Annotated in this window: 52 protein-coding genes, 3 pseudogenes and 1 riboswitch; of the genes and pseudogenes, 31 read left to right on the forward strand and 24 right to left on the reverse strand. The window is 68.9% G+C overall.

Features of this window, described 5'->3' with window-relative positions; all coding sequences use genetic code 11:
* From PARJ55_RS22420 to PARJ55_RS0117335, 3 genes are all read right to left on the reverse strand, one after another.
* A partial coding sequence (locus PARJ55_RS22420) for a helix-turn-helix domain-containing protein (RefSeq protein ID WP_036714424.1) occupies positions 1–124 on the reverse strand: 124 nt, incomplete at its 3' end.
* 259 nt (positions 125–383) lie between these two features.
* A complete protein-coding gene (locus PARJ55_RS23050) occupies positions 384–1,604 on the reverse strand; it encodes a Hint domain-containing protein (protein ID WP_028716867.1) in 1,221 nt (406 codons plus the stop codon).
* Between the two features lie 245 nt (positions 1,605–1,849).
* Positions 1,850–2,935, reverse strand: coding sequence for a site-specific integrase (locus PARJ55_RS0117335; RefSeq protein ID WP_028714169.1), 1,086 nt, complete (start codon positions 2,933–2,935; stop codon positions 1,850–1,852).
* 112 nt (positions 2,936–3,047) lie between these two features.
* Between PARJ55_RS0117335 and dusA the strand changes: the two genes are divergently transcribed.
* Positions 3,048–4,058 (forward strand): tRNA dihydrouridine(20/20a) synthase DusA, encoded by a 1,011-nt coding sequence (gene dusA, locus PARJ55_RS0117340; RefSeq protein WP_084637898.1) that lies wholly within the window; start codon positions 3,048–3,050, stop codon positions 4,056–4,058.
* Here dusA and PARJ55_RS0117345 read toward each other — a convergent pair.
* Together PARJ55_RS0117345 and mazG are read right to left on the reverse strand one after the other, a co-directional pair.
* A complete protein-coding gene (locus PARJ55_RS0117345; RefSeq protein ID WP_232215735.1) occupies positions 4,042–4,887 on the reverse strand; it encodes a phosphotransferase in 846 nt (281 codons plus the stop codon). The genes dusA and PARJ55_RS0117345 overlap by 17 nt on opposite strands.
* 73 nt (positions 4,888–4,960) lie before the next feature.
* Positions 4,961–5,812 (reverse strand): nucleoside triphosphate pyrophosphohydrolase, encoded by an 852-nt coding sequence (mazG, locus tag PARJ55_RS0117350; protein WP_028714172.1) that lies wholly within the window; start codon positions 5,810–5,812, stop codon positions 4,961–4,963.
* A 181-nt stretch (positions 5,813–5,993) separates the two neighbouring features.
* On the opposite strand from mazG, the gene yajC reads away from it, so the two are divergent.
* From yajC to PARJ55_RS0117405, 11 genes are all read left to right on the forward strand, one after another.
* Positions 5,994–6,326: a preprotein translocase subunit YajC gene (yajC, locus tag PARJ55_RS0117355; protein ID WP_028714173.1), complete on the forward strand. Its 333-nt coding sequence runs from the start codon at positions 5,994–5,996 to the stop codon at positions 6,324–6,326.
* A gap of 15 nt (positions 6,327–6,341) precedes the next feature.
* Positions 6,342–8,006, forward strand: a complete 1,665-nt coding sequence (gene secD, locus PARJ55_RS0117360) for a protein translocase subunit SecD (RefSeq protein ID WP_028714174.1) — start codon at positions 6,342–6,344, stop codon at positions 8,004–8,006.
* A gap of 12 nt (positions 8,007–8,018) precedes the next feature.
* Positions 8,019–9,011 carry a protein translocase subunit SecF gene (secF, locus tag PARJ55_RS0117365; RefSeq protein WP_028714175.1) on the forward strand — a complete coding sequence of 331 codons (993 nt, stop codon included), beginning with the start codon at positions 8,019–8,021 and terminating at the stop codon, positions 9,009–9,011.
* A complete protein-coding gene (locus PARJ55_RS0117370; protein ID WP_028714176.1) occupies positions 9,011–9,367 on the forward strand; it encodes an Mth938-like domain-containing protein in 357 nt (118 codons plus the stop codon). Before secF ends, PARJ55_RS0117370 begins: the two co-directional genes overlap by 1 nt.
* A complete protein-coding gene (gene ccmA / locus PARJ55_RS0117375; RefSeq protein ID WP_028714177.1) occupies positions 9,364–9,996 on the forward strand; it encodes a heme ABC exporter ATP-binding protein CcmA in 633 nt (210 codons plus the stop codon). The genes PARJ55_RS0117370 and ccmA overlap by 4 nt, the downstream gene beginning before the upstream one ends.
* 30 nt (positions 9,997–10,026) lie before the next feature.
* A complete protein-coding gene (gene ccmB, locus PARJ55_RS0117380; RefSeq protein WP_028714178.1) occupies positions 10,027–10,683 on the forward strand; it encodes a heme exporter protein CcmB in 657 nt (218 codons plus the stop codon).
* A 52-nt stretch (positions 10,684–10,735) separates the two neighbouring features.
* The gene (locus tag PARJ55_RS0117385) at positions 10,736–11,461 is read left to right on the forward strand and encodes a heme ABC transporter permease (protein ID WP_028714179.1); all 726 of its coding nucleotides are present in this window, start codon (positions 10,736–10,738) and stop codon (positions 11,459–11,461) included.
* On the forward strand, positions 11,458–11,601 hold the full coding sequence (ccmD, locus tag PARJ55_RS0117390) for a heme exporter protein CcmD (protein ID WP_028714180.1): 144 nt from the start codon (positions 11,458–11,460) through the stop codon (positions 11,599–11,601). Before PARJ55_RS0117385 ends, ccmD begins: the two co-directional genes overlap by 4 nt.
* A 13-nt stretch (positions 11,602–11,614) precedes the next feature.
* Positions 11,615–12,133 carry a DsbE family thiol:disulfide interchange protein gene (locus PARJ55_RS0117395; RefSeq protein ID WP_036698161.1) on the forward strand — a complete coding sequence of 173 codons (519 nt, stop codon included), beginning with the start codon at positions 11,615–11,617 and terminating at the stop codon, positions 12,131–12,133.
* Positions 12,134–12,325: 192 nt separating this feature from the next.
* The gene (hisC, locus tag PARJ55_RS0117400) at positions 12,326–13,429 is read left to right on the forward strand and encodes a histidinol-phosphate transaminase (RefSeq protein ID WP_028714182.1); all 1,104 of its coding nucleotides are present in this window, start codon (positions 12,326–12,328) and stop codon (positions 13,427–13,429) included.
* Positions 13,429–14,364, forward strand: a complete 936-nt coding sequence (locus PARJ55_RS0117405) for a prephenate/arogenate dehydrogenase family protein (protein WP_028714183.1) — start codon at positions 13,429–13,431, stop codon at positions 14,362–14,364. The genes hisC and PARJ55_RS0117405 overlap by 1 nt, the downstream gene beginning before the upstream one ends.
* On the opposite strand, the gene PARJ55_RS0117410 is transcribed toward PARJ55_RS0117405, so the two are convergent.
* A complete protein-coding gene (locus PARJ55_RS0117410) occupies positions 14,361–15,368 on the reverse strand; it encodes a DUF2125 domain-containing protein (RefSeq protein WP_028714184.1) in 1,008 nt (335 codons plus the stop codon). The two genes, PARJ55_RS0117405 and PARJ55_RS0117410, sit on opposite strands and share 4 nt — an antisense overlap.
* Before the next feature lie 92 nt (positions 15,369–15,460).
* On the opposite strand from PARJ55_RS0117410, the gene PARJ55_RS0117415 reads away from it, so the two are divergent.
* The 3 genes from PARJ55_RS0117415 (at position 15,461) to PARJ55_RS0117425 (ending at position 19,088) form a co-directional block, all read left to right on the forward strand.
* Complete coding sequence (locus PARJ55_RS0117415) at positions 15,461–16,015, forward strand: gamma-glutamylcyclotransferase (protein WP_028714185.1); 555 nt, start codon at positions 15,461–15,463, stop codon at positions 16,013–16,015.
* An 81-nt stretch (positions 16,016–16,096) separates the two neighbouring features.
* Positions 16,097–17,707, forward strand: a complete 1,611-nt coding sequence (locus PARJ55_RS24870; protein ID WP_028714186.1) for a hypothetical protein — start codon at positions 16,097–16,099, stop codon at positions 17,705–17,707.
* Positions 17,697–19,088 (forward strand): peptidoglycan -binding protein, encoded by a 1,392-nt coding sequence (locus PARJ55_RS0117425; RefSeq protein WP_028714187.1) that lies wholly within the window; start codon positions 17,697–17,699, stop codon positions 19,086–19,088. Before PARJ55_RS24870 ends, PARJ55_RS0117425 begins: the two co-directional genes overlap by 11 nt.
* A 152-nt stretch (positions 19,089–19,240) precedes the next feature.
* On the opposite strand, the gene PARJ55_RS0117430 is transcribed toward PARJ55_RS0117425, so the two are convergent.
* The 5 genes from PARJ55_RS0117430 to PARJ55_RS0117450 all read right to left on the reverse strand — a co-directional run bounded on the left by PARJ55_RS0117430 (position 19,241) and on the right by PARJ55_RS0117450 (position 23,537).
* A complete protein-coding gene (locus PARJ55_RS0117430; RefSeq protein ID WP_028714188.1) occupies positions 19,241–19,666 on the reverse strand; it encodes a pseudoazurin in 426 nt (141 codons plus the stop codon).
* A gap of 10 nt (positions 19,667–19,676) precedes the next feature.
* A complete protein-coding gene (locus tag PARJ55_RS0117435; protein WP_028714189.1) occupies positions 19,677–20,438 on the reverse strand; it encodes an ABC transporter ATP-binding protein in 762 nt (253 codons plus the stop codon).
* On the reverse strand, positions 20,435–21,484 hold the full coding sequence (locus PARJ55_RS0117440; RefSeq protein ID WP_028714190.1) for an iron ABC transporter permease: 1,050 nt from the start codon (positions 21,482–21,484) through the stop codon (positions 20,435–20,437). Before PARJ55_RS0117440 ends, PARJ55_RS0117435 begins: the two co-directional genes overlap by 4 nt.
* Positions 21,481–22,494, reverse strand: coding sequence for an ABC transporter substrate-binding protein (locus PARJ55_RS0117445; RefSeq protein WP_028714191.1), 1,014 nt, complete (start codon positions 22,492–22,494; stop codon positions 21,481–21,483). Before PARJ55_RS0117445 ends, PARJ55_RS0117440 begins: the two co-directional genes overlap by 4 nt.
* Before the next feature lie 147 nt (positions 22,495–22,641).
* A riboswitch (cobalamin riboswitch) is annotated at positions 22,642–22,834 on the reverse strand.
* A gap of 148 nt (positions 22,835–22,982) precedes the next feature.
* Positions 22,983–23,537, reverse strand: coding sequence for an NYN domain-containing protein (locus tag PARJ55_RS0117450; protein WP_028714192.1), 555 nt, complete (start codon positions 23,535–23,537; stop codon positions 22,983–22,985).
* A 12-nt stretch (positions 23,538–23,549) separates the two neighbouring features.
* Between PARJ55_RS0117450 and folK the strand changes: the two genes are divergently transcribed.
* The 4 genes from folK (at position 23,550) to PARJ55_RS0117470 (ending at position 27,363) form a co-directional block, all read left to right on the forward strand.
* Positions 23,550–24,143, forward strand: a complete 594-nt coding sequence (gene folK / locus PARJ55_RS23460; protein WP_028714193.1) for a 2-amino-4-hydroxy-6-hydroxymethyldihydropteridine diphosphokinase — start codon at positions 23,550–23,552, stop codon at positions 24,141–24,143.
* Positions 24,144–24,212: 69 nt separating this feature from the next.
* Positions 24,213–24,569, forward strand: a complete 357-nt coding sequence (rpoZ, locus tag PARJ55_RS0117460; protein WP_028714194.1) for a DNA-directed RNA polymerase subunit omega — start codon at positions 24,213–24,215, stop codon at positions 24,567–24,569.
* Positions 24,570–24,591: 22 nt separating this feature from the next.
* The gene (locus PARJ55_RS0117465; RefSeq protein ID WP_028714195.1) at positions 24,592–26,709 is read left to right on the forward strand and encodes a bifunctional (p)ppGpp synthetase/guanosine-3',5'-bis(diphosphate) 3'-pyrophosphohydrolase; all 2,118 of its coding nucleotides are present in this window, start codon (positions 24,592–24,594) and stop codon (positions 26,707–26,709) included.
* Between the two features lie 12 nt (positions 26,710–26,721).
* On the forward strand, positions 26,722–27,363 hold the full coding sequence (locus tag PARJ55_RS0117470; RefSeq protein ID WP_028714196.1) for a DUF2062 domain-containing protein: 642 nt from the start codon (positions 26,722–26,724) through the stop codon (positions 27,361–27,363).
* Here PARJ55_RS0117470 and PARJ55_RS0117475 read toward each other — a convergent pair.
* The 3 genes from PARJ55_RS0117475 to PARJ55_RS0117485 form a co-directional block, all read right to left on the reverse strand.
* Complete coding sequence (locus PARJ55_RS0117475) at positions 27,360–28,670, reverse strand: FAD-binding oxidoreductase (RefSeq protein WP_028714197.1); 1,311 nt, start codon at positions 28,668–28,670, stop codon at positions 27,360–27,362. The two genes, PARJ55_RS0117470 and PARJ55_RS0117475, sit on opposite strands and share 4 nt — an antisense overlap.
* A 66-nt stretch (positions 28,671–28,736) precedes the next feature.
* A complete protein-coding gene (locus tag PARJ55_RS0117480) occupies positions 28,737–30,095 on the reverse strand; it encodes a glutamine synthetase family protein (protein WP_028714198.1) in 1,359 nt (452 codons plus the stop codon).
* A complete protein-coding gene (locus PARJ55_RS0117485) occupies positions 30,092–30,805 on the reverse strand; it encodes a type 1 glutamine amidotransferase (protein WP_028714199.1) in 714 nt (237 codons plus the stop codon). The genes PARJ55_RS0117480 and PARJ55_RS0117485 overlap by 4 nt, the downstream gene beginning before the upstream one ends.
* A gap of 140 nt (positions 30,806–30,945) precedes the next feature.
* Between PARJ55_RS0117485 and PARJ55_RS0117490 the strand changes: the two genes are divergently transcribed.
* The 3 genes from PARJ55_RS0117490 (at position 30,946) to PARJ55_RS0117500 (ending at position 33,343) form a co-directional block, all read left to right on the forward strand.
* A complete protein-coding gene (locus PARJ55_RS0117490) occupies positions 30,946–32,073 on the forward strand; it encodes an aminotransferase class V-fold PLP-dependent enzyme (RefSeq protein WP_028714200.1) in 1,128 nt (375 codons plus the stop codon).
* 122 nt (positions 32,074–32,195) lie between these two features.
* Complete coding sequence (locus PARJ55_RS0117495) at positions 32,196–32,624, forward strand: YqjD family protein (protein WP_028714201.1); 429 nt, start codon at positions 32,196–32,198, stop codon at positions 32,622–32,624.
* A gap of 8 nt (positions 32,625–32,632) precedes the next feature.
* Complete coding sequence (locus PARJ55_RS0117500; protein ID WP_028714202.1) at positions 32,633–33,343, forward strand: phage holin family protein; 711 nt, start codon at positions 32,633–32,635, stop codon at positions 33,341–33,343.
* Positions 33,344–33,632: 289 nt separating this feature from the next.
* Here the strand turns inward: PARJ55_RS0117500 and grxD are convergent, their stop codons facing one another.
* Together grxD and PARJ55_RS0117510 are read right to left on the reverse strand one after the other, a co-directional pair.
* Positions 33,633–33,995, reverse strand: a complete 363-nt coding sequence (gene grxD, locus PARJ55_RS0117505; RefSeq protein WP_028714203.1) for a Grx4 family monothiol glutaredoxin — start codon at positions 33,993–33,995, stop codon at positions 33,633–33,635.
* Between the two features lie 51 nt (positions 33,996–34,046).
* Positions 34,047–34,289 (reverse strand): BolA/IbaG family iron-sulfur metabolism protein, encoded by a 243-nt coding sequence (locus PARJ55_RS0117510; protein WP_028714204.1) that lies wholly within the window; start codon positions 34,287–34,289, stop codon positions 34,047–34,049.
* A 151-nt stretch (positions 34,290–34,440) separates the two neighbouring features.
* Between PARJ55_RS0117510 and chrA the strand changes: the two genes are divergently transcribed.
* Complete coding sequence (gene chrA / locus PARJ55_RS0117515) at positions 34,441–35,652, forward strand: chromate efflux transporter (protein ID WP_028714205.1); 1,212 nt, start codon at positions 34,441–34,443, stop codon at positions 35,650–35,652.
* 570 nt (positions 35,653–36,222) lie between these two features.
* On the opposite strand, the gene PARJ55_RS0117520 is transcribed toward chrA, so the two are convergent.
* Both PARJ55_RS0117520 and epmA read right to left on the reverse strand, forming a co-directional pair.
* Positions 36,223–37,497 (reverse strand): lytic murein transglycosylase, encoded by a 1,275-nt coding sequence (locus tag PARJ55_RS0117520; RefSeq protein WP_028714206.1) that lies wholly within the window; start codon positions 37,495–37,497, stop codon positions 36,223–36,225.
* Between the two features lie 149 nt (positions 37,498–37,646).
* Positions 37,647–38,693 carry an EF-P lysine aminoacylase EpmA gene (epmA, locus tag PARJ55_RS0117525; RefSeq protein WP_028714207.1) on the reverse strand — a complete coding sequence of 349 codons (1,047 nt, stop codon included), beginning with the start codon at positions 38,691–38,693 and terminating at the stop codon, positions 37,647–37,649.
* A 134-nt stretch (positions 38,694–38,827) separates the two neighbouring features.
* Here epmA and efp point away from each other — a divergent pair, with 134 nt between their 5' ends.
* Positions 38,828–39,394 carry an elongation factor P gene (efp, locus tag PARJ55_RS0117530; protein ID WP_028714208.1) on the forward strand — a complete coding sequence of 189 codons (567 nt, stop codon included), beginning with the start codon at positions 38,828–38,830 and terminating at the stop codon, positions 39,392–39,394.
* A gap of 87 nt (positions 39,395–39,481) precedes the next feature.
* Here efp and PARJ55_RS24350 read toward each other — a convergent pair whose 3' ends face one another.
* Both PARJ55_RS24350 and argC read right to left on the reverse strand, forming a co-directional pair.
* Entirely contained in the window at positions 39,482–39,649 is a 168-nt protein-coding gene (locus PARJ55_RS24350; RefSeq protein WP_198019378.1) for a hypothetical protein, read from the reverse strand.
* Positions 39,650–39,772: 123 nt separating this feature from the next.
* Complete coding sequence (gene argC / locus PARJ55_RS0117540) at positions 39,773–40,801, reverse strand: N-acetyl-gamma-glutamyl-phosphate reductase (RefSeq protein ID WP_028714209.1); 1,029 nt, start codon at positions 40,799–40,801, stop codon at positions 39,773–39,775.
* Between the two features lie 477 nt (positions 40,802–41,278).
* Between argC and panB the strand changes: the two genes are divergently transcribed.
* The gene (panB, locus tag PARJ55_RS0117545) at positions 41,279–42,109 is read left to right on the forward strand and encodes a 3-methyl-2-oxobutanoate hydroxymethyltransferase (RefSeq protein ID WP_028714210.1); all 831 of its coding nucleotides are present in this window, start codon (positions 41,279–41,281) and stop codon (positions 42,107–42,109) included.
* Positions 42,106–42,954: a pantoate--beta-alanine ligase gene (gene panC / locus PARJ55_RS0117550; protein ID WP_028714211.1), complete on the forward strand. Its 849-nt coding sequence runs from the start codon at positions 42,106–42,108 to the stop codon at positions 42,952–42,954. The genes panB and panC overlap by 4 nt, the downstream gene beginning before the upstream one ends.
* A 42-nt stretch (positions 42,955–42,996) precedes the next feature.
* On the opposite strand, the gene PARJ55_RS0117555 is transcribed toward panC, so the two are convergent.
* From PARJ55_RS0117555 to PARJ55_RS0117565, 3 genes are read right to left on the reverse strand one after another with little or no spacing between them, the layout of a single operon-like run.
* Complete coding sequence (locus tag PARJ55_RS0117555; protein ID WP_028714212.1) at positions 42,997–44,385, reverse strand: HAMP domain-containing sensor histidine kinase; 1,389 nt, start codon at positions 44,383–44,385, stop codon at positions 42,997–42,999.
* A complete protein-coding gene (locus PARJ55_RS0117560; protein ID WP_028714213.1) occupies positions 44,382–45,065 on the reverse strand; it encodes a response regulator transcription factor in 684 nt (227 codons plus the stop codon). The genes PARJ55_RS0117555 and PARJ55_RS0117560 overlap by 4 nt, the downstream gene beginning before the upstream one ends.
* The gene (locus PARJ55_RS0117565; RefSeq protein WP_028714214.1) at positions 45,065–45,397 is read right to left on the reverse strand and encodes a PepSY domain-containing protein; all 333 of its coding nucleotides are present in this window, start codon (positions 45,395–45,397) and stop codon (positions 45,065–45,067) included. Before PARJ55_RS0117565 ends, PARJ55_RS0117560 begins: the two co-directional genes overlap by 1 nt.
* Before the next feature lie 243 nt (positions 45,398–45,640).
* On the opposite strand from PARJ55_RS0117565, the gene PARJ55_RS0117570 reads away from it, so the two are divergent.
* The 5 genes and pseudogenes from PARJ55_RS0117570 to PARJ55_RS24640 form a co-directional block, all read left to right on the forward strand.
* Complete coding sequence (locus PARJ55_RS0117570; protein WP_028716856.1) at positions 45,641–46,357, forward strand: calcium-binding protein; 717 nt, start codon at positions 45,641–45,643, stop codon at positions 46,355–46,357.
* A 143-nt stretch (positions 46,358–46,500) separates the two neighbouring features.
* Complete coding sequence (locus PARJ55_RS0117575) at positions 46,501–46,863, forward strand: YciI family protein (protein WP_028714216.1); 363 nt, start codon at positions 46,501–46,503, stop codon at positions 46,861–46,863.
* A gap of 56 nt (positions 46,864–46,919) precedes the next feature.
* A pseudogene (locus tag PARJ55_RS24875) lies at positions 46,920–47,699 on the forward strand (RNA polymerase sigma factor); the annotation flags it as partial.
* 265 nt (positions 47,700–47,964) lie between these two features.
* A complete protein-coding gene (locus PARJ55_RS24880) occupies positions 47,965–48,390 on the forward strand; it encodes an SRPBCC family protein (RefSeq protein WP_371257434.1) in 426 nt (141 codons plus the stop codon).
* A 67-nt stretch (positions 48,391–48,457) separates the two neighbouring features.
* Positions 48,458–48,658: pseudogene (locus PARJ55_RS24640) on the forward strand (fumarylacetoacetase); the annotation flags it as partial.
* Here the strand turns inward: PARJ55_RS24640 and PARJ55_RS0117590 are convergent.
* A pseudogene (locus tag PARJ55_RS0117590) lies at positions 48,649–48,999 on the reverse strand (hypothetical protein); the annotation flags it as partial. The pseudogenes PARJ55_RS24640 and PARJ55_RS0117590 overlap by 10 nt on opposite strands.

Here is a 48,999-nt window from a genome sequence, read left to right on the forward strand (position 1 = left end):
CCGGTGGCACCGAGAAGGTCATCATCTTCGCAACCGTGTCACGCGAGATGTTGAACACCCGCGCCGCTTCCCGCTGGCTCATGCCTTCCGCGCAAGCCTGGCGAACTCTCAGATATAGGTCCACGCTGTAAATCCTCACGCCCTCCCTGCCGCCGCAGAAAGGGAATAGGTGGACGACTTTTACGCCGCCCGCAGCAGCACCAAGCCACCGCTACCGTGGACGAATTTCTCACCGCCGTTCTCAGCGCCGCGGTCGCGGCCGCAGGCCTCTCCGGCGCGATCTTTGCGAGATGGGGGGAGGTAGTTGCCGGCATCTTGAGCGCGTCGATAAAAAAGGGCCACGGATTCCTCCGTGACCCCTGGAAGCTGCTATGAATCTGCGATCAGCAGACCATGGAGCGATGGTGCTGAATGTGACGGACTGCTAGTTTGCGCGCCTTGCGGCCGGACGGCAGGAGGCGTGCGGGCGCAGGTACGAATTCCTCCTCCCGGAGTTCCGGGAAAAGGGAGAAGATCTCTTCGCGTGCGGCCGGGCCCACCGTTTTAAGCGCCTGGGCACCGGTGTAGAGAGACTCAGTGGCGGCCCCGTTGGAGTTCACTACTTCGTGCCGATCAAAGAGGAAGTGGAAATATTCCACGCTGTCGATATCCTTGGCGATATCCACACCTTCGATCTGGAGCAGCTGCTTGGCTGCGACCAGGACTTCCATGGCGCCGAACATCTTCTGCGCCACTTTCGACCGGACGAGAACCCGGTGCTGCGGCGACACGAGAAGATCGGTGGAAGGGGTTTTTCTGCCAAGAGCGCCGGCCTTGATGCGGATTGGCAGCAGCTTCGGCTTGGCTTTCAACACTGCGGCGGAGAGCTTTACGGAGCCAATCCAACGGATGGGCTGATAGCCATTGTCCCGCGTTGCAATCAGGTCGCCGACCTTGAGATCCTCGACCGCCACGAAACCCCTTTCGGTTTCAATAAGTGTTCCGGAAGCGAAGCAGATGACTTCGTCGTCGGTCAACTCCAGCGTGCCGTTGGGGTCATGCTCCATCGTTACGATGGCCGTGTTGGCGGTGGACTGGATCAGATCGGCGGATCCCCGGATGAGGCCGGCAGCCACCGGTCCGGCTATCGGGATACCCTCAACTGCCGCCGCCAGTTGTTCGGCAATGTCCGAAATGGGCCCCGTCACGGAAACGGTCTGACCGGCGACCGTGATCGAAGCTGTGACCGACAGATGGTCGTCGTCCAGCGGCTCGTCGCTCACGAAATAATAAGAGCCATCGGCTTCCATCAGGTGACCGCTGATCGGATTCACCTGCAACCCGATGGTTGACAAGCCCGGAATGCCGACAGACGCCGCGGCGTTCTGGACCGTGGTAGATCCAAGATAGGTGCCCGTACCGGTGAGAGGATTGCCTTCAGCATCCACCGGCGTGATGTTGTCGCCGTTGCTGAGCGTCGTGGCGCCGTTGGCGTCAACGTCATACTGCGCGAACTCCTGGGAGGATTCGAACGCGTTGAGCAGTGACGTGTCGGGAACGAAGGCAACGACGCCATCAAGGCCCACGGTGATGAGGTTTGAGGGGATCTCGGTAATATAAGGCATGAATGCCACCTTTTGTCAGACCGCCGCCAACCTGGCCGGTCGATAGGTTGAAAAGGAAACCGGGACACCGAGCAATTTACATTGCACGCTTGAAAAAGAAGCGCGGCACTCTATCTATGGACGATTCTTCGCTGGCGATCAAATAAAATCACAGTCGCGTGCGTATTTCTTGTGCAGCTGACTCTGAACTGAACGATGCAAGGACGCGCTCGGGCTCCGGAAGCCATCATCATCGTAGCCGCCCATTAGCTTGGTGCTGGCGGTGCAATTTTGTCGAGCCATTTCCAGCCTGCCCATTTGTCACCCGTCGCTCGCAGGTGGCTGTAGCGCTGCAAGCTGGGCCAGCTCCTGTGTCCCGACACACTGGCAGCTTGGGGGATGGTCTTGCCCATCTCGAAAAGCCGCGACACGCCTTCGTGGCGTAGATCGTGAAAATGCAGGTCCTTGATGCCAAGCAGCTTGCATGCCCTGGTGAACGCGGTACTCACCGCATCGGTTGTGTAGGGGAAGATGCGGCTGCTCTCGGCCGGCATGGTCTTGACGATACGCTCGGCCTCTGGCGGCAGGTCAACCCAGATGTCGTTGCCTTCCTTCTCGCCTGGGTGCTTCATGTCGCGCACCAGGACGCGGCCGGCTTCGAGATCCGCCCAGGTGATGCTCACGATTTCCTCCTGACGGCGGGTCGAGAAGATCGCGAAGGCGCAGACCTTGTGCATGGGAAGCGCGCGGCCTTTGCGCCAGCGGTCCTCGAAATGCGCCATCAGCTTGTTCATCTCCTCAAGGGTGGGGCGCCGGTCGCGCTTCTTGGATTTGCCTATCAGCCCAAGGTTCTTGCACACGGTCGTCGCGGCGCGCATCTCGGCCGGGTCCAGCGGAATCTTCCATGCCGGCTCTGCGATGGCGAAGATCGCCGATAGGTGGGACAGATAGTTGCCGATCGTCTGGGGTTGGCGCCCACCGTCGAAAAGCTCCTGCGCGAACTCGACGAGCTTTTGCGAAGTTACGGCGGCGCAGGGCAGGGAGGCTATTTCGAAGGACTTGATGGACTTCAGCACCTGCGCCTTGGTCTTGCCGATTTGCTTTGTCGACGTCCTGGCATATGTGTCGATCGCCTCGGCCAACGTGGCGCCGCCGGTGCGCTGGCGTTCCATCTTCTCGAACCCGCCTGGCTTCTTTAGCTCAGCTTCCTTACGGCGCAGCCATGCCTCGGCTGCCGACCTCCTCTCGAAGGTGGAGGACGCGGAGGCCTTCTTGCCATCTCGCATTATCCGGACCTGTGCGGTATAGACGATCGAGCCGTCTTTGAGGCGGCGCTCGGTGATCGTTCCCATGTGATTTGCTAAAGCCTCTGCGATTCTTGCTAAACGTAAGCAAAGCAAAAACGGGAACGGAATTAAACCAGCAAAAACAAGGCAGGATAAGAGGCCGCAACGGGTGCTAGAAATGGCCAGAACTGGCAATTTTATCAATAAAAACAATAGCGCAATGCTGTCCGTTGCCCCGATGATGGACTGGACGGACAGCCTGTGCCGCCGCATCCACCGGCTGCTGTCGCGCCGGGCGCTGCTTTACACCGAGATGGTCACCGCCCCGGCGCTGATCCACGGCGACCGCGCGAAACTGCTGGATTTCGACGCGGCCGAACATCCCGTGGCGCTGCAGCTGGGCGGCTCGGACCCCGCGCAGCTGGCCGAGGCGGCGCGGATCGGCGCGGAATGGGGCTATGACGAGATCAACCTGAACGTCGGCTGCCCCAGCGACCGGGTGCAATCGGGCTGTTTCGGCGCCGTGCTGATGACCCGGCCCGAACTGGTCGCCGAATGCGCTGCGGCGATGATCGCCGCCAGCCCGGTCGAGGTCACGGTGAAATGCCGCATCGGCGTGGACGAGCAGGATCCCGAGGCGGTGCTGCCCGATTTCATCGCCCGCATGCGCGAGGCGGGCGTCCGCCGCCTGACCATCCATGCCCGCAAGGCCTGGCTCCAGGGCCTCTCCCCGCGCGAGAATCGCGAGATCCCGCCGCTGGACTATCCGCTGGTGCATCGGATGAAACAGGCGTTTCCCGACCTGCACCTGTCGATCAACGGCGGCATCGCCTCGCTCGACGCCGCGCGCGATCATCTGGCGGCGATGGACGGGGTGATGATCGGACGGGCGGCCTATCACCAGCCTTGGGACATGCTGGGACAGGCGGACCGGCTTTGGGGCGACGAGCCGCGCTTCGCCGACCCGCTGGAGGCGGCGCGGGCGCTGCGCGAGCTGGTCGAGGCGCATCTGGCCCGGGGCGGGCGGCTGCATCAGGCGACGCGGCACATGCTGGGCCTGTTCCACGGCCGCCCCGGCGCGCGCGGCTGGCGGCGGCAATTGTCCGAGGGCGCGTCGCGCGCCCGCGACCGGGCCGAGGCGCTGGCGGTCTATGACGCCGCGCTGGCCGAGGTCATGGCGCCGGCGTGATCGCCCGATCCTGCCCGCCCCAGTCCCGCATCGCCCGGACCAGCGCCCGGCGGCGCGCGGGCTGGCGCGCGCTGTCGAGATAATAGGCCAGCATCAGCTCTCCGATCAGGAAGCGCAGGATCGGCGCCTGGTCCGGCGCCATCAGGCCCGGCACCCCGGTCAGCGCCAGCCAGTCGGGCAGGGCGATGCCGTCGCGGGTCCGGGCCGGGGGCGGCTCGCGCCGGCTTGCCAGCCAGACCAGCAGCCGCGCCATGTCGCGGGCCAGCGCCATCTCGGTCGCGCCCTCCATGTCGATGGCGGTCAGCCGCAGCAGGCCGGGACGGGGCGCATCCACGAACAGGTTGTCGGGGGTCAGGTCGCCGTGGCAGAGGCCGCGCTCGACCGCGGCGCTGCGCAGGCTTTCGGCCTCGGCCCGCATCCGCCGCATATGGCCGGCGACTAGATCGCGGTCGATCCAGTCGCCCGTGGCGGCGGCGATCCGCGCCTCGAGCCCGTTCAGCCAGAAGCGCGGGCCGAAGCGACCGCGGGCGCGCGTCGTGCCGGCCAGCCGGCGCAGCCAGAGCCCCATGCGCGCGATCAGCGCGGCGCGCTCTGCCTCGCCGGCGCCGGCCAGGGCCTGCGCCACCGGCCGGCCAGGCGCGGGCGCGGTGATCAGGATGCCCCGTTCGGGCAGGACCAGGAGCGGCGGGGCGACCGCGTCAAGCGCCTGTCCCAGCGCAAGCGCCGCGGCGCGCAGCCGCGACTCGGCCTGTGCGACCGCGGCCGCCGGATCGGGGCCGCGCCACAGCTTCAGCCAGGCCGGGCGCCCGTCCAGCCGGATCTGCAGCACCAGCCGGTCGGGCCGGTCGCGCAGCAGGCGCAGCGGCTCGATCCCCGGCAGCGCCGCGATGGCGGCCAGCGGGTCAGGCGCGCTCGGCAGCCTTGGCCTCGTTCCAAAGCGCGTCCATCTCGGCCAGGTCGCTGTCCTCGGGGCGGCGGCCCCGCGCGGCCAGCGCCGCTTCGATGGCGCGGAACCGGCGGGTGAACTTGGCATTGGCCAGCCGCAGCGCCTCCTCGGGGTCGATGTCCAGATGCCGGGCCAGATTCGCCATCACGAACATCAGATCGCCGAATTCCTCGGTCAAATGGGCGTGATCGGCGCCCGCCCGGGCCTCGACCAGTTCGCGGCTTTCCTCGACGATCTTGTCCAGCACCTCGGCGGGCCCTGGCCAGTCGAAGCCGACGCGGGCGGCGCGGTTCTGCAGCTTGACCGCGCGGGTCAGCGCCGGCAGGCCAAGCGCCACGCCGTCCAGCACGCCCCTTTCCGCCTTGGCGGCGCGTTCCCTGGCCTTGATCGCCTCCCAGTCCTTGATCTGCTGGGCGGCCGACTTGTCGCGGGATTCGTCGCCGAAGATATGCGGATGGCGGTCGATCATCTTGTCCGAGATTGTCGCCACCACGTCGGCGAAATCGAACATGCCCGCTTCTTCGGCCATTTGCGCGTGAAAGACCACCTGCAGCAGCAGGTCGCCCAGCTCGCCCGGCAGCTCGTCCCAGGCCTCGCGCGCGATGGCGTCGGCGACCTCATGCGCCTCCTCGATGGTATAGGGCGCGATCGAGGCGAAGTCCTGCTCGATGTCCCAGGGGCAGCCGCTTTGCGGATCGCGCAGCGCCGCCATGATCGCCAGCAGCCGGCGGATGCCGGTGCGGTCCGCCGCATCGCGGGCCAGCGCGGGATGGTCCGGCGCGGGATGGGGCGCCTTGTCCTCAGCCATGGTGATCCCCCTAGATAGGCTTGGCCCGCATTGACCTGCCACATGCGCGGCCCCATGTCCACGGCGCGGCGTCGCCGGCGCCCGGTCCGGGCTTTCTTGCCATCGGTCCGAGCCGCGGATAGGGTGCGCGCCAATTCCGCCGGGGGACCGCCCGGAGATCGACAGCACAGGGATAGACTTAATGCTCGTGACCCCCGCCTATGCCCAGGCCGCCGGAGGCGCTTCCGGCGCCGCAGGACTCGCCTCGTTCCTGCCGCTCATCCTGATCTTCGTCATCATGTATTTCCTGATGATCCGCCCGCAGCAGAAGCGCATGAAGGAACATCGCGCCATGGTCGAGGCGCTGAAGAAGGGCGACGAGGTCATCACCCAGGGCGGGCTGATCGGCAAGGTCACCTCGGTGCGCGAGAACGAGCTTGAGGTCGAGATCGCCCCCGGCGTCAAGGTCCGGGTGATCCGCTCGACCGTGACCGGGCTGGTGAACCGCACCCAGCCCGCCGCCGCCAACAGCTGAAGACCACATCCCGCCATGCTGGACATCCCTTTCTGGAAGCGTCTGCTGATCCTGGGGCTGGTCGCCCTGGGCCTGCTCTATGCGATGCCGAACCTGTTCTATACCAAGGTCGAGCAGCATAACGACGCCATCACCGCCGCCGAACGCAACGGGTTCGAAACCTCGGAGGAAGCCGCAGCCCGCGCCGGATGGCCGAACTGGCTGCCCTCGGGCCTGGTCAACCTGGGCCTCGACCTGCGCGGCGGCGCCCATCTGCTGGGCGAGGTGCATGTCCAGGATGTCTACAAGGCGCGGATGGATCTGCTCTGGCCGGAACTGCGCGACGCGCTGGTGGCGCAGCGCGAGGTGGTCGGCGCCGTCCGCCGCGTCCAGGCCCCCGCGGGCCAGCTGGCGGTCGAGATCGGCAATCCCGAGCAGATGGCCAGGGCGGTCGAGATCGCGCGCGGCCTCGCCACGCCCGTCACTTCGCTGACCGGGGCGGGGCAGAGCGATCTGGCGATCTCGGCCTCGGGCAACCGGCTCCACGTGCAGCTTTCGGACGCGGAAAAGGCCGCGACCGATGATCGCACCGTGCAGCAGTCGCTGGAAATCATCCGCCGCCGCATCGACGAGGTCGGCACGCGCGAGCCGACGATCATGCGCCAGGGCAAGGACCGCATCCTGATCCAGGTGCCCGGCATCGGCTCGGCCGAAGAGCTCAAGCAGCTCATCGGCACCACGGCGAAGCTGACCTTCAACCCGGTGGTGAACCGCACCACCGACGCCAATGCGCGCCCCGGCACCGGCAACGTGCTGCTGCCCTCGATGGACGAGCCCGGCGTCTATTACGTCATCGAGGAAAACCCGGTCGTGACCGGAGAGGAGCTGACCGACGCCCGGCCCAGCTTCGACCAGAACGGCCAGCCGGCGGTGGATTTCCGCTTCGGCCCCTCGGGCGCCAAGCGGTTCGGGGCCTATACTTCGGCCAATATCGGCCAGCCCTTCGCCATCGTGCTGGACAACCAGGTGATCTCGGCGCCGGTGATCCGGCAGGCGATCACCACCGGCTCGGGCCAGATCTCGGGCGCGATGAACGTGGACGAATCCACCCGGCTGGCCGTGCTGCTGCGCGCGGGCGCCCTGCCGGCGCAGATGACCTTCCTCGAGGAACGCACCATCGGCCCGGAACTGGGGCAGGATTCCATCGACGCCGGCCGGCTGTCCTCGGTCATCGCCACGGTCGCCGTGGTGGCCTATATGGTCGCCAGCTACGGGCTGTTCGGTATCTTCGCCTCGGTCGCGGTGATCGTCAACGTCATCCTGATCCTGGCGGTCATGTCGATGATGGGGGCGACGCTGACCCTGCCCGGCATCGCCGGCATCGTGCTGACCGTCGGCACCGCCGTGGACGCCAACGTCATCATCTACGAGCGCATCCGCGAGGAGTTGCGCGCCGGCAAGCGCATCGTCAAGGCCATCGACGACGGCTTCAACGAGGCGATGAGCGCGATCATCGACGCCAACGTCACCAGCTTCATCGCCGCCATGGTCATGTTCTTCCTGGGCTCCGGCCCGGTCAAGGGCTTCGCGGTGACGCTGACCATCGGCCTGGTCACCTCGGTCTTCACCGCGATCTACCTGACGCGGCTGCTGATCGTGTTCTGGCTGGAATGGCGCAAGCCCAAAGAACTGATCTTGTAAGGGAGCAGGACCATGGCATTTCGTCTGAAACTCGTTCCCGACAATACCAGCTTCAACTTCTTCCGCTGGCAATGGCTGACCTTCGGCATCTCGGCCGCGGCGATGGTCGCCTCGGTCCTGCTGCTGCTGGTCATGGGGCTGAACTTCGGCATCGACTTCAAGGGCGGCACTACCATCCGCACCGAAAGCCCGACGGCCTTCGAGGTCGGCGACTATCGGCAGGCGATGAATCAGCTGGATCTGGGCGACGTCTCGATCACCGAGGTCTTCGATCCCGCCTTCGGCACCACCAAGCATGTCGCCATGATCCGCATCGGCACCACGGACGAGACCGGCTCGGTCACGCCCGAGCAGCTGAACGAGATCGAGGCGGCGCTGAAGACCGTCGATCCGCAGGTGACCTTCGCCGCGGTGGAATCGGTGGGCCCCAAGGTCTCGGGCGAGCTGATCAAGACCGCGCTCTATGCCGTGGGCGCGGCGACCATCGGCATCATGTTCTACATCTGGCTGCGCTTCGAATGGCAGTTCGCGCTGGGGGCGGTGATCTCGCTGATCCACGACGTGCTGCTGACGGTCGGGCTGTTCTCGCTGTTCCAGCTGCGCTTCGACCTGACCACCATCGCGGCGCTGCTGACGACGCTGGGCTTTTCCTGCAACGATACGGTCGTGGTCTTCGACCGGCTGCGCGAGAACCTGATCAAATACAAGACGCGGCCGCTGCTCGACCTGATGAACCTGACCTGCAACGAGACGCTGTCGCGCACCATCATGACCGCCGTCACCACCGCCATCGCGCTGACCGCGATGCTGATCTTTGGCGGCGACGTGATCCGCGACTTCGTCATCGCCATGCTCTGGGGCGTGATCGTCGGCTGCTATTCGACGATCTATGTCGCCAAGAACATCGTGCTGTGGCTGGGCGTCAAGCGCGACTGGTCCAAGCCCGGCGCGGGTGAAAAGGCCCCGGGCGAGGATATCCCCGCCGCCTTCCGGGACGCCCCCTGATGCCCACGATGGTGCCGACGGAATTTTCCGGGGCCGTGCCGGTGGACGGCTACGGCCCCGGCTTTTTCCGAGTCGGCGGCGTGGTGCATCACGGCGCGGTGATCGTCACCGCCGAGGGCGTGCGGCCCTGGTCCGGGCTTGCGGATCGCGCGGCGCTGCTGGCGCTGGCCGGGCAGGTGGACGTGCTGTTCCTGGGCATGGGGGCCGAGATCGCCTTCCCGCCGCGCGACCTGGCCGCGGCGCTGGAGGAGGCGGGCGTCATGGCCGAGCCGATGAGCTCGCCCTCGGCGGCGCGCAGCTACAACGTCACGCTGTCCGAAGGCCGGCGCGTGGCCTGTGCGCTGATCCCGCTATGAGCCTGCTTGCGGTCCGCGACCTGGCCGTGGCGCGGGGCGGGCTGCGTGCCGTCGAGGGGGTTTCCTTCAGCCTCGATGCCGGCCGGGCGCTGGTGCTGCGCGGGCCGAACGGCATCGGCAAGACCACGCTTCTGCGCACGCTGGCCGGGCTGCAGCCGCTGGTCGCCGGCGTGATCGAGGCCGTGCCGGAGGTCGTCGCCTATGCCGGGCATTCCGACGGGCTGAAACCGGCGCTGACGGTGACCGAGAACCTGCGCTTCTGGGCCGAGATCTTCGGCGGCCGCGACATCGCCGCCGCGCTGGAGGCAATGAACCTGCGCGAGCTGGCGGCGCGGCCGGCCCACGCGCTTTCCGCCGGGCAGAAGCGGCGGCTGGGGCTGGCGCGGCTGATGGTGACGGGCCGGCCGGTCTGGCTGCTGGACGAGCCGACGGTATCGCTGGACCGCGATTCGGTGGCGCTGTTCGCCGCCATGCTGCGCGCCCATCTGGGCCGGGGCGGTGCGGCGGTGATCGCCACCCATATCGACCTGGGCATGCCCGAGGCCGAGATCCTCGACCTTGGCCCCTATCGCGCCACGCAGGCCCGCCGCGAATCGCGCCCGGCCGGATTCAACGAGGCATTCGGATGACGGGGACGGGCGGATGACGGGGACGGGCGGATGAAGGCGCTGTTGATCCGCGACCTGCGGCTGGCCACGCGGGCCGGCGGCGGCTTCGGGCTGGCGCTGGCCTTCTTCCTGATCGTCTGCACGCTGGTCCCCTTCGGCGTCGGCCCCGAGGGCGGCACCTTGTCGCGCATCGCCCCCGGCATTCTCTGGGTGGGGGCGCTGCTCTCCTGCCTTCTGTCGCTCGACCGCATCTTCGCACTGGATTTCGAGGACGGCAGCCTCGACCTGCTGGGCACGGCGCCGCTGCCGCTGGAGGGGGCGGTGGCGATCAAGGCGCTGGCGCATTGGCTGGTGACCGGGCTGCCGCTGGCGCTGTCGGCGCCGGTCTTCGGTCTGCTGCTGCACCTGCCGGGGCCGGCCTATCCCTGGCTGGTCGCCTCGCTGATCCTCGGCACCCCGGCGCTGTCGATGCTGGGCGCCTTCGGGGCCGCGGTGACGGTGGGGCTGCGGCGGGGCGGCCTGCTGCTGTCGCTTCTGGTGCTGCCGCTTTACGTGCCGACGCTGATCTTCGGGGCCGAGGCGGTGCGGCGGGGTGCCGCAGGCGCCGACCCGACGGTGCCGCTGGTCTTTCTTGCCGCGATCACGCTCGCCACCTGGGCGCTGGCGCCCTTTGCCGCCGCCGCGGCCCTGCGCGTCAATCTGCGGTGAATGCGACATCGAGCCACTTGAGCGGGCGGCGCGCCCGGTTTACGGAGCAATCATGTCGATCTGGGAATATGCCAACCCCGTCAAATTCATGCGCATCTCGGGCGCGATCCTGCCATGGGTGGTGGCGGGGGCGGCGATCTGCACCGTCGCGGGGCTGGTCTGGGGGTTCCTGACCCCCGAGGATTACAAGCAGGGCTCGACGGTCAAGATCATCTTCCTGCATGTGCCCGCGGCGCTGATGGCGATCAACATCTGGCTGATGATGCTGGTCACCTCGCTGATCTGGCTGATCCGGCGCCACCATGTCAGCGCGCTGGCCGCTAAGGCCGCCGCGCCGGTCGGTGCGGTGATGACGCTGATCGCGCTGATCACCGGGGCGATCTGGGGCCAGCCGATGTGGGGAACCTGGTGGGAATGGGATCCGCGCCTGACCTCGTTCCTGATCCTGTTCCTGTTCTATCTGGGCTATATGGCGCTGTGGGAGGCGGTCGAGAACCCCGACAGCGCCGCCGACCTGACCGGGGTGCTGTGCCTTGTCGGCTCGGTCTTCGCGCTCTTGTCGCGCTATGCGGTGAATTTCTGGAACCAGGGCCTGCACCAGGGCGCCTCGCTGTCGCTGGCGCCGGGCGAGCGGATGGCGGCGGTCTATCGCTATCCCTTGTATCTGACCATGGCGGGGTTCTTCCTGCTGTTCCTGGCGCTTCTGCTGATCCGCACCCGCACCGAGATCCGCCGCCGCCGCCTGGCCGCGCTGCTGGCAAGGGAGAACCGCGCATGACCGAGCTTGGCAAATACGCCACCACCGTCCTGGCCGCCTATGGCGCGAGCCTGGTGCTGCTGGTCGGCATCATCGTCCAGACCGTGCTGGCCAATGCCCGGGCCCGCCGCGAATTGCAGGAGCATGAGCGCCGTGGCTAGGGTCTCGCCGATGATGATGCTGCCGGTGGCGGTCTTCGCCGGCTTCGCCGGGCTGGCCGGCTGGGCGCTCTTGCGCGACGATCCCGACGCGCTGCCCTCGGCCATGGTCGGGCGCGAGGCCCCTTCGGTGGGCGAGACCACGCTGCCCGGCAAGGCGCAGCTGACCGACGAGATGCTGCGCCAGCCGGGGGTGAAGCTGGTGAATTTCTGGGCCAGCTGGTGCCCGCCCTGCCGCGCCGAGCATCCGACGCTGACCGAGCTTTCCGCCCGGCTGCCGGTCTATGGCGTCGACCTGAAGGATCCCGAGGGCGCGGCGCTGGGGTTCCTCTCCGAGCATGGCGACCCGTTCCATGCGCTGGCCACCGATCCGCGCGGCCGGGTGGCGATCGACTGGGGCGTGACGGCGCCGCCCGAGACCTTCATCATCGACGGTTCGGGCCGCATCCTCTATCGCCATGCCGGCCCGCTGGTGCGCGAGGATTACACGAACCGCTTCCTGCCCGAGCTGGAGAAGGCGCTGGCGGCCGAATGAGGGCCGCGCCGGCCTGGCTGCGGCCTTGCATGGGTATTTTCGGAACGAAGAAGCCTGGAGGAGACCGGGCGCCTTCGCAGCCTGCGCCGTCGCAGGAGTATTTGGGAAACGGTGAAGGCCGGGGCGGTCGCGCGGAGGCTTTCCAAGCCGGGCGGCGGGCGCTAAGACGGCCGGGCTTGCAAGAGGGCCGCCATGTCGCAGAACCAGACGACCATCGCTCCGCAACCCGGCATCATGGAGATCTCGCTTTACGAAGGCGGGGCCTCGAAGGTGGCGGGGGTCGAGAATGTCGTGAAGCTTTCCTCGAACGAGAACCCCTTCGGGCCGTCGGACAAGGCGCGCGAGGCGGTGATCCGCGCCGCCCACAGCCTGCATCGCTATCCCAATACCGACCATGCCGGGCTGCGCGGCGCCATCGGCGAGGTGCATGGCCTGGACCCGGACCGCATCATCTGCGGCGTGGGGTCGGACGAGATCATCCATTTCCTCTGCCAGGCCTATGCCGGGCCCGGGACCGAGGTGCTGTTCACCGAGCACGGCTTCCTGATGTATCGCATCTCGGCCCATGCCGCCGGGGCGACGCCGGTGCAGGTGGCCGAGCGCGACCGGGTGACCGATGTGGACGCGCTGATCGCCGGCGCGACCCCGCGCACGCGGCTGATCTTCGTCGCCAATCCGAACAATCCGACTGGCACCATGATCGGCCTGCCGGAACTGGAGCGGCTGGCCCGCGCCGTGCCGCAGGCGATCCTGGTGGTCGATGCCGCCTATGCCGAATATGTCGAGGACTATGACGGCGGCGCCGAGCTGGCGACGCGGCTGCCCAACGTGTTCATGACCCGGACATTTTCCAAGATCTACGGGCTGGGGGGCTTGCGCGTCGGCTGGGGCTACGGCCCGCGGCAGATCGTCGACGTGCTGAACCGCATCCGCGGCCCCTTCAACCTGTCCAATGTCGCGCTGGAAGGCGCCGAGGCCGCCATGCGCGACCGCGAGCACATCGCCCGCTGCCAGGCCGAGAATGCCCGGATGCGCGCCTGGCTGGCCGAGGCGCTGGCCGAGAAGGGCGTGCCTTCGGACACCTCCTGCGCGAATTTCATCCTGGCGCGCTTTGCCGACGTGGAAACCGCCGGGGCCTGCGACGAATATCTCAAGACCCAGGGGCTGATCGTGCGCCGCGTCGCCGGCTACGGCCTGCCGCAATGCCTGCGCATCACGGTGGGCGACGAGGCGTCCTGCCGGCGGGTCGCCCATGTCATCGGCCAATTCATGGCCGAGCGCGCGGGAAGCCGCTGATGGCCGCGATCTATGACCGGGTGGCGCTGATCGGGCTGGGGCTGATCGCCGGCTCGATGTCGCTGGCCATGCGCGAGGCCGGGCTGGCGGGCGAGGTGGTGGGCCATGCCCGCAGCCCCGAGACCCGCGCGGTCGCGGCCGAGATCGGCCTGGTCGACCGCGTGGCCGAGAGTGTCGCCGAGGCAGTCGAGGGCGCCGATCTGGTGGTTCTGGCGGTGCCGGTCGGCGCCATGGGGGCCGTCGCGGCCGAGATCGCGCCGCATCTGAAGCCGGGCGCGACCGTCACCGATGTCGGTTCGGTCAAGCAGGCGGTGATCGAGGCGGTGGCGCCGCATATCCCCGCGGGCGCGCATTTCATCCCCGGCCATCCGCTGGCCGGGACCGAGCATTCCGGGCCGCGCTCGGGCTTTGCCTCGTTGTTTCGCAACCGCTGGTGGCTGCTGACCCCGGTCGAGGGCAGCGATCCGGCGGCGGTCGCGCGGCTGTCGGCGCTGATCCGCGCCATGGGGGCCAATGTCGAGGAGATGGACGCCGCGCATCACGACCTGGTGCTGGCGGTGACCAGCCACACGCCGCACCTGATCGCCTATACGATGGTGGGGGTGGCCGATCACCTCAAGCGCGTCACCGAAAGCGAGGTCATCAAGTATTCCGCCGCGGGTTTTCGGGATTTCACCCGCATCGCCGCCTCGGACCCGACCATGTGGCGCGACGTGTTCCTGCAGAACAAGGAGGCGGTGCTGGACATCCTGGGCCGCTTCACCGAGGAGCTTTTCGTGCTGCAGCGGGCGATCCGCATGGGCGACGGGGCGCATCTGCACGATTACTTCACCCGCACCCGGGCGATCCGGCGCGGCATCATCGAGGCCGGGCAGGACATCGCTGCACCGGATTTCGGCCGCAGCCTGGCCGCGGGCGAGGCGCCCAAGCCCTAGCGGCGCGGAAGGATCGGCGCCGGGCCCAGCGTGAGCGGCCCGAGGCTCGTCTTGCCGTCGGCGAAGGTCAGCGGCAGGCGCAATTCACCCTCGGCCGGCGGCGGGAAGCGGAAGCCGGCATCCTCGGGCAGCGGAAGCTCCGAGATGTTCTTCAGCATGGTCCCGGCCAGCCTCACCACCTTCGGCGGGATCAGCCCGGCCGCGGCCGCGGCCTGCAAGAGCGGCTCGGCATCCCGGGTGTAGAGCGCAAGCCGGCCTTGGGCGCGGCCCTGCGCATCGGCCTGGACGCGGCCGAGGATGCGCGCCCGCAGCGTGCCCAGCCGCAGCTCGGCATCGTCCAGGCGCAGGCCCACCGGCAGCGGCGCCAGATCAGCGGACAGGGCCGAGGGGCGGGGCAGGGCGTCCAGCCAGACCCGGCCCGTCGCAGTCAGGCTCAGCCGGCCGGGCAGGGGCAGGGCCGCGAACAGGGCCGGGTCCAGATCGTCCACGGTCAGGTCCAGGTCATAGGCCGCGGCGGCCCCCGGCGGCGCATCCGCCTCCGGCGCAGCCAGTTCGGCATCGGCGCGCAGGGCCCGGGCCAGTTCGGCATCCTCGACCGTCAGCCGTCCGGCCGCGACCCCGGCCGAGGCCATGCCCAGGCCGTTCAGCGGTTGCAGCCGCAGCCGGGCCGAGGCGTCGGCAAGGCCCAGCTCCAGCGGGCCCGATCCGGGGTCCAGCGTGGCGCGGGGCGGCAGGTCCAGCCGCAGCTCGGTCGGGCGCAGTGGGTTCAGCCACAGCTCGGCCCGGGGCAGGGCGACCTTGCCGGCCTCCGTCTGCAATTCCAGCGCCGCCGCCTGCACCCCGATCCGTCGCGGGTCGCGCAATTCCCGCACCGCGCCGAGTTCCAGCATCGGCTGTCCGGCGGCGATCCGGCGCAGCTCCTGCGCCATCAGGCTTTCGCTGCCCAGCCAAAGCCCGCCCAGAATCAGGGCAAGCACGATCAGCAGGGCTGGCAGTCGGCGCATCCTATCCTCGCGTCTGTCATGGCGTCTTGGAACGCCGGTCCTGCTGTCCTAAGTTTTTCCTGACCGAATGATCTAGGGCACCGGGGTAAAGAATGGGTGAACGGCCGCAACATTGGGTCTTTGCCTATGGTTCGCTGATGTGGGACCCGGGCTTTCGCGTGGCCGAGATGGTCTCGGCCCGGCTCGACGGCTATGCCCGCAGCTTCTGCCTGCGCTCGGTCGTCTATCGCGGCACCGTCGAGGCGCCGGGGCTGGTCCTGGGCCTCGATGCCGAGCCGGGGGCGCACTGCCTTGGCCTGGCGCTGCGCGTCGCCGAGCCGGACTGGGACGAGACGCTGGCCGGCCTGCGCGCGCGCGAGCTGACCACCAACGCCTATGCCGAGCTGTGGCTGCCGCTGGCGCTGGAGGACGGCCGCCGGGTCGAGGCGGTCACCTATGTGATCCGCCGCGACCACGACCAATATGCCGGCGCCATCGACCTGCAGGAACAGGCCCGGATCATCGCCCGGGCGCAGGGCGGGCGCGGGCCGAACGCCGATTACCTGTTCAACACCGCCCGCCACCTTGAGCAGATGGGCATCGAGGACCTGGCCATGGCCGAACTGGCGCGGCAGGTGCGCGGCCTGCTGTCGCCCGGGCCGGAATAGAGGCGATCCGCCGCTGCGACGGCGCTTGGCAGGCGCCGGTCCCGCCTCTACAGTCGGGCCGAAAGCAGCAAGGGGGTCGTCTTGTCCCGAACCGACGCCGAACCGCCCGAGGGGCCGCCCGCCGCGCCCGAAGGCCGCCGTTCCCGCGCCGCCCGTCTGGCGGCGACGCGCGGCACGGGGCCCGGCGGGGCCGGCCCGGCGCCGCCGCAATTCTCGCAGCCGGTGCGGCAGATCGTGCTGATGCTGATCGTGCTGGCGCTGGTCGTGGCCGGGGCCTGGTTCGCCTACGGCCGGATCTTGTCGATCTTTCACTCGAACGAATATCTGAACGGGCTGATCCTAGCCGTCTTCGTGATGGGCGTGCTGGGTTGTTTCTGGCAGGTGGCCGAACTGGTCAAATCCGTCAGCTGGATCGAGCGTTTCGCCGCCCGCCGCCGCCATGCCGCCGAAAAGGGCCTGGGCGCGACCGAGCCCGAGGGGCCGGACGACGCGCCGCGGCTGCTGGCGCCGCTGGCCGCGCTTCTGGGCCAGCGCGGGCCGGCGGGCGGGGCCATCTCGACCGAATCGTCGCGCTCGATCCTGGAATCGGTGGCGACGCGGATCGACGAGGCGCGCGACATCACCCGCTATCTGGCGAATCTGCTGATCTTCCTGGGACTTCTGGGCACGTTCTATGGGCTGGCCACCACGGTTCCGGCCGTGGTCGACACCATCCGCGCGCTGGCCCCCCAGGATGGCGAGACCGGGCTCGAGGTGTTCAACAAGCTGATGACCGGGCTGGAATCGCAGCTGGGCGGCATGGCCACGGCCTTTTCCAGCTCGCTGCTGGGGCTGGCGGGCTCGCTGGTCGTCGGGCTGCTGGAGCTTTTCGCCGCCCATGGCCAGAACCGCTTCTATCGCGAGCTCGAGGAATGGATGTCGGGATTCACCCGCATCGGCCTCGGCGGCGCCGAGGGGCAGGGGCTGGGCGAGGCGGCGCTGGCCGGCTTCATCGAGCGGGTCGAGGCGCAGCTGGCCGGGCTGCAGGAGTTCTATGCCGGGCGCGATGTCCTGCGCGACGAGGAAGCCGCCGCCGCCGACCAGCGTTCGCTGGCGCTGGCGCAGGGCGTGGAAAGGCTGGCCGGGCTGCTCGGCTCGGACCGCGACCAGCTGGGGGCCGCGCTGAGCGCCGAGCGCGAGGCCACGGCGCAGGCGCTTGCCGGAGTCGAGCGGGCAATCGCCGGGCTGGCCGAGCCGCGCCACGATCCGGCGCTTGCGGCGGCGCTGGAACGGGTCGCCGAGGGCCAGGCCCGGCTTGCGGCCCTGGCCGAGACGCCGCAGCCGTCCTTCGACGGCGCCGCTTTGGCCGAGGCGCTGGAACGGCTGGCCGAAGGGCAGGCCCGGCTGGTCGCGCTGGCCGAGGCACCGGCGCCCGCGCTGGACGGCCCGCGGCTGGTCCGGGCGCTGGAGCGGCTGGCCGAGGGACAGGACCGCATCCTCGATCTTGGCGCGCAGCGGCCGGGTCAGGCCCATGCCGCGATTTCGGGCGACGATCCCGAGGCGCGAATGCGGCTGCGCTCGATCGACGTGCAACTGGGCCGGCTGGTCGAGGAAGCCGCCAGCGGCCGCGACGGGCTGATCTCGGAGCTGCGCGAGGACATGGCGGCGCTGACCCGGGCGATCCGCAACCTGGAGCGCGGCGATGGGACTTAGCCGGGGCAGCGGCAACCGCTTTTCGGCGACGATCTGGCCGGGCTTCGTCGATGCGATGACCGCGCTTCTGATGGTCATGATGTTCGTGCTGACCATCTTCCTGCTGGTGCAATCGGTGCTGCGCGACCAGATCACCACCCAGGACAGCGAGCTCGACCAGCTCGGCCGGCAGGTGGCGCAGCTGTCGGACGCGCTGTCCAGCTCGCAGGCCCGCGCCGCCACGCTGGACCGCGACCTGACGGCCGAGCGCGAGCGGCTGCGCCGTTCCGAGCAGGCGGTGGCCGCCGCCCGGGCCGAGATCGACGCCCAGACCGAGGCGGCGCGGCTGGCCGCCGCCCGGCGCGAGGCGCTGGAGGCGCTGGTCGGCGACCTGCGCCGCCGCAATGCCGAGACCCGGCAGCAGCTGGACGAGACCGAAGCCGCCCGCCTGGCCGACGCCGCCGCCGCCGAGGCGCTGCGCGAGCGGCTGGCGAGATCCGACGCCGAGCTCGACGCCGCCACGCTGGAGCTCGAGGCAGCGCGCAAACAGGCCGAGGAGACGCTGACCCTGCTTGCCGCCGCCGAGGCGGCCAAGAAGGAGCTGGGCGAGCAGGCCGAGGCCCAGGCCAGCGAGGCCGAGAAGCAGGCCGGGCTGCTGGCGCTGGCGCGGCAGAAGATTTCCGAGCAGGAGGCGCTTTCCGCCGAGGACCAGCGCCGCGTCGCGCTGCTCAACCGGCAGGTGGCGCAGCTCAACGACCAGCTGGGCAGCCTGCGCGCGGTGCTGGACGCCGCGGGCGAGGAACGCCGCGAGGCCGACCTGCGCGCCGAGGATCTGGGCCGGCAGCTCAACGTCGCCCTGCTGCGCGCCGCCGAAGAGGAGCGCAAGCGCCGCGCGCTGGAGGAGGAGGCGCGCAGCAAGGCCGAGGCCGAGGCCCGGGATCTGGCGCGCTATCGCTCGGAATTCTTCGGCCGGCTGTCGCAGATCCTGGAAGGGCGCGAGGGCGTGCGCGTCGTGGGCGACCGCTTCGTGTTTTCCTCGGAAGTGCTGTTCGCGCCGGGCGAGGCGACGCTGTCGCCCGGCGGCCGAGAGCAGATCGCGCGGGTCGCCGACATGCTGAAGCAGATCTCGGGCGATATCCCGCCGGAGATCGACTGGATGATCCGCGTCGACGGCCATACCGACGACCAGCCGCTGTCCGGGCTGGGGCGCTATCGCGACAATTGGGAACTGAGCCAGGCGCGGGCGCTGGCCGTGGTGCGCTACATGGTGGACCAGCTGGGCTTTCCGGCCACCCGCCTTGCCCCGGCCGGCTTTGCCGATACCCGGCCGGTGGCGGCGGGCGACACGGCCCAGGCCCGGGCCCAGAACCGCCGCATCGAGCTGAAGCTAACCGAACGCTAGGACGCGCGGCATCGCGCAAGCCGCATGGGACGGCAGTCCCGGCAGGTCCGCCGACGGGATCGCCAAGGCCCCTTGCCGCCGCAGAACCGGGGACAGCGGGGCCCCCTTTGCAATCGGAGGCCCGGCGCCGGGGCCGCGGCGCTCCGGCCGGCTCAGTCCGGGGAACCGTGACGGGCGAGGATCTCCTCGAAGCGCGTTCTGGCGCGGGCCGGGACGGCGGCGGGGATCTCGGGCGCGGCCGCCTCGCCGACCCGGATCAGCATGACCATGCCCATGGCGTAATGCGGGCTGCATTTGATGCCGTAGATGCCGGGCACGGTCAGCGTGACCTCGAATTCCTTGTTGAGGCCGCTCTTGAAGGGCTCGGCCCCGGCGGGGATCATCTCGTCGATGGTCGCGGCGTTATGGCCGGGCTGGGTCGGCAGGAAGCGGACCGTGTCGCCGGGCGCGACCACCAGATGGTCCGGCTCGTAGACCATCGGGCCGGTTTCGTTGCGGTTCAGCATCCTGACCTCGTGGATCTCGGCGAGGGCAGGGGCGGCGGTCAGCAGGAGCAGGGCGAGGCTGCGGGAAACCATGGGCGTCCTTTCAGGTGATCGAGAAGGTCAGGATGTCCGGCCCGCCGGCCGGATCGGGCACCCGCCGGACGCGGATGCCGAAGACGCGCGCGACCAGATCGGGCCGCAGCACCTCGGGGGGCGGGCCGCAGGCGACCAGCCGGCCGCCGTCCAGCATCGCGACGCGGTCGCAGCCCATGGCCTGGTTGAGGTCGTGCAGCGCGATGACGGTGGTGATGGGCAGCTGCCGGATGAAGCCCAGGATCGCCAGCTGGTGGTGGATGTCCAGATGGTTGGTCGGCTCGTCGAGCAGCAGCAGTCCCGGCTCCTGCGCCAGGGCGCGGGCGATGTGCAGCCGCTGGCGCTCGCCGCCCGACAGGGTGGCCCAGCTGCGATCCGCCAGCGCGCTCATTTCCACCGCGTCGAGCGCGCGGGCGACCTGCCGCTCGTCCCGCTCGCTCCAGGGTGCGAGCGCCGAGAGCCAGGGGGTGCGGCCCAGCTCGACGGCGGCGCGGGCGGTCAGGCGTTCGGCGGTGTCGGCCTGCTGCTCGACCAGCGCGATGCGCTGCGCGATCCCGCGACGCGACAGCCGGGCAAGAGGCTGACCCTCAAGCCGGATGGCGCCCCGGTCCGGGCGGACCAGCCCGGCCAGCAGCCGCAGCAGCGTCGACTTGCCCGAACCGTTCGGCCCGACCAGCGCCAGCGTCTCGCCGGGCGTCACCTCCAGCGAGACGTCGCGGATGATCTCGCGCCCGCGCAGGGCGAGGGACAGGGATTGCGCCGAAAGCCTCATCGCATCTGGCCCCGGCTGCGGATCAGGATCAGCGCGAAGGCCGGGGCGCCGATCAGTGCGGTGACGACGCCGATGGGCAGGACCTGGCCCCTGATGATGACGCGCGACAGGATGTCGGCGCCGATCAGGAAGACCGCGCCGATCAGCGCCGCGGCCGGGATCAGCCGGCCGTGGCGGACGCCGACCAGGAAGCGCGCCGCATGCGGGATCACCAGCCCGACGAAGCCGATCGAGCCCAGGATCGACACCATGACCGCCGTCACCAGCGCCGCGGCCAGGATCAGCACCGCCCGGACCCGCCGCACCGGCACGCCCAGCGAGGCGGCGCTGTCGGCCCCGAAGGCGAAGGCGTCCAGCCCGCGCGCATGCAGCTGGCAGATCAGCCAGCCCATGACGGCGACCGGCACGGCCAGCTGCACCTCGGGCCAGCGCACGCCGCTGAGATTGCCCATCAGCCAGAACATGATGCCGCGCGCCTGGTCGGCATTCGCCGATTTCGCGATGACGAAGGCGGTCAGGGCGTTGAAGAGCTGCGAGCCGGCGATGCCCGCCAGCACGATCTGCGCCGCGCCGCCGCGTCCGGCGTCGGCGCCGGCGGCCCGGGCCAGCGCCGCCACCAGCCCGAAGGCGATCAGCGCCCCCATGAAGGCGCCGAGCGACATCGAGAGCAGCCCCGCCCCGAGCCCGGCGATGGTCACCGCCACCGCCCCGGTCGAGGCCCCGGCCGAGATGCCGAGGATATAGGGATCGGCCAGGGCGTTGCGCAGCAGCGCCTGCAGCACCACGCCCGAGACGGCCAGCCCCGCGCCGCAGGCGGCGGCGACCAGCGCGCGGGGCACGCGATAGCTCCAGACGATGCCCTGATCCAGCGGGTCGAGCGCATGGCCCGCCTGCCACAGCCGGTTGGCCAGCACCTTCAGCACCAGATCCGGGGCGATGCGGGTCTCGCCGATCATCGCCCCGGCCAGCACCGCCGCCGCCAGCACCGCCAGCGCCAGAAGCGCGGCGACAAGCGCCCTGCGCGGTCCGGCCGCGGCCGGCGTCATTGCGGCAGGCCGTAGGATTTCAGCGCCGCCGCCAGCTCTTCCAGCCCGTCGATCACCCGGATCGTCGCGTCCATGGCGCCGGCATCCATGACGACGATGCGGCCGGCCTTCACCGCGTCCATCTGGCTGGCCACCGGGTCAGATTTCAGGAAGGCGAGCTTCTTCTCGACGTCGTCGGCCTCGAAGCGGCGGCGGTCCATCCGGGCCACCACGATCACCGTGGGATTGGCCCTGGCGATGGTCTCCCAGCCGACGGTCGGCCATTCCTCGTCCGATTCCACGATGTTCCGCAATCCCAGCGTCTCCATCATGTAGCCCGGCGCACCCTTGCGGCCGGCGACATAGGGATCGATGTCCATCTCGGCCGAGGAGAACCAGAACACCGCCGATCCGTCCTTGAGCCCCAGCGCCCTGGCCTCGGCCTCGGCCGTCTCCTCGCGCGCCTTCAGGTCTGCGACCAGCGCGGCGCCCCGGTCCTGCACGTCGAAGATCGCCGCCAGTTCCTCGATGCCCTGGTAGAGGCTCGCGGTCGAGAACATCGCCAGCCGCGTGCCGTCAAGCCCGACCGTGTTGTCCTTGCCGACGCAATCGGCCGGCATGACATAGGTCGGGATGCCGAGCTCGTGGAACTGCTCGCGGGTGGCGACGATGCCCTGCGGGCCGACATGCCATTCATATTGCACCGCGACCAGCCCCGGCTTCTTGGCCACCACGCTTTCGAAGCTGGGATCGTTGTCGGCCAGCCGTGCGACCTTGGCGTCGATGTCCCGGAACTGCGGCAGCACCTCGCTGAACCAGACCGAGGTGCCGGCGACCTTGTCGCCGAGGCCGAGCGCGTAAAGCACCTCGGTCGCGGCCTGGCCGACGCTTACCGCCGAGGCCGGCGCGGCGTCGAATTCCAGCGTCTGGCCGCAGTTCTCGACCGTCAGCGGATAGCCGGTCGCGCCGGCATGGGCGGCGAATGCGGCAAGGGACAGGGAAAGGCCGATCAGGCCCGAACGCAGGAACATGCTCCGTCTCCATCTGGTTGGGACCAGGGGCCGGAGGCGGCGCAACGTTGGGCTTGGCGGACCGCGTCCTGCCCGCAAGGCGGGGCAGGCGGCATGGGACCGCGTCTGGCTGTCGTCATCTCACCCTCCCCGGACAACCCCGCCCGGTGTGAACGTCAAGGCGCCGGCAGGTCTCCTGACTGGCGGGTCTCTGCCTGTCCTGGCCTTCCCGGGTCGAGGACCCAGTGACGTGATCGGACGCGGCTCGCCGCCTACAGTTGCGGGGGCAGTTCCGGTTGGCGCAGGGATGCGCCGCGGATTCCCTCTTGGCCCTTTCGGGACCGGCAAGGGGGCGTATCGCCGAAACGCGGCCGCCTGGCAAGCCGGATATGGCCAAGCCTGTCAGGAAGCGGTGGATGATCGGGGAAAGAAAGACCCTTGGCCCGCCGCGGCGGGGGAAGGGAAAGGCGCCGGCCCGCCGGGACGGGGTCTTCGGCGGCGCCGGGGGTTCAGGCGTCCTGCTGCGGGGCGCTTTCGCGGGGCGGGCGACCGATGATGTCGCGCAGCGCGTCCAGTTCGATGAAATTGTCGGCCTGGCGGCGCAACTCGTCGGCGATCATCGGCGGCTGGCTGCGCATGGTCGAGACCACCGAGACCCGCACGCCCTGGCGCTGCAGCGCCTCGACCAGCGGCCGGAAATCGCCGTCGCCCGAGAACAGCACCGCATGGTCCAGCCGCGGCGCCAGCTCCATGGCGTTGATGACCAGCTCGACATCCATGTTGCCCTTGACCTTGCGGCGGCCCAGAGCGTCGGTATATTCACGCGCGGGTTTCGTCACCATGGAATAGCCGTTGTAATGCAGCCAGTCGACCAGCGGACGGATCGGTGAGTAATCCTCGTTCTCCAGCAGGGCCGTATAGTAATAGGCGCGGATCAGCTTGCCGCGCCGCTCGAATTCCTGCCGCAAGAGCTTGTAGTCGATATCGAAGCCAAGCGCCTTCGCGGCAGCATAAAGATTCGACCCGTCGATGAACAACGCCAGCCGATCATCCTTGTAAAACACGATTCCCCCAAGATGTCTCTTTACCAAAGTCAGAAGGCGAACTTAGTCCTGGTGGCGCTGGGTGCAAACCTGCCTAGTTCGGCAGGTATCCCATCGGACAGCTTGCGTTTCGCGCTGGATAAGCTTTTGAAATTACCTGCGGTTGTGCCGCTTGCCGTCAGCCGATTCTGGTCCACCCCGGCGGTGCCGGCCGGTTCCGGTCCCGATTATGTGAACGCTGCGGTTTCACTTTCCTGCGCGCTGCCGCCCGATCAACTCCTGCGCGAGCTGCACGCGATCGAGGCGGCGCTGGGACGCCGCCGCGACGGGCCGCGCTGGCAGGCGCGGGGGCTGGACCTGGACCTGCTGGCGCATGGCGATCTGGTGCTGCCCGACGCGGATGCGCAGGACCGTTGGCGCAGCCTGCCGCCCGAGGAACAGCCGCGCCACACGCCCGAGCAGCTGATCCTGCCGCATCCGCGGCTGCAGGACCGCGGCTTCGTGCTGGCGCCCCTGGCCGAGATCGCGCCCGGCTGGGTGCATCCGCGCCTTGGGCTCAGCGTGGCGCAGATGCTGGCGGCGCTGCCGCCCGAGGCCATGGCCGGGATGCGGCCGGCAAGTGCTTGACATTTCCGTTTCGCGCACCCAAATATCCGGCTTCGCCCTGCACCCCGATTCCAGCTGATAAGGTGACCGATGGCCCGCGTTACAGTCGAAGATTGCGTCGACAAGGTTCCGAACCGTTTTGACCTGGTGATGCTGGCGGCCCATCGCGCGCGTGAAATCGCGGCGGGGAGCCCGCTGACCGTCGACCGCGACAATGACAAGAATCCCGTGGTCTCGCTGCGCGAGATCGCCGACGAGACCCAGCCCGTGGACGAACTGCGCGAGCGCATGATCGAGGCCCAGCAGACCCAGATCGAGGTCGACGAGCCCGAGGAGGACGCGATGGCGCTGCTTCTGGGCGCCGAGATCGACCGTCCGAAGCCCGCCGACGAGGAATCCGAGGAGCGCATGCTGCGCATGATGCTGGAAGCGCAAGGCAGGAACTGAGTCCAAAGGTCTTCGGCTGAACATGATCGACGTCGAAGACCTCATCGCGCTTATCCGCAATTACAACCCGCGCACCAATGCCGAGCTGATCCGCGACGCCTACGAATACGGGCGTCGCATGCATGAGGGGCAGTTCCGCCATTCGGGCGAGCCCTATTTCACCCATCCCGTCGCGGTCGCCGCCATCCTGACCGAGATGCGGCTGGACGATGCCACCATCGTCACCGCCCTGCTGCACGACACGATCGAGGACACGCGTTCGACCTGGGCCGAGGTGGCGCAGATCTTCGGGCGCGAGATCGCCGATCTGGTCGATGGGGTCACCAAGCTGACCAATCTGCAGCTTTCGGGCGCGCATTCCAAGCAGGCCGAGAATTTCCGCAAGCTTTTCATGGCCATGTCGCGCGATCTTCGCGTGATCCTGGTCAAGCTGGCCGACCGTCTGCACAACATGCGGACCATCAAGTCCATGCGCCCGGAAAAGCAGCTGCAGAAGGCGCGCGAGACCATGGACATCTATGCGCCGCTGGCCGGCCGCATGGGCATGCAATGGATGCGCGAGGAGCTTGAGGACCTGGCCTTCAAGGTCATCAACCCCGAGGCGCGCAACTCGATCATCCGCCGCTTTGTCAGCCTGCAGCGCGAATCCGGCGACGTGATTCCCAAGATCACCGCCGACATCCGCGCCGAGCTTGAACGCGAGGGGATCGAGGCCGATGTCTACGGCCGCGCCAAGCGGCCCTTCAGCATCTGGCGCAAGATGCAGGAAAAGCAGCTTTCCTTCTCGCGCCTGTCGGACATCTACGGCTTCCGCATCATCACCCGGACCGAGGCCGACTGCTATCGCACCCTGGGCGTCATCCATCACCGCTGGCGCGCCGTGCCCGGCCGGTTCAAGGATTACATCAGCCAGCCCAAGGCGAACGGCTACCGCTCGATCCACACCACCGTCTCGGGCCGCGACGGAAAGCGGGTCGAGGTGCAGATCCGCACCCGGCAGATGCACGAGGTGGCCGAGGCGGGCGTGGCCGCGCATTGGGCCTATCGCGACGGGGTGCGCACGGCGAACCCCTTTGCCATCGATCCGGGCGAATGGATCGCCAGCCTGACCGAGCGTTTCGGCGAAGAGGACCACGACGAATTCCTCGAGCATGTGAAGCTTGAGATGTATTCCGACCAGGTGTTCTGCTTCTCGCCCAAGGGCGACGTGATCCCGCTGCCGAAAGGCGCGACGCCGCTGGATTTCGCCTATGCCATCCATACCCGGCTGGGCAGTTCCTGCGTGGGCGCGAAGGTGGACGGCATCCGCGTGCCGCTGTGGACGCGGCTCAAGAACGGCCAGTCGGTCGAGATCATCGCCGCCTCCGGCCAGCGGCCGCAGGCGACCTGGCTCGACATCGTCGTCACCGGCCGCGCCAAGGCCGCCATCCGCCGCTCGCTGCGGCAGGAGGACCGGACGCGCTTCATCCGGCTGGGTTCGGAACTGGTGCGGGTGGCCTTCGAGCATGTCGGGCGCAAGGTCAGCGACAAGGCGCTGCGCATCGCGGCCAAGACCATGGCGCTGCCCGATACGGACGAGCTGCTGGCCCGCATCGGCAGCGCCGAGATCTCGGCCCATGACGTGCTGACCACGCTTTATCCCGAACTGGCCCAGAAGCGCAGCGAGATCGACGCCAAGCGCGCCGTCGCCGGGCTGGAGGCCGATCAGGAATTCACCCGCGCGCCCTGCTGCAATCCCCTGCCGGGCGAGCGCATCGTCGGCATCACCTATCGCGGCAAGGGGGTGGTGATCCATGCCATCGACTGCCCGGTGCTGGCCGAGTTCGAGGACAGCCCGGAACGCTGGGTCGACCTGCACTGGCGCGAGGGCCAGCACCCGGCGGCCTATTCGACCATGCTGTCCTTGACCATCCGCCACGATGCCGGGGTGCTGGGCCGGATCTGCACGCTGATCGGCGCGCAGGGGGCGAATATCTCGGATCTGGAATTCGTCGATCGCAAGCCGGATTTCTACCGGCTGCGCGTCGAGATCGAGCTGCGCGACCGCGAGCACATGCACACGCTGCTGACCGCGCTCGAGGCCGAAAGCGACGTGGCGCAGGTCTCGCGCATCCGGGACCCTTCGGCCCATATGAGCTGAGGTCGGCCCGGCATGTTCAAGAGACGCAAGCCGCTCAGCTATGCCCAGATGTGGACCGAGATGTTCTATCCGCGCTCGGGCTGGAAGCGGGCCTCGAAATATGTGCTGCACCGGCTGCGCCGCCTGCCGGACCAGCCGCATCGGGTGGCGCGGGGCTGGGCCTGCGGCATCTTCATCTCGTTCACGCCCTTCTTCGGCTTCCATTTCATGGGCGCGGCGGCGCTGGCCTGGCTGATCCGCGGCAATATCCTGGCGGCGCTCTTGGGCACCTTCGTCGGCAATCCGCTGACCACGCCCTTCATCGCGCTGACCTCGGTCGGGCTCGGCCGCTGGATGCTGGGGGTCGAGGGCAAGTTCACCCCGCACCTGATCTTCGACGAATTCACCCGCGCCGGCAGCGAGCTGTGGAACAACCTGCTGGCGCCGGTGACGGACCGCGTCGCGCATTGGGACCAGCTGCTGCAGTTCAACCAGCAGATCTTCCTGCCCTATGCGGTGGGGGGCATCCTGCCCGGAATCGCGGTTTCCGTCGCGGCGCATTACCTGACCGTGCCGGTGATCCGGGCCTATCACCGCCACCGCGAAAGGCAGATGGCCGAGCGCATCGCCCGCGCCAAGGCCAGGCGCGAACGCGAGCTGGCCGGGAAATCCTAGAAGCCCAGCCGGTCGCGCAGCGAATACCAGCCCATGCCGGCGACCAGCAGCGGCCAGCGCAGCGCAGCGCCGCCGGGAAAGGCGGGCGAGGGCAGGGCGGCCATGGTGTCGAATCCCTCGGCCTGGCCCTGCACCGCCTGCGCCATCAGCTTGCCGGCCAGCGTCGCCAGCGCCAGCCCGTGCCCGGAATAGCCGCTGGCCGACAGGCAGTTGGGCGCCGGCCGGGCGAAGCAGGGCATCCGGTTCATGGTGATCGCCAGCGTGCCGCCCCAGGCATGGGTCAGCGCCACATCGGCAAGGCCCGGATAGATCTCAAGCAGCGGCTTGCGCACCTTGGCGGCGATATCGGCGGGAAAGCGATAGCTGACATTCTCGCCGCCGCCGAAGATCAGCCGGCCCTCGGGATCGAGCCGCCAGTAATTCACCACGAATTTCGTGTCATGCACGCCGATGGGCCGGGTCAGCACCTCGGCTGCACGCCGGCCCAGGGGCTCGGTCGCGACGATGAAATTGTTGATCGGCATGACGCGGGCGGCGACATGGCCATCGAGATGGCCCAGATAGCCATTGGCCGCCAGGATGACATGGTCGCAGGCCACCCGGCCCTTGCCGGTCTGCACCACGCTTTTCTCGCCGGCGCGCCGGCCGTGGCGGATGTGGTGGACATGGCTCAGCTCGCGGATCCGGGCGCCTGCGGCATCGGCCAGCTGCGCCATGCCGATGGCCAGGTTCAGCGGGTGCAGATGCCCGGCACCATGGTCCAGCTCGCCGGCGATATAGGCCTCGGACGGCACCAGCGCCCGGAAGGCGTCGCGGTCGAGCGGCTCGATCCGGTCATAGCCGTAATCGCGCCCCAGCCTGTCGATCAGGGCGCGGGCATGGTCGAACTCGGCGGGCTTGCGGAAGGCATGGGCGATGCCGTCGGCCACCGGCACCCCGGCGCGCGCCGCCAGATCGCGGGTCAGGCGCTTGGCCTCCTCGGCCATGTTCCAAAGCCGGTGGGCGGCCTCTCGCCCGGCCATCCGCTCCAGCTCGTCGATCTCCAGCCGCTGGCCCGAGCCGAGCTGGCCGCCATTGCGCCCCGAGGCGCCGAAGCCGACGCGATGCGCCTCCAGCACCACGACGTCGCGCCCCGCCTCGGCCAGATGCAGCGCCGCGGAAAGCCCGGTATAGCCGGCGCCGACCACCACGACATCGGCGCGCTCCTCGCCCCGCTGCTCGGGGAAAGGCGGCAGCGGGTCGCGGGTCGCGGCATAGAGGCTGGGCGGATATTCCCCCCGCCGGTCGTTGGAAAACAGCAGGTTCATGCTTCGGCTTTCACCGTTTCTCAAATACTCATCCGACGGCGCGCAAGGGCCCGGCCGCGCCCGGCTCTACACGTTCAGCAGCAGGTGCTCGCGCTCCCATGGGCTGATGACCTGCAGGAATTCCTTGTATTCATTGCGCTTGACCGCCTGATAGACGTCGATGAACTCGGATCCCAGCACCTCGCGCATCGCCGTGTTCTCGTCCATCAGGTCCAGCGCGTCGCCCAGGTTATAGGGCAGCTCGTCCTCGGACATATAGGCGTCGCCCAGGCATTCGGCGCGCGGATTCTCGCCCTCGATCAGGCCCAGATAGCCGCAGGCCAGGCTGGCGGCGAGACCCAGATAGGGGTTGCAATCCATGCCCGCCAGCCGGTTCTCGATCCGCCGCGCCTCGGGTTTCGAGATCGGCACGCGCAGCCCGGTGGTGCGGTTGTCGCGCCCCCATTCCAGGTTGATCGGCGCCGCGAAATCCGGGACATAGCGGCGATAGCTGTTGACATAGGGCGCCAGCAGCGCCACCGCCGCCGGCAGGTGCTTCTGCATGCCGGCGATGAAATGCATGAAGGCCGGCGTCTCGCGGCCCCGCTCGTCCGAGAAGATGTTGCGCCCGTCCGCCAGCCCGACGACCGAATGGTGGATATGCATGGCGCTGCCCGGCTCGCCCTCGATGGGCTTGGCCATGAAGGTGGCGAAACAGTCGTGGCGCAGCGCCGCCTCGCGGATCAGCCGCTTGAAATAGAAGATCTGGTCGGCCAGGGCGACCGGGTCGCCGTGGTTCAGGTTGATCTCGACCTGGCCGGCGCCGCCTTCCTGCAGGATGCCGTCGATCTCGAAGCCCTGGGCCTCGGCGAAGTCGTAGATGTCGTCGATGACCTTGCCGTATTCGTCCACCGCCGACATGGAATAGGCCTGCTTGGCGGCGGCGCGGCGGCCGGTGCGGCCCATGGGCGGCATGATCGGCTGGTTCGGGTCGATGTTGCGCGCGACCAGGAAGAACTCCATCTCGGGCGCGACGATGGGGCGCCAGCCCTTCTGCCGGTAAAGATCGACCACGCGTTTCAGCACGTTGCGCGGCGCGATCGGCACCGGATTGCCCGACTGGTCGGACACGTCGTGGATGACCTGCAGCGTGACGTCCGCCGTCCAGGGCGCCGCCGTCGCGGTCGAGAAATCCGGCGTCAGGATCATGTCGGGCTCGGTGAAGGCGCCCGACGGGTTGTCGGCCCAGTCGCCGGTGATGGTCTGCAGGAAGATCGAATTCGGCAGGTAGAACCGTTCCTGATGCGCGAATTTCGAGGCCGGCATGGCCTTGCCGCGCGCCACCCCGGCGATGTCGGCGACGATGCATTCCACCTCGTCCAGCCGCCGCCCGGCGACGTAATCCTGCGCGGCCTGCGGGGTTTCGTCGATCCAGTGCGATTTCATGCGGCCCCCTGCCGTGTCGCCTGCGCCGCAAAGCTGCGCGGCGCCTTGAAGAAGGCCTCGATCCGGTCGGCGATGCTGCCCGATTGCAGCGGCCCGCCCATGCGGGCGCGGGCCCGGTCCAGCAGCGCGCCGGGCACCGTGCCGCGGGCGCGGTGCTCGATCAGGCCCTCGATGAAGGCGTCGTCGAATTCCGGATGCGCCTGCACGGTAAAGGCGCGGTCGTCATAGACCAGCGCGGCGTTTTCGCAGAACGGGTTGCTGGCGACGATTTCGGCGGCCTCGGGGCGGCGGATCACCTGGTCCTGATGCCAGGCGTTCAGCCGCACCGGTTCGCCGCCGAAATCGTAATCCTGCGGCCCCACGGCCCAGCCCTCGGGATGCTTCGCCACCTGGCCGCCAAGCGCCTGGGCGATGATCTGATGGCCGAAGCAGATGCCGACCATCGGCACCCGCGCGGCATAGGCGGCGCGGATGAAGTCCTGGAGCGGCGGGATGAAGGCGTGGTCCTCGTAGACGCCGTGGCGCGAGCCGGTCAGCAGCCAGCCCCCGGCCTCGCGGACGTCCTGCGGAAACTGCATGTTCTCCACGTGATAGCTGGCGAAATCGAAGCCCCGCCCGGCAAGGAGCCGCTCGAACATGGTGTCATAATCGCCCAGTTCGCCGCGAAGCTCTTCGGGCGATTGGCCGCATTTGAGAATGCCGATGCGCATGGTGGTTGGCCTGTCGGTTGTTCCCCCCGAAGCTAGTCGTGCGGGGCGCGGGCGGCAAGGGGGCGCTGCGACCTCGGTGGGGCTGGCCGGCGGCGCGGGGTCGCGCTAGGGTTGGCCTGCAACAGCAGAAAGGATCGGCCATGCCCGGACTTCGCCCCGATGTGGACCCCGAGGGCTTGCAGGAATTCTCGGTCGTCTTCACCGACCGCTCGCTCAACCACATGTCGCAGAAATTCCAGGCCGCGATGCGCGAGATCTCGGCCATGCTGCGCGAGGTCTACGGGGCCGAGGCGGTGGCGCTGGTTCCGGGCGGCGGCACCTGCGCCATGGAGGCGGTGGCCCGCCAGTTCGGCCGCGACGCCCATGCGCTGATCGTCCGCAACGGCTTTTTCAGCTATCGCTGGAGCCAGATCTTCGAGGCCGGCGGTTTTGCCCGCCAGACCACGGTGATGATGGCCCGGCCCCAGGGCAACGAGCTGCGCGCGCCCTTCGCCCCGGCACCCGTCGAGGAGGTGGTGGCCAAGATCCGCGAAGCCCGCCCCGATGCCGTCTTCGCCCCGCATGTCGAGACGGCGGCGGGCATGATCCTGCCCGACGATTACATCAAGGCGCTGGCCGATGCCGCGCATGAGGTCGGCGCGATCATGGTGCTGGACTGCATCGCCTCGGGCGCGATCTGGGTCGACATGCGCGAGACGGGCGTGGACGTGCTGATCTCGGCGCCGCAAAAGGGCTGGTCGGCCTCGCCCTCGGCCGGGATGGTGATGCTGTCCCCGCGCGGGATCGAGCGGCTGGAGACCACGGTCAGCGACAGCTTCGCGCTGGACCTGAAGAAATGGCGCGCGATCATGAAGGCTTACGAGGATGGCGGCCATGCCTATCACGCCACTCTGCCGACCGACGCGCTGCTGGGCCTGCGCGATGCAATGAACGAGACGCGCGACTTCGGCCTCGAGGCGGCGCGAGAGGCGCAGTGGCGGCTGGGCGATGCGGTGCGCTCGGAACTGGCGCGGCGCGGGCTGCGCTCGGTCGCGGCCGAGGGCTTTGCCGCGCCGGGCGTGGTGGTCTGCTATACCGACGACCCCGAGGTGCAGAGCGGCCGCAAGTTTCTGGCCGCCGGCTATCAGATCGCCGCGGGCGTGCCCTTGCAGGTGAACGAGGGCGAGGGCTTCCGCAGCTTCCGCATCGGGCTGTTCGGGCTGGACAAGCTCGGCGATGTCGAGGGCACGCTGGCGCGGCTGATCCCGGCCTTCGACGCAGCCCTGTGACCCGGCCCGGTAACGCGACGTCCTGACGCGGCGGGCGGGAAATCCGGGCGGTTCCGGGAACGATCTGCCGGCTTGGGTGTTTGCCTTGCGAAACCCATACAGCCCTGTGAAAGGACAATGTCATGGCGAAACCTGAAGCCACCGCCGACGAAGTGAAAGCCCAGGCGCGCGAGGCCGCCGACGAGGTGGGCCGCCACGCCCGCCGCGCCGCCGACGAGGCGACCGAAGCCTATGAGACCGCCCGCGAGCGCGGCGCCGAGCTTTACGAAACCGCGCGCGAGAAAGGCGCCGAATTCGTCGAGACCGCCCGTCAGCGGGGTGCCGAATATGCCGAGACGGTCCGCGAGCGTGGCCATGACTATGCCGAACGCGCCCGCGATGAGGCTCGCCGGCTGTATCGCCAGGGCGAGCGGCAGGCGCATGAGGTCGCGGCCCATGCCGAGGAATATTACGACGAGGTCTCGGGCATGGTGCGCCGCAACCCCGCCCAGGCGCTGGGGATCGCGGCGGGCGTCGGCTTCCTGCTGGGCCTGATCATCGCGCGCCGCTGAGGCCGGCGATGTTCGATTACACCCGGAACCTGCAGCTTGCCCTGACGGACAGGCTGCGCCGCGCGGGCTTGGGCGCCGGGGCAGGGCTGGCCCTGCTGATCGGCGCCGGCTTCCTGCTTGCGGCGCTGTGGACCTGGCTGGCGGATCATCTTGGCTGGGGGGCGCTCGGCGCCTCCCTCGCCATCGGCATCGGCTTTCTGGTGATCGGGCTGCTGGTGATGCTGATGGCGCGCAAGGAGCGCCATCCCGTGCCCACCACCGACGAGTTGAAGGCCGAGGTCGAGCAGCGGCTGATGCTGGCCGCCGATGCCGCCATCGGGAAAGCCACCGGCGCAGCGGATGCGGCGCTTGAGCGGGCCTCGCAAAAGGCCAATCGGCTGATGGAACAGGCCGAGCAGCGCGTCCACAGCGTCGCCGACAGCCTGTCCTACAAGGCCGACCGCCTGGCCGACCGGGCCGAGGCGCGGGTCTATGGCACCGCGCGCCGCGCCGGAGAGCAGGCCGCGCAACGGCTGGGCCTGCCCCCGGATGCGCTGCGCCGCGCCGCGGGACAGGTCCAGGCAGCCTCGCAATCGCGGGCAGCGGCCATAGCGCCGCTGATCGGGGCCTTCGCGGTCGGCATGACGCTGGCCTCGCGCTTCCAGGACTGGCGGCAGCGTGACACCCCGGAATGGGACGCCACCGAGGACTGGATGGACGATCCTTACGAGGATGGTTGAAGTGTATGCCATAGGACGATTATTTTATTAAAGTTTTTTGTCTTGCTCTTGCTCGTCGGTGCCGCGCCAACGACGCGGCAGCCGGAAGGTCGTTAGGATTCCCGGCGCTGCTGACTGTCTAAAACCGCAGGCGCCGGCCAAGCGTTTCAGATGACCGTCCGCGCCATGCATCCCCCGGGGCCGGAGGTTGCTGGAAGAACTCTGATAAACCTCCGGTAAGTCATTATTTTCAAAAGGAAAAGACCCCGACAATGCGGGGCCGTCGTTGTCAGTGAGGGCAGGCGCCCGGTCAGGCATTGGCCTCGCGGATGCGGTCGGCGGCTTCCTTGTCATAGGTCACGCCCGCGTTTTCGAAAAGCTGGTCAAGCTCGCCCGACAGGGTCATCTCGGTGACGATGTCGCAGCCGCCGACGAACTCGCCCTTGACATAAAGCTGCGGAATCGTCGGCCAGTCCGAGAATTCCTTGATGCCCTGGCGGATCGCCTCGTCCGCCAGCACGTTCACGTCGCGATACTGGACGTTCATATAGTTCAGCACCCCGGCGACGCGGCTTGAAAAGCCGCATTGAGGCATCTCCTTGGTGCCTTTCATGAACAGGACGACATCGTTGCCGTCGATGGTGTCCTGGATCTGCTGGCGTGCGTCGGTCATTCTGCTGGTCCTTGCTGAAGCGTCGCCATGGCGCGACGCTGGCGGTTGATCTTATTCGGGGGCCTTGGTGGTCAGGGCAAGCGCATGCAGCGCGCCGTTCGGGCCGTCCATGTGGCCCTGCAGCGCCGCATAGACTGCGCGCTGCTGCTGCACGCGGTTCTGGCCGCGGAAGCTTTCGTCGATCACCTCGGCAGCATAATGGTTTCCGTCCCCGGCAAGGTCGGTGATGGTGATCTGGGCATTGGGAAATGCAGCGCGGATCAGGGCTTCGATATCCTGGGCTTCCATCGCCATGGCGGTTCCTTTCACTGTTCTCCATGATGTAGGGGAAGCCCGCGCGGCCCGCAAGATCGCCCTTCACGCCGCATTCCGCCAGGAGATCGGGCAGCTTGCCCCCGCGCGGCGGGGATGCCACTCTGCCCGCGGCAGCAGAGGGGCGATCAGGATGTCGAACGCGGTTTCCGACAGCGACCCCGCGCGCGGCAGCGCCGGCGAGGTCTTCGGGGCCTTCCTGCGGCTGGGCCTGACCTCCTTCGGCGGGCCGATTGCGCATCTGGGCTATTTCCGCGACGAGTTGGTGGTGCGGCGGCGCTGGCTGGACGATCACGCTTATGCCGATCTGATCGCGCTGTGCCAGTTCCTGCCCGGCCCGGCCTCGAGCCAGGTCGGCTTTGCCCTGGGCCTGATGCGGGCCGGCTGGCTGGGGGCGCTTGCAGCCTTCACCGCCTTCACCTTGCCCTCGGCGCTGATCCTGCTGGTGTTTGCCGGGGCTGCGACGGCGATTTCGGGGCCGCTGGGACAGGGGGCGCTGCACGGGCTCAAGGTCGTGGCGGTGGCCATCGTGGCCCAGGCGGTCTGGGGCATGGCGCGGCAGCTGTGCCCGGATCGCGAGCGCGCGGCGATCGCGGTGCTCGCGGTCGTCGTGCTGGCCGCGCTGCCGGGCGCCCCCGGCATGATTCTCGCCATCGCCGCCGGCGCGGGGCTGGGGCTTGCCCTGGGCCGCGGCGCGGCAAGGCCCGTCAGCGGGCATCTGGTCATGCCGTTGTCCCGAGGCGCGGGGGCGGCGGCCCTGCTGCTGTTCCTGGCGCTGCTGGCCTTGCTGCCGCTGCTGGCGGACGGGTCGCAGGCGCTTGCGATGATCGACAGCTTCTATCGCGCCGGGGCGCTGGTCTTCGGCGGCGGCCATGTCGTGCTGCCGCTTCTGGATGCCGAGGTGGTGCAGCCCGGCTGGATCGGCCCGCAGGCCTTTCTGGCCGGCTATGGCGCGGCGCAGGCGGTGCCGGGGCCGCTTTTCACCTTTGCCGCCTATCTGGGCGCGGCCCTGGGGCCCGAGCCGAACGGGGTGCCGGGCGCCGCGCTTGCGCTGCTGGCGATCTTCCTGCCGGGATTTCTGGTGCTGCTGGGCGTCCTGCCGTTCTGGGACCGCTTCCGCCGCATGGCCGGGGCGCAATCGCTGATGCAGGGGGCGAATGCCGCCGTGGTCGGCATTCTGGGCGCGGCGCTGTATTCCCCGGTCTTTACCACCGCGATCGGCGGCCTGCCGGACCTGGCGCTGGCGCTCGCCTGTTTCGTGGCCCTGACGGGCTGGAAGCTCGCGCCCTGGCGGGTGGTGCTTCTGGCCGCGATGGCGGGCGCTGCACTGGCGCTGGCCGGATGAGCGGGCTTGCGCCGGCCCTTGATCGGAAGGGGGTTCCGGCGGAGGAAAAATAACCCGAAGGCAGGCTGGCCCCTTGGGGCGGAAGGACCGATTTCGGATATCGGGCAGCGGGCTTGTCCCTCGACGCGCTTTCCCATCGTGGGACGTGGAGGCCGAGGCCGTGACTCCGAAGGCGCCAGAGCCGAGTTTATATGAGAAAGCCGGACTGGAACGGGCGCCGCACCATCTTGGCGAGTTCCATGCATTTGCCCGGGGCTGGTCTTCGGTGCCGAGCGGGCGGCGCCTCCAATCGCGCGTCAAGGGTCGAAGCCTGCACGAGAGTGGTCATTCTTTCGGTTGTCGCGACATTCGCTGAAAATCATGATAACCAGAGTTATGTCATCAACCTTCATGCCAAGTCGGCTTGGCCTTCACGTCGGTTAATGCGGCCTGAGCTTAGCCAAGCCTCGGGCTCATGTTCGACCCGCCACGCAAGCAGCTTCGACCCGCCACGCAAGCAGCAAGGATTCCGGCTCTGCGCCAGAAGCGACCGGGCAAGCGCGCGCTGGCGCTGGCCCGGAAGACTGTTGCTCAGCCGCGGCGCAGCTGTTCGAGCAATGCCGCCGTGGGCTCGCCGGTGACGGGCAAGCCGCGCGAGGTCTGATAGGCCCGGATGGCGCTGATCGTGTTCGAGCCGACATTGCCGTCAACGCCCTGGGTGTCGAAACCGCGCGCGGTCAGCAGGCGCTGCATCTCCTTGCGCTGCTCGATGCGCAGGCCGGGATGGTCGGCCGGCCAGGGATTGGCAAGCCCCGGATAGCCCTTCAACCGATCCGCCAGATGCGACACCGCCAGCGCATAGCTGTCGGCATTGTTGTAGCGCAGGATGGCGTGGAAGTTGCGGGTGATCAGGAAGGCCGCGCCCGAGGAGCCGCCCGGCAGGATCAGCTCGGTCGGGGTGCCGGCGGGCGGCAAGGGCCGCTGGTTGGCCTGGCGCACGCCCAGCGACTGCCATTCGGCGACGCTGCGCCGCTTGCCCTTGCCGGCCAAGCCGGTGTTGAAGCCGGGCGGCAGCGTGACCTCGACCGCCGCCGGCAGGCCGCGCTGCCAGCCGGATTTCGCCAGATAGTTCGCTGCCGAGGCCAGCGCGTCCGTCGGGTCGTTCGACCAGATGTCGCGGCGCCCGTCGCCGGTGAAATCGACAGCGAAGCTGAGATAGGTGGTCGGGATGAACTGGGTGTGCCCCATGGCGCCGGCCCAGCTGCCGGTCATGTGGCCGGGATCGATGTCGCCGGCCTGCAGGATGCGCAGCGCCGCCATCAGCTGGCTGCGGAAGAATTCGCCCCGGTAGCCTTCATAGCCCAGCGTGGCCAGGCTTTCGATCAGCGGCAGGTCGCCGCGCCGTTCACCATAGGTCGATTCCATGCCCCAGACCGCGGTGACGATTTCCTTGTCCACGCCATAGGCCGCCTCGACGCGGCTCAGCACGCCGCCATATTGCGCCAGCGCCGCCCGGCCGTTGGTCTGACGTTTTTCCGAAACCGCGTTTTCCAGATATTCCCAGACGGATTTCTTGAACTCGGCCTGACTTTGCGAGCGGCGGATGACCTCGGGGTTATAGGTCACGTCCCGAAAGGCGAAGTCCAGGGTGCTGTCGCTGATGCCCTGGCTGCGGGCGCGGGTCTTGAAGCCCTCGACCCAGCCGCGCAGGCCGGCGACCTTCTCGGGCGGCGGGTTCTGGTAGCGGCCCCATTTGATTTCCTGGCTCTGCTGCGGCACCCCCGTGCCGGGATAGTTGCCGGCGCAGCCGCCCAGCAGCAGGGCCATGGCCGTGAGCGTTGCCGAAAGTCGCAATGAAAACCGCATTCCTGTCCCCTTGGTCGAGCGTTTTGGCCCAGCCTAGCGCCCGATCCGCAAGGCCGAAAGCCGGAAATTCCGCTCCGGCGGCAGCCCGCCCTTTCTATCGGGTTGCGCAAACGGGTTCAGATCATCCGTGCAGGGAATTGATTTGCGGATCATTCCGCCAGAGGCGTCCAGATCACCTCGTTGATCCGCGGCGCGCCGGTGGCCAGCATCACCAGCCGGTCGAATCCCAGCGCGCAGCCCGAGGCCGGCGGCATGAAGGCCAGCGCGGCCAGGAAATCCTCGTCCAGCGGGTAACGCTCGCCATAGATTCGCGCCTTTTCCTCCATCTCCTTCTGGAAGCGGCGGCGCTGCTCGACCGGGTCGGTGAGCTCGCCGAAACCGTTGGCGAGTTCGACCCCGCAGGCGTAAAGCTCGAACCGCTCGGCCTCGCGCGGCTCGTCCGCGGCCCGGCGGGCCAGCGCCGCCTCGGCGGCGGGATAGCGGTCGAGGATCAGCGGCCGGCCATGGCCCAGATGCGGCTCGACCTTCTCGACCAGCACGCGGGACAGGATGTCGGACCAGCCGTCATCCTCGGCCAGCCGCACCCCCTGCCCTTCGGCCTGGGCGCGCAGCGCCGCAGCATCGGTCTCGGTCCCGTCGCAGGTCGAAAGCAGGTCGATGCCGGCATAGTCGCGGAACGCCTCGGCCACGCTCATCACCTCGGGGGCGGCATAGGGGTCGCATTCGGCGCCGCGAAAACGCAGAAGATCGGCACCGGCGCATTCCGCCGCATGCCGCAGATATTGCGCGCAATCCTCGAAAAGAACACGATAATCCTGACCGGCACGATACCATTCCAGCATGGTGAATTCCGGGCTGTGCAGCGCCCCCCGCTCGCGGTTGCGCCAGACATGGCTGAAGGCGAAGATGCGCTCCTCGCCCGCCGCCAGCAGCTTCTTCATGGCAAATTCCGGGCTGGTATGCAGATACATCCGCCGCGGCACGCCGTCATTGCCGATCTGCCGGGTCTCGAAAGCATGCAAATGCGCCTCGTTTCCCGGGCTGACGGCCAGCGCCAGCGGATCGACCTCGATGAAGCCCTGGGCGCCCAGCCAGTCGCGGGTCGCGGCCTGGATGCGGTTTCGCGCCAGCAGCAGCGGCCGGCGCCCGGCATGGCGGTCGCGGTCCCACCAGGGGCTTTCATCGGCGGATTTCATGCGCACAACTCCTGCATTTGCGTCGTTTTCCGCTTGCGGCTGGCGCAAAGCTGCGGAAAACGCTATGGGACATCATCTTTGCCGGACTTCGTATCCGGCCCCCCGGAATTTGAAAAGCAGGCAAGGGAACCGCCTTGAAAGTCATCGCCTCCAGCCTTCGCAAAGGCAATGTCGTCGAGATCGACGGCAAGCTCCATGTCGTCCTGACGGCGACCAACTTCCACCCCGGCAAGGGCACGCCGACGACCCAGGTCGAACTGCGCCGCATCTCGGACGGCAACAAGGTCTCGGAACGCTGGAAGACCACCGAACAGGTCGAGCGTGCCCATGTGGACGAACGCGCCTACAACTTCCTCTACGAGGACGGCGAGGGCTTCCATTTCATGGAGCCGGAAAGCTATGAGCAGGTCGTCGTCTCGCCCGACGTGGTCGGCGACGACAAGGTCTTCCTGGAGGACGGCATCAGCGTTTTCCTGCAGGTCCATAACGGCGTCGCCATCGCCATCGAACTGCCGCAGAAGGTGACGGTCGAGGTGGTCGAGACCGAGCCGGTGGTCAAGGGCCAGACCGCCTCGTCCAGCTACAAGCCGGCCATGGCGCATAACGGCGTGCGCATCATGGTGCCGCCGCATATCGGCGTGGGCACCAAGGTGATCATCAACACCGCCGACCTGACCTATGTCGAGCGCGCCAAGAGCTGATTTCTGACGCCCTTGGGCAGGGGCGTGCTCGCGCCCTGCCCTTTCTCGTCATGCAGCGTCATCCGGGGAACGGCGGGACCCTGCGGATCAATCCGCGGTCGCGGCGCCGATGGTCCCGCCCACCACCGCACCGGCCGGACCGGCGATGACGGCTCCGCCCAGCCCGCCGGTCGCAGCGCGTTCGGTGGGGTTGTCGCCGCAACCGGCCAGCAGAAGCACCAACGCGGAAACGGCTGTCGCAATCAGGCTACGCATCTCGTATGTCCTCCTGTGAAGCGGCAAGGCGCCGCTCATATTGGACAAGACGCGCGGGCCCGCCTTCCGGTTCCGCGCGCCGCCCTTGAGGATCGTGGACGAGGTGCCCTCTGGCGGCGCCCGTCAGGGGAAGATCGGCGCCAGCATCAGCCCTTCGGTTTCCGGCAGGCCCAGCATCAGGTTGGCATTCTGCACCGCCTGCCCCGAGGAGCCCTTGCACAGGTTGTCCAGCGTCGAGACGACCAGCGTCCGCCCCGAAATCCGGTCGCCCGTCACGCCGATATGGCAGAAGTTCGAGCCCTGGACATGGGCCATTGCCGGCAGTTGCCCAAAGGGCAGCACCACGATGAACGGCTCGTCGGCATAGGCCGCCGCCAGCGCGGCATGTACCGCCTGCGGCTCGCCCTTCAGGTAGCAGGATGCCAGGATGCCGCGGTTCACCGGGACCAGATGCGGGGTGAACTGGATGCGCACCTCGCGCCCGGCCAGGGCCGAGAATTCCTGGTCGAACTCGCCCAGGTGGCGGTGCTTGCCGCCCTGGGAATAGCCCGCCACATCCTCGGACCGCTCGGCGAAGAGCATGTTTTCCTTGAGCGAGCGCCCTGCCCCGGACACGCCGTTCTTCAGGTCGCAGATGATGTCGTCCAGGTCGATCAGCTCTGATGCGATCAGCGGCCGCAGCGCGAATTGCACGGTGGCGGCATTGCAGCCGGTGCCGGCGACCAGCCGCGCCTCGCGGATCTGGTCGCGATAGAATTCGGTCAGGCCATAGACCGCCTGCGGCTGGATCCCGGGCGCGGCATGGTCGAGCCCATACCATTTCCTGTAATCCGCCGGATCGCGCAGCCGGAAATCGGCGCCCAGGTCGACGATCTTCACATCGCCCGGCAGCTGCCCGACCAGCGGCTGGCTAAGCCCGTGCGGCAGGGCGCAGAACACCAGGTCGATGGCCGAGAAGTCGATCTCCTCCATCCTGACCAGCGCCGGCAGCTTCAGGTGTCGCAGATGCGGAAAGACTTCGTCATAGCCCTGCCCCGCCTTGCGGTCGGCGGAAAGCGCGGCGATCTCGATCCGGGGATGGGTGGCGAGGAGGCGGACGAGTTCCGCCCCCGTGTAACCCGAGGCCCCAAGGATGGCAGCTTTCAGCGTCATGTCTCGATCCCGAGGAAACGGCCGCGCAGGCGCGGCGCTGGTTGGTCAGGCCCGCAGGGGCCGAAAACCGGCACTAGGCCCGGTCCCCCGGCATGTCAAGCCGCCGGCCGGATCGCAAGGCCCGCCCGTTTTGGGGCCGCCCTGCCCCGCTTGCTGCCATCTTTCCAGAAAGCAGGGCAACGAAGCTTATCCAATCGGTGGAAATTTCTTCAAATATTGTAATTCAGCGCGGCAGATTCTCCCTGACAGCAGAGCTGGAGGCATCACCTGTCGCGATTGCCGTTGTCTCCCCCACCTGCAGCCGGTGATCCGATTGAATCGACGACGGAAACCGGCCCGGCTGCAAGGGACGCGAATAGGTTGGGCTTCTTTTCGTGCGCAGAAATGCTGCATCTGCATCATTTTATTGCGAGACATGGCGGAAGGAATCAAATATTCGGGCAGCGGCCGCCGAGGCCCTGGATAACGGAGAGAGTGATGAGCGCGACCCCCGATCGCAAGGGCCGTCTGAGCCCCGATGACATCCGTGCCCGCAAGGGCGGCGAGCCCGTGGTCTGCCTGACGGCCTATACCACCCCCATGGCCCGGCTGGTGGATGCGCATTGCGATATCGCGCTGGTGGGCGACAGCCTGGGCATGGTCCTGCACGGCCTGCCCTCGACCCTTGGCGTCACCATGGAGATGATGATCCTGCACGGCAAGGCGGTGGCGCGGGGCTGCGCGCGCGCCTGCATGGTGGTGGACATGCCCTTCGGCAGCTATGAGGAGGGGCGCGAGCAGGCCTTCCGCAACGCCGCGCGGCTGATGGCCGAGACCGGCTGCCAGGCGGTCAAGCTGGAAGGCGGCCGGCACATGGCCGACACCGTGGCCTTCCTGGTGGCGCGCGGCATCCCGGTGATGGGCCATGTCGGGCTGACGCCGCAATCGATCAACACGCTGGGCGGCTACAAGGTGCAGGGCCGCGGGCATCACGAGGCCGACCGCATCGCCCTCGATGCCGCGGCGCTGGCCGATGCCGGCGCCTTCGCCGTGGTGCTGGAAAAGCTGCCCGAGGCGCTGGGGCGGCGCATCACCCAAGAGATCCCGGTGCCCAGCATCGGCATCGGCGCCGGGGTCGATTGCGATGGCCAGGTTCTGGTGGTCGACGACATGCTGGGGCTGTTCTCGGATTTCCGGCCCAAATTCGTCAAGCGCTACGCCGAGCTGGGCCAGGATGCCGATGCCGCCATCGCCGGCTATGCCGCCGAGGTGCGGGCCCGCCGCTTTCCCGGCCCCGAGCACGCCTTCGCCGAGGGCAAGCCTGCATGAGCGCGCCCATCGTCCGGCCGCTGGCCGAGCTGCGTGCGCTGGTGCGCGGCTGGAAGTCCCGCGGCGAAACCATCGGCGTGGTGCCGACCATGGGCGCGCTGCACGAGGGGCATCTGAGCCTGGTCCGCGCGGCGCGCGCCAGCTGCGACCGGGTGATCGTCACCCTGTTCGTCAACCCGCGCCAGTTCAACAATGCCGAGGATTTCGCCCGTTATCCGCGCACCGAACATGCCGATGCCGCGCTGCTCGGCCCGCTGGGCGTGGACGCGCTTTTCGTGCCCGAGGGCGACGAGGTCTATCCGCCCGGCCATGCCACGGTGATCTCGGTTTCGGGCGTGTCCGACCCGCTGGAGGGCGCGCATCGGCCGGGGCATTTCGACGGCGTGGCGACGGTGGTGACGCTGCTGTTCAACATGACCCAGGCCGACCGCGCCTTCTTCGGCGAAAAGGACTGGCAGCAGCTGCAGCTGGTGCGGCGGCTGGTGCAGGACCTGAAACTGCCGGTCGAGGTCGTCCCCTGCCCCTGCGTGCGGGCCGAGGACGGGCTGGCCCTGTCCTCGCGCAACCAGCGCCTGACGGCCGGGGGCCGCGCGCTGGCCTCGGCCCTGCCGCAGGCGCTGTTCGAGGCGGCGCGGCGCATCGAGGCCGGCGAGCCGGTGGAGGCCACGCTGGCGGCGGCCCGGGCCGGGCTGGAGGCGGCGGGGCTGGGGCCGGTCGAATATCTTGAGCTGCGCGACGGCGAGTCGCTGGGCGAGCCGCGCCCGGGCCGGCCGGCGCGGCTGCTGGTCGCGGCCTGGCTGGAGGGCGTGCGGCTGATCGACAACGTCGCGGTGACGCTGCGCTGAATGGCCCCTTTGCCGCGAGGCGGCGCGGGATGCGCGGTTGCCTCATGAGTATTTGGAAAACGGTGAAAGCGCCAAGTCCCGGGCGGCGGGCGGCAGAGCGTCGAGATGCAGCTCGGCCCGCAGGCCGGGATGGGCGTTTTCCAGCCGCAGCGCGCCCTGCGCGGCATCGGCGATGTCCGAGACCACGGCCAGGCCGATGCCCTGCCCCTCGCCGTCGGGATCGAGGCTCAGCCCGCGCCTGGTCAGCCGGGCCAGCGCGGGTTCGGGCACGCCCGGCCCGTCGTCGCGGATGGCGATGACCAGCCGCGCGCCCGCGACGCGGACCGAGGCCGTGACCCGCGCCCGGGCATGGCGCATGGCGTTTTCCAGCAGCGCGCCGAGCGCCTCGGTCAGGTCGTCGGGATCGATCCGGGCCAGGGGGCCGGGCGGCGCGGACAGCCGCCAGTCGATCTCCGCACCGCGCGGCGTACGGCGCAGCACGCCGATCAGCTTGGCCAGAAGCGCCCCCGGATCGGCGGACTGGCCGCTGCGGGAGGACTGGATGCGCGCCCGCGCCAGCTCGCGGTCGACATGGCGGCGCATCTGGGTGGCGACGGTTTCGATGCTGGCGGCGATCTCGGCCTCGCCGTCGGCGCGCAGCCGGGCCGCATCGCCCAGCAGCGCCTGCAGTGGGGTCTTGAAGCCATGCGCCAGGTCGGCGGCGCGGTGGCGGGCCCGGGCCAGCTCTTCGTCGCGCGCGTCCAGGAGTCGGTCGATCTGGGTCGCCAGCGGGATCACCTCGGTCGGCAGGTCCAGCCCGATGCGCGCGCGCGCGCCCGAGGCCAGCGCCGCCACCCGCGCCCCGACCTGCCCCAGCGGCCGCAGCCCGACGGTGATCTGCAGCCAGCTGGCCAGCAGCAGCGCCGCGCCGAGCAGCGCCAGATAGGGCAGCAGGTCGTCCAGAAAGCCGCGTCGGGCCAGCGCCAGCTCGTCGCGGTCCGAGGCGACGATGATGCGCAAGGGCAGCGGCGGGTCGCCGCGGCCGACCGTCAGGCTTTGCTCGACCGCCAGCAGCGGCTCGCCCTGCGGGCCGGCCAGCGCTCGCACCGCGGTTTCGCCCGGCGCCGGCGCGGGCTCGCCGGTCGGCAGGGTATAGTCCCACAGCGAGCGCGAGCGGCGCAGCTCGGCGCCCAGCATGACCTGCCAGTAATGGCCCGAGAAGGGCTGGTCGTAGAGCGGGTCGTCCGGCGGCGCGCGCAGGCTGGCGCCGGCCTCGCCCCCGGGCCGCACCATGGCGGCCAGCGCCAGGGCCCGCGCCTGCAGGTCGGCGACGGCGACGCGCTCGACATGACGCTCGAACAGCACGGCAAGCCCCATGCCCGACAGCGCCAGCGCCAGCGCGATCGCCAGCCCTCCGGCCAGCACCAGCCGCCAGCGGATCGAACGCATCATGCCTTGCCCTGCGACGCCGCCGGGCCGCCGTCGAGGTGATAGCCGAAGCCGCGCCGGGTGCCGATCACCCCCGGCCCCAGCTTGCGGCGCAGCCGGGTGACGACCGCCTCGACGGCATTGGTCTCGCGCGAATCGTCGTCGCCGTAGAGATGTTCCAGCAACTCGGTCGGCGGCACGCTGCGATCGCGGTTCAGCGCCAGATAGGAGACGAGGCGGAATTCCAGCGGCGTCACCGGGACCGGGATGCCGTCGATGGCGGCGGTCATGCGGTTCAGGTCCACCGTCAGCCGCCCGACCTGCTGGGTGGCGTTGCCCCGCCCGCCGGCGCGGCGCACCAGCGCCCGGGCGCGGGCGATCAGCTCCTCCATGCGGAAGGGCTTGGGCAGGTAGTCGTCGGCGCCGGCATCGATGCCCTCGACCCGCTCGGTCCAGGCGCCGCGCGCGGTCAGGATCAGCACCGGGCTTTCGCAGCCCTCGGCCCGCCAGCGTTTCAGCACCGTCAGCCCGTCCAGCCGCGGCAGGTTCAGGTCCAGCACGATCAGGTCGTAGCTCTCGGTGCCGCCGCGGAACCAGGCGGTCTCGCCATCGGCGGCGCGCTCGACCAGAAAGCCTGCCGCCTTCAGCGCCCGCTCCAGGTCGGCGGCGATCCGGGGCTCATCCTCGACGATCAGGGCGCGCATCAGTCATCCTCATCCGCATCATCCGCATCGTCTTCGTCCAGCGCCAGGATCCGCCCGGTGCGGGCGTCCAGCTCGACCTCGATCAGCCGGCCGTCGGCGGTGACCAGCCCGATCTCATAGGCGAGGATGCCGTCCTCATCCTCGAACTCCACCTCGACCACCCGGCCCGGATGCGATCCTTGCAGCCGCGCCAGCACCTCGGCAAGGGGCAGGATCTCGCCGCGCTCCACGGCGTCGCGGGCGAATTCGAAATCCGGCGCCGACAGGCCCTGCCCCGTGACCGGCGGCGGGCAGAGCGTCAGGGCCAGGGACAGAAGGACAAGCGGTCTCATGCCGCCGGTCATAGCGGCGGCGGCCTGACAGCCGGCTGACAAAGCGCGGTGCCGGCCCGCGCCGTGACCCCGGCGTGCCGAAACGGCAACAGCCCGCCATGGGCGGCTTTCCGCCCAGGTCGGGGCATTCTGACAGCCCGCTGACAGCCGGGGTCAGAGCACTGTCAGCCGGTCCGTGGCATTCCCGCCATGACCTTCGCGGCAGGGGCGACCCGCCGCCTCAGCACAGGAAAGGATCAGGACATGGTGCGCAAGATCGGAACGAATTTCGCGGATACGCTGAACGGCACGGCATTCGGCGACTGGCTGTCGGGCCTGGGCGGCAATGACCGGCTGTTCGGCCTTGCCGGCGACGACCGGCTTGATGGCGGCGACGGCCGCGATTCGCTCTATGGCGGGGCCGGCCGCGACGCCCTGCGCGGCGGCAACGGCGACGACCTTCTTCATGGCGGCGAGGGCGCGGACGAGCTGGAAGGCGGCGCCGGCAACGATATCCTGCATGGCGGCAACGGCAATGACGAGCTGGAAGGCGATGCCGGGGCCGATACGCTTTACGGCGGGGCCGGCCATGACGAGCTCGAGGGCGGCGGCGGCAATGACCTGCTGTTCGGCGGCATCGGCAATGACGAGCTGGACGGCGATGCCGGCAACGACCGGCTGCACGGAGGCGCGGGCCGCGACCGGCTGGAGGGCGGCCGCGGCAACGACATCCTGACCGGCGGCGCCGGCGCCGATGTCTTCGAGTTCGAGCGCGGCGACGGCCGCGACATCGTCACCGATTTCCAGAACGGCGTGGACCGGCTCGACTTCGACGATTTCAGCCGGGCGCAGGTTCAGGCGGTGATCGACACTGCCCGGCAGGTCGGCGACGACGTCGTGCTGCGGCTGTCGGCCGACAGTTCGGTGACCATCCGCGACATGCAGCTGTCGCAGCTCGACATGAACGACTTCGTCTTCTGATCCGGCCCGCCGGATGCCGGCATGACGCCGCCGCGGCCCGCCCGCGGCGGCGTTTTCGTCGCCTCCGGGCTAGGCCCCGGAAAATTTTCCGGCCAGTGTCGGGACGGCGGACCCCGGTCCGTCCTTGGCGCAAGGAGAACCCGATGCTCTATACCCTGCTCTGCTATAACGACGAGGCGATGACCTCCGCCTGGACAAGCGAGGAAGAGGCGGCCGTGATGGCGCGGCTGGACGGCGTGCACCGAAAATGGGCCGCGCATTTCGGTCCCGTCGCCCGGCTGATGCCGACCAGCGCCGCCACCACCTTCCGCAAGGACGAGCAGGTGGTGCTGGACGGCCCCTATGCCGAGACCAAGGAGCAGCTTCTGGGCTTCTACCTCGTCGAGGTCGAGGGGCTGGACATGGCGCTGCAGATCGCCCGCGACCTGGGCGAGGCCAATCCCGGCGGTGCCTACGAGATCCGGCCGGTCATGCTTTATTCCCCCGGCACGGAGGCGCCCGGATGATCGAAGCCGATCCCGACTGGATCGAGACGCGGCTGGTCGGGGCCCGCCCGCGCGCCATGGCCGCGCTGCTGCGCTATTTCCGCGATCTCGACCTGGCCGAGGAGGCCTATCAGGAAGCCTGCCTGCGCGCCCTGCGGCATTGGCCGCGGAACGGCCCGCCGCGCAATGCCGAGGCCTGGCTGGTCATGGTCGGGCGCAACGCGGCGCTGGACCAGCTTCGTCGCCGGACCCGCCAGACCGAGCTGCCGCCCGGCGACGCGGTTCCCGACCAGGCCGACGGCCCCGATCTGGCCGAGCGGCTGGACGCGGCGGATTACCGCGACGACATCCTGCGGCTGCTGTTCATCTGCTGCCACCCCGAGCTTCCGGCGACGCAGCAGATCGCGCTGGCGCTGCGCATCGTCTCGGGCCTGCCGGTCGAGCGCATCGCCCGCGCCTTCCTGGTCGCGCCGCGCGCCATGGAGCAGCGCATCACCCGCGCCAAGGCCCGCATCGCACGGGCCGAGATCCCCTTCGACGCCCCCGGCCCCGTCGAACGGGCCCAGCGTTTCGCCGCCGTCGCGGCGATGATCTATCTGGTCTTCAACGAGGGCTATACCGACGCGAACCCCGCCAGCGAGCGCGCGGCGCTGTGCGACGAGGCGATCCGGCTGGCGCGGCTGCTGCTGCGCCTTTTCCCCGCCGAGCCCGAGATGATGGGCCTGCTGGCGCTGATGCTCATCCAGCATTCGCGGCAGGCGGCGCGTTTCGATGCCGAGGGCGGGCCGGTGCTGCTGGAGGATCAGGACCGCGGCCGCTGGAACCGCGCCATGATCGCCGAGGCGCTGGCCATGCTGGACAAGGCGATGCTGCACCGCCGGCCCGGCCCCTATCAGATCCAGGCGGCCATCGCGGCGCTGCATGCCCGCGCCGCCCGGCCGGAGGAGACCGACTGGGCCGGCATCGACCGGCTCTATGCCGCGCTGGAGCGGCACGCCCCCTCGCCGGTGGTGACGCTGAACCGCGCCGTGGCGGTGATGAAGCTGCAAGGCGCCGAGGCGGCGCTGGAGATGGTCGAGCCGCTGCGCGAGCGGCTGGACGGCTATTTCTACCTGCACGGGCGTGCTGGACGCGCCGGTCGCCGGACTCTGGCGCTGCTGGACCGAGCCGGAGCTGCTGAAACAATGGTTCTGCCCGAAACCCTGGTATGTGTCCGAGGCGCGCATGGACCTGCGTCCGGGCGGCGAATTCTTCTCTGTCATGAACGGGCCCGAGGGCGAGCGGTTCGAGAATATCGGCGTCTTCCTGGAGATCGAGCCGCAGCGCCGGCTGGTCTCGACCGATGCCTTCCGGCCGGGCTGGGTGCCGACCGAGCGGGCCTTCATGGTCTCGCATGTCGAGTTCGAGCCGCAGGGGGAGCGGACGCGCTATCTGGCCCGCGCCATGCATTGGAACGAGGAGACCCTGAAGCAGCACGAGCAGATGGGCTTTCACGACGGCTGGAACATGGCCGCCGACCAGCTGGAGACGCTGGCGAAATCGCTGTGAGCTTGCCTTCCCCCTGCTCGGGGCGCATCAGGTGGCGCAGCGCGGTTTCCAGCTGCGCCGCCAGTTCGGGTCCCAGGCGATCGCGGGGCTGGAGAAGGCCAGCAGGGGCAGCCTGCTGGAGCTGAGCTGGAACGGCGCCGCGCGCAGCTTTGTCGAGGACAACGATACCCTGACCCTGCGCGGCACCGCCCGGGGGGACGGCTACAGCATCGGCTTCGGGGATCGGACCGGCAAGGTTATTGCAGCCTTGCCTGATCCTTACGCGCGATATCTTCTGTCATTTCGACGGAAGGGCCGCCAACGGTCAGGCGATCCTGATCCTGCCGTCTCTTCGATGGATTCGAACAGGGCGCGGAAATTGCCCTCGCCGAAACCGTCATCGCCCTTGCGCTGGATGAACTCGAAGAAGATCGGCCCGATCACCGTCTTCGAGAAGATCTGCAGCAGCACCCGGGTCGTGCCGCCGCCCACGACCCCCTCGCCGTCGATCAGGATGCCGTGCTTCTTCATGCGCTCGATGGGCTCCTGATGGCCTTTCACCCGGCGATGCGACATCTCGTAATAGGTGTCCGGCGGTCCGGGCATGAACGCCATGCCGGCCGCGGCGAT

This window comes from Paracoccus sp. J55, assembly GCF_000513975.1.
Classification (GTDB): domain Bacteria; phylum Pseudomonadota; class Alphaproteobacteria; order Rhodobacterales; family Rhodobacteraceae; genus Paracoccus.

Coding starts and splice junctions, on each gene's coding strand:
- PARJ55_RS23050 (WP_028716867.1), bottom strand. CDS start 1,604: ATGCCTTATATTACCGAGATCCCCTCAAACCTCATCACCGTGGGCCTT.
- PARJ55_RS0117335 (WP_028714169.1), bottom strand. CDS start 2,935: ATGGGAACGATCACCGAGCGCCGCCTCAAAGACGGCTCGATCGTCTAT.
- dusA (WP_084637898.1), top strand. CDS start 3,048: ATGGCCAGAACTGGCAATTTTATCAATAAAAACAATAGCGCAATGCTG.
- mazG (WP_028714172.1), bottom strand. CDS start 5,812: ATGGCTGAGGACAAGGCGCCCCATCCCGCGCCGGACCATCCCGCGCTG.
- yajC (WP_028714173.1), top strand. CDS start 5,994: ATGCTCGTGACCCCCGCCTATGCCCAGGCCGCCGGAGGCGCTTCCGGC.
- secD (WP_028714174.1), top strand. CDS start 6,342: ATGCTGGACATCCCTTTCTGGAAGCGTCTGCTGATCCTGGGGCTGGTC.
- secF (WP_028714175.1), top strand. CDS start 8,019: ATGGCATTTCGTCTGAAACTCGTTCCCGACAATACCAGCTTCAACTTC.
- PARJ55_RS0117370 (WP_028714176.1), top strand. CDS start 9,011: ATGCCCACGATGGTGCCGACGGAATTTTCCGGGGCCGTGCCGGTGGAC.
- ccmA (WP_028714177.1), top strand. CDS start 9,364: ATGAGCCTGCTTGCGGTCCGCGACCTGGCCGTGGCGCGGGGCGGGCTG.
- ccmB (WP_028714178.1), top strand. CDS start 10,027: ATGAAGGCGCTGTTGATCCGCGACCTGCGGCTGGCCACGCGGGCCGGC.
- PARJ55_RS0117385 (WP_028714179.1), top strand. CDS start 10,736: ATGTCGATCTGGGAATATGCCAACCCCGTCAAATTCATGCGCATCTCG.
- ccmD (WP_028714180.1), top strand. CDS start 11,458: ATGACCGAGCTTGGCAAATACGCCACCACCGTCCTGGCCGCCTATGGC.
- PARJ55_RS0117395 (WP_036698161.1), top strand. CDS start 11,615: ATGATGCTGCCGGTGGCGGTCTTCGCCGGCTTCGCCGGGCTGGCCGGC.
- hisC (WP_028714182.1), top strand. CDS start 12,326: ATGTCGCAGAACCAGACGACCATCGCTCCGCAACCCGGCATCATGGAG.
- PARJ55_RS0117405 (WP_028714183.1), top strand. CDS start 13,429: ATGGCCGCGATCTATGACCGGGTGGCGCTGATCGGGCTGGGGCTGATC.
- PARJ55_RS0117410 (WP_028714184.1), bottom strand. CDS start 15,368: ATGCGCCGACTGCCAGCCCTGCTGATCGTGCTTGCCCTGATTCTGGGC.
- PARJ55_RS0117415 (WP_028714185.1), top strand. CDS start 15,461: ATGGGTGAACGGCCGCAACATTGGGTCTTTGCCTATGGTTCGCTGATG.
- PARJ55_RS0117425 (WP_028714187.1), top strand. CDS start 17,697: ATGGGACTTAGCCGGGGCAGCGGCAACCGCTTTTCGGCGACGATCTGG.
- PARJ55_RS0117430 (WP_028714188.1), bottom strand. CDS start 19,666: ATGGTTTCCCGCAGCCTCGCCCTGCTCCTGCTGACCGCCGCCCCTGCC.
- PARJ55_RS0117435 (WP_028714189.1), bottom strand. CDS start 20,438: ATGAGGCTTTCGGCGCAATCCCTGTCCCTCGCCCTGCGCGGGCGCGAG.
- PARJ55_RS0117440 (WP_028714190.1), bottom strand. CDS start 21,484: ATGACGCCGGCCGCGGCCGGACCGCGCAGGGCGCTTGTCGCCGCGCTT.
- PARJ55_RS0117445 (WP_028714191.1), bottom strand. CDS start 22,494: ATGTTCCTGCGTTCGGGCCTGATCGGCCTTTCCCTGTCCCTTGCCGCA.
- folK (WP_028714193.1), top strand. CDS start 23,550: ATGTCTCTTTACCAAAGTCAGAAGGCGAACTTAGTCCTGGTGGCGCTG.
- rpoZ (WP_028714194.1), top strand. CDS start 24,213: ATGGCCCGCGTTACAGTCGAAGATTGCGTCGACAAGGTTCCGAACCGT.
- PARJ55_RS0117465 (WP_028714195.1), top strand. CDS start 24,592: ATGATCGACGTCGAAGACCTCATCGCGCTTATCCGCAATTACAACCCG.
- PARJ55_RS0117470 (WP_028714196.1), top strand. CDS start 26,722: ATGTTCAAGAGACGCAAGCCGCTCAGCTATGCCCAGATGTGGACCGAG.
- PARJ55_RS0117475 (WP_028714197.1), bottom strand. CDS start 28,670: ATGAACCTGCTGTTTTCCAACGACCGGCGGGGGGAATATCCGCCCAGC.
- PARJ55_RS0117480 (WP_028714198.1), bottom strand. CDS start 30,095: ATGAAATCGCACTGGATCGACGAAACCCCGCAGGCCGCGCAGGATTAC.
- PARJ55_RS0117485 (WP_028714199.1), bottom strand. CDS start 30,805: ATGCGCATCGGCATTCTCAAATGCGGCCAATCGCCCGAAGAGCTTCGC.
- PARJ55_RS0117490 (WP_028714200.1), top strand. CDS start 30,946: ATGCCCGGACTTCGCCCCGATGTGGACCCCGAGGGCTTGCAGGAATTC.
- PARJ55_RS0117495 (WP_028714201.1), top strand. CDS start 32,196: ATGGCGAAACCTGAAGCCACCGCCGACGAAGTGAAAGCCCAGGCGCGC.
- PARJ55_RS0117500 (WP_028714202.1), top strand. CDS start 32,633: ATGTTCGATTACACCCGGAACCTGCAGCTTGCCCTGACGGACAGGCTG.
- grxD (WP_028714203.1), bottom strand. CDS start 33,995: ATGACCGACGCACGCCAGCAGATCCAGGACACCATCGACGGCAACGAT.
- PARJ55_RS0117510 (WP_028714204.1), bottom strand. CDS start 34,289: ATGGCGATGGAAGCCCAGGATATCGAAGCCCTGATCCGCGCTGCATTT.
- chrA (WP_028714205.1), top strand. CDS start 34,441: ATGTCGAACGCGGTTTCCGACAGCGACCCCGCGCGCGGCAGCGCCGGC.
- PARJ55_RS0117520 (WP_028714206.1), bottom strand. CDS start 37,497: ATGCGGTTTTCATTGCGACTTTCGGCAACGCTCACGGCCATGGCCCTG.
- epmA (WP_028714207.1), bottom strand. CDS start 38,693: ATGAAATCCGCCGATGAAAGCCCCTGGTGGGACCGCGACCGCCATGCC.
- PARJ55_RS24350 (WP_198019378.1), bottom strand. CDS start 39,649: ATGCGTAGCCTGATTGCGACAGCCGTTTCCGCGTTGGTGCTTCTGCTG.
- argC (WP_028714209.1), bottom strand. CDS start 40,801: ATGACGCTGAAAGCTGCCATCCTTGGGGCCTCGGGTTACACGGGGGCG.
- panB (WP_028714210.1), top strand. CDS start 41,279: ATGAGCGCGACCCCCGATCGCAAGGGCCGTCTGAGCCCCGATGACATC.
- panC (WP_028714211.1), top strand. CDS start 42,106: ATGAGCGCGCCCATCGTCCGGCCGCTGGCCGAGCTGCGTGCGCTGGTG.
- PARJ55_RS0117555 (WP_028714212.1), bottom strand. CDS start 44,385: ATGATGCGTTCGATCCGCTGGCGGCTGGTGCTGGCCGGAGGGCTGGCG.
- PARJ55_RS0117560 (WP_028714213.1), bottom strand. CDS start 45,065: ATGCGCGCCCTGATCGTCGAGGATGAGCCCCGGATCGCCGCCGACCTG.
- PARJ55_RS0117565 (WP_028714214.1), bottom strand. CDS start 45,397: ATGAGACCGCTTGTCCTTCTGTCCCTGGCCCTGACGCTCTGCCCGCCG.
- PARJ55_RS0117570 (WP_028716856.1), top strand. CDS start 45,641: ATGGTGCGCAAGATCGGAACGAATTTCGCGGATACGCTGAACGGCACG.
- PARJ55_RS0117575 (WP_028714216.1), top strand. CDS start 46,501: ATGCTCTATACCCTGCTCTGCTATAACGACGAGGCGATGACCTCCGCC.